Source organism: Clostridium sp. AM46-21 (genome assembly GCF_003480025.1).
Taxonomy (GTDB): Bacteria; Bacillota; Clostridia; order Lachnospirales; family Lachnospiraceae; genus Coprococcus; species Coprococcus ammoniilyticus.
The window spans coordinates 1-57,671 of the sequence record NZ_QUIB01000012.1 but is presented as its reverse complement, the minus strand read 5'-3'; the positions used below and the strand labels follow the sequence as shown (position 1 = coordinate 57,671).

At 41.9% G+C, this 57,671-nt stretch carries 57 protein-coding genes and 8 pseudogenes (1 of these 65 running past the window's edge); 11 read left to right on the top strand and 54 right to left on the bottom strand.

Features of this window, described 5'->3' with window-relative positions:
- From DW959_RS09415 to DW959_RS09390, 6 genes and pseudogenes are all read right to left on the bottom strand, one after another.
- Window positions 1–39, bottom strand: the 5' end (the start) of a protein-coding gene (locus DW959_RS09415) for a sensor histidine kinase (RefSeq protein WP_181983915.1). 1,857 nt of this gene lie to the left of the window's left edge; 39 of the gene's 1,896 nt are visible here — the first part of the coding sequence; the start codon lies at window positions 37–39; its stop codon lies off the left edge, out of view.
- 19 nt (window positions 40–58) lie between these two features.
- Window positions 59–1,663, bottom strand: coding sequence for a response regulator (locus tag DW959_RS09410; RefSeq protein ID WP_117823041.1), 1,605 nt, complete (start codon window positions 1,661–1,663; stop codon window positions 59–61).
- A 245-nt stretch (window positions 1,664–1,908) separates the two neighbouring features.
- Window positions 1,909–3,559 (bottom strand): annotated as a pseudogene (locus DW959_RS09405) (galactoside ABC transporter permease).
- Window positions 3,560–3,577: 18 nt separating this feature from the next.
- A complete protein-coding gene (locus DW959_RS09400) occupies window positions 3,578–5,086 on the bottom strand; it encodes a sugar ABC transporter ATP-binding protein (RefSeq protein ID WP_008402285.1) in 1,509 nt (502 codons plus the stop codon).
- A 94-nt stretch (window positions 5,087–5,180) separates the two neighbouring features.
- A complete protein-coding gene (locus tag DW959_RS09395; protein WP_117808612.1) occupies window positions 5,181–6,455 on the bottom strand; it encodes a substrate-binding domain-containing protein in 1,275 nt (424 codons plus the stop codon).
- Between the two features lie 195 nt (window positions 6,456–6,650).
- A complete protein-coding gene (locus DW959_RS09390; RefSeq protein ID WP_117823043.1) occupies window positions 6,651–6,851 on the bottom strand; it encodes a ferredoxin thioredoxin reductase catalytic beta chain in 201 nt (66 codons plus the stop codon).
- Window positions 6,852–7,098: 247 nt separating this feature from the next.
- Between DW959_RS09390 and DW959_RS09385 the strand changes: the two genes are divergently transcribed.
- On the top strand, window positions 7,099–7,833 hold the full coding sequence (locus tag DW959_RS09385) for a LytTR family DNA-binding domain-containing protein (RefSeq protein ID WP_117823045.1): 735 nt from the start codon (window positions 7,099–7,101) through the stop codon (window positions 7,831–7,833).
- Window positions 7,834–8,279: 446 nt separating this feature from the next.
- On the top strand, window positions 8,280–9,122 hold the full coding sequence (locus tag DW959_RS09375; protein ID WP_243023372.1) for an ATP-binding protein: 843 nt from the start codon (window positions 8,280–8,282) through the stop codon (window positions 9,120–9,122).
- Between the two features lie 130 nt (window positions 9,123–9,252).
- Here DW959_RS09375 and DW959_RS09370 read toward each other — a convergent pair whose 3' ends face one another.
- From DW959_RS09370 to DW959_RS09280, 19 genes and pseudogenes are all read right to left on the bottom strand, one after another.
- Window positions 9,253–9,738 (bottom strand): YaiI/YqxD family protein, encoded by a 486-nt coding sequence (locus DW959_RS09370; RefSeq protein WP_117808614.1) that lies wholly within the window; start codon window positions 9,736–9,738, stop codon window positions 9,253–9,255.
- 332 nt (window positions 9,739–10,070) lie between these two features.
- Window positions 10,071–11,036, bottom strand: a complete 966-nt coding sequence (locus tag DW959_RS09365) for a carbohydrate kinase (RefSeq protein ID WP_117808615.1) — start codon at window positions 11,034–11,036, stop codon at window positions 10,071–10,073.
- A gap of 21 nt (window positions 11,037–11,057) precedes the next feature.
- Window positions 11,058–12,536 (bottom strand): glycoside hydrolase family 32 protein, encoded by a 1,479-nt coding sequence (locus tag DW959_RS09360; protein ID WP_117823047.1) that lies wholly within the window; start codon window positions 12,534–12,536, stop codon window positions 11,058–11,060.
- A gap of 21 nt (window positions 12,537–12,557) precedes the next feature.
- The gene (rbsC, locus tag DW959_RS09355) at window positions 12,558–13,577 is read right to left on the bottom strand and encodes a ribose ABC transporter permease (RefSeq protein ID WP_008402271.1); all 1,020 of its coding nucleotides are present in this window, start codon (window positions 13,575–13,577) and stop codon (window positions 12,558–12,560) included.
- A 1-nt stretch (window position 13,578) separates the two neighbouring features.
- Window positions 13,579–15,078 carry a sugar ABC transporter ATP-binding protein gene (locus DW959_RS09350; protein ID WP_008402270.1) on the bottom strand — a complete coding sequence of 500 codons (1,500 nt, stop codon included), beginning with the start codon at window positions 15,076–15,078 and terminating at the stop codon, window positions 13,579–13,581.
- Window positions 15,079–15,246: 168 nt separating this feature from the next.
- Complete coding sequence (locus DW959_RS09345; RefSeq protein ID WP_117808616.1) at window positions 15,247–16,263, bottom strand: sugar ABC transporter substrate-binding protein; 1,017 nt, start codon at window positions 16,261–16,263, stop codon at window positions 15,247–15,249.
- A gap of 473 nt (window positions 16,264–16,736) precedes the next feature.
- Entirely contained in the window at window positions 16,737–18,839 is a 2,103-nt protein-coding gene (locus DW959_RS09340; protein ID WP_242997340.1) for a LacI family DNA-binding transcriptional regulator, read from the bottom strand.
- A 232-nt stretch (window positions 18,840–19,071) separates the two neighbouring features.
- A pseudogene (locus DW959_RS09335) lies at window positions 19,072–19,200 on the bottom strand (linear amide C-N hydrolase); the annotation flags it as partial.
- A gap of 32 nt (window positions 19,201–19,232) precedes the next feature.
- Window positions 19,233–19,439: a GNAT family N-acetyltransferase gene (locus tag DW959_RS09330; RefSeq protein WP_226801024.1), complete on the bottom strand. Its 207-nt coding sequence runs from the start codon at window positions 19,437–19,439 to the stop codon at window positions 19,233–19,235.
- A 75-nt stretch (window positions 19,440–19,514) separates the two neighbouring features.
- Window positions 19,515–20,000 (bottom strand): hypothetical protein, encoded by a 486-nt coding sequence (locus tag DW959_RS09325; RefSeq protein WP_242997341.1) that lies wholly within the window; start codon window positions 19,998–20,000, stop codon window positions 19,515–19,517.
- 4 nt (window positions 20,001–20,004) lie between these two features.
- Entirely contained in the window at window positions 20,005–20,160 is a 156-nt protein-coding gene (locus DW959_RS14600; RefSeq protein WP_242997342.1) for a hypothetical protein, read from the bottom strand.
- A gap of 549 nt (window positions 20,161–20,709) precedes the next feature.
- Window positions 20,710–21,084 (bottom strand): desulfoferrodoxin family protein, encoded by a 375-nt coding sequence (locus DW959_RS09315; RefSeq protein WP_117823240.1) that lies wholly within the window; start codon window positions 21,082–21,084, stop codon window positions 20,710–20,712.
- Window positions 21,085–21,111: 27 nt separating this feature from the next.
- Window positions 21,112–22,055, bottom strand: a pseudogene (locus DW959_RS09310) (L-lactate dehydrogenase).
- A gap of 27 nt (window positions 22,056–22,082) precedes the next feature.
- Window positions 22,083–23,264 carry a rubrerythrin gene (gene rbr, locus DW959_RS14885; RefSeq protein ID WP_117823055.1) on the bottom strand — a complete coding sequence of 394 codons (1,182 nt, stop codon included), beginning with the start codon at window positions 23,262–23,264 and terminating at the stop codon, window positions 22,083–22,085.
- Window positions 23,257–23,664, bottom strand: coding sequence for a transcriptional repressor (locus DW959_RS09300; RefSeq protein ID WP_008402256.1), 408 nt, complete (start codon window positions 23,662–23,664; stop codon window positions 23,257–23,259). The genes rbr and DW959_RS09300 overlap by 8 nt, the downstream gene beginning before the upstream one ends.
- Window positions 23,665–23,791: 127 nt before the next feature.
- Window positions 23,792–24,541, bottom strand: coding sequence for a peroxide stress protein YaaA (gene yaaA / locus DW959_RS09295; RefSeq protein WP_118615958.1), 750 nt, complete (start codon window positions 24,539–24,541; stop codon window positions 23,792–23,794).
- Complete coding sequence (gene bcp, locus DW959_RS09290; RefSeq protein ID WP_117823059.1) at window positions 24,541–24,996, bottom strand: thioredoxin-dependent thiol peroxidase; 456 nt, start codon at window positions 24,994–24,996, stop codon at window positions 24,541–24,543. Before bcp ends, yaaA begins: the two co-directional genes overlap by 1 nt.
- A 3-nt stretch (window positions 24,997–24,999) precedes the next feature.
- Window positions 25,000–25,209: a DUF6219 family protein gene (locus tag DW959_RS09285; RefSeq protein WP_008402252.1), complete on the bottom strand. Its 210-nt coding sequence runs from the start codon at window positions 25,207–25,209 to the stop codon at window positions 25,000–25,002.
- Window positions 25,210–25,397: 188 nt separating this feature from the next.
- Window positions 25,398–26,171, bottom strand: coding sequence for a DUF134 domain-containing protein (locus tag DW959_RS09280; protein WP_008402250.1), 774 nt, complete (start codon window positions 26,169–26,171; stop codon window positions 25,398–25,400).
- A 118-nt stretch (window positions 26,172–26,289) separates the two neighbouring features.
- Between DW959_RS09280 and DW959_RS09275 the strand changes: the two genes are divergently transcribed.
- Window positions 26,290–26,949 carry a Crp/Fnr family transcriptional regulator gene (locus DW959_RS09275; RefSeq protein ID WP_226801021.1) on the top strand — a complete coding sequence of 220 codons (660 nt, stop codon included), beginning with the start codon at window positions 26,290–26,292 and terminating at the stop codon, window positions 26,947–26,949.
- A 121-nt stretch (window positions 26,950–27,070) separates the two neighbouring features.
- Here DW959_RS09275 and DW959_RS09270 read toward each other — a convergent pair whose 3' ends face one another.
- The 26 genes and pseudogenes from DW959_RS09270 to DW959_RS09135 form a co-directional block, all read right to left on the bottom strand.
- Entirely contained in the window at window positions 27,071–28,762 is a 1,692-nt protein-coding gene (locus DW959_RS09270) for an FAD-dependent oxidoreductase (RefSeq protein WP_008402248.1), read from the bottom strand.
- A 1-nt stretch (window position 28,763) separates the two neighbouring features.
- Window positions 28,764–29,084 carry a rhodanese-like domain-containing protein gene (locus tag DW959_RS09265; RefSeq protein ID WP_117808620.1) on the bottom strand — a complete coding sequence of 107 codons (321 nt, stop codon included), beginning with the start codon at window positions 29,082–29,084 and terminating at the stop codon, window positions 28,764–28,766.
- Window positions 29,085–29,096: 12 nt separating this feature from the next.
- A complete protein-coding gene (trxA, locus tag DW959_RS09260; protein WP_008402246.1) occupies window positions 29,097–29,402 on the bottom strand; it encodes a thioredoxin in 306 nt (101 codons plus the stop codon).
- A 92-nt stretch (window positions 29,403–29,494) separates the two neighbouring features.
- A pseudogene (locus DW959_RS09255) lies at window positions 29,495–29,713 on the bottom strand (SDR family oxidoreductase); the annotation flags it as partial.
- Window positions 29,662–29,781: a hypothetical protein gene (locus DW959_RS15105; RefSeq protein WP_347475348.1), complete on the bottom strand. Its 120-nt coding sequence runs from the start codon at window positions 29,779–29,781 to the stop codon at window positions 29,662–29,664. The gene DW959_RS15105 and the pseudogene DW959_RS09255, both read right to left, overlap by 52 nt.
- A gap of 114 nt (window positions 29,782–29,895) precedes the next feature.
- A complete protein-coding gene (locus tag DW959_RS09245) occupies window positions 29,896–31,506 on the bottom strand; it encodes a recombinase family protein (protein WP_118097225.1) in 1,611 nt (536 codons plus the stop codon).
- A gap of 111 nt (window positions 31,507–31,617) precedes the next feature.
- Window positions 31,618–31,806 carry a transposon-encoded TnpW family protein gene (locus DW959_RS09240; protein ID WP_002569233.1) on the bottom strand — a complete coding sequence of 63 codons (189 nt, stop codon included), beginning with the start codon at window positions 31,804–31,806 and terminating at the stop codon, window positions 31,618–31,620.
- Window positions 31,803–32,657, bottom strand: coding sequence for an ATP-binding protein (locus DW959_RS09235; protein ID WP_118615954.1), 855 nt, complete (start codon window positions 32,655–32,657; stop codon window positions 31,803–31,805). Before DW959_RS09235 ends, DW959_RS09240 begins: the two co-directional genes overlap by 4 nt.
- Entirely contained in the window at window positions 32,654–33,397 is a 744-nt protein-coding gene (locus DW959_RS09230) for a phage replisome organizer N-terminal domain-containing protein (protein ID WP_118592189.1), read from the bottom strand. The genes DW959_RS09235 and DW959_RS09230 overlap by 4 nt, the downstream gene beginning before the upstream one ends.
- Window positions 33,387–33,599: a hypothetical protein gene (locus DW959_RS09225; RefSeq protein WP_005927784.1), complete on the bottom strand. Its 213-nt coding sequence runs from the start codon at window positions 33,597–33,599 to the stop codon at window positions 33,387–33,389. Before DW959_RS09225 ends, DW959_RS09230 begins: the two co-directional genes overlap by 11 nt.
- Window positions 33,600–33,783: 184 nt before the next feature.
- A pseudogene (locus DW959_RS09215) lies at window positions 33,784–35,405 on the bottom strand (relaxase/mobilization nuclease domain-containing protein).
- The gene (locus DW959_RS09210; RefSeq protein WP_002569238.1) at window positions 35,377–35,775 is read right to left on the bottom strand and encodes a plasmid mobilization relaxosome protein MobC; all 399 of its coding nucleotides are present in this window, start codon (window positions 35,773–35,775) and stop codon (window positions 35,377–35,379) included. The pseudogene DW959_RS09215 and the gene DW959_RS09210 overlap by 29 nt, the downstream one beginning before the upstream one ends.
- Window positions 35,776–36,359: 584 nt before the next feature.
- Window positions 36,360–36,560, bottom strand: coding sequence for a helix-turn-helix domain-containing protein (locus tag DW959_RS09205; protein ID WP_015536790.1), 201 nt, complete (start codon window positions 36,558–36,560; stop codon window positions 36,360–36,362).
- Window positions 36,553–36,996 (bottom strand): sigma-70 family RNA polymerase sigma factor, encoded by a 444-nt coding sequence (locus DW959_RS09200; RefSeq protein WP_055194514.1) that lies wholly within the window; start codon window positions 36,994–36,996, stop codon window positions 36,553–36,555. Before DW959_RS09200 ends, DW959_RS09205 begins: the two co-directional genes overlap by 8 nt.
- Before the next feature lie 161 nt (window positions 36,997–37,157).
- Window positions 37,158–39,365, bottom strand: coding sequence for an ABC transporter permease (locus tag DW959_RS09195; protein ID WP_118615952.1), 2,208 nt, complete (start codon window positions 39,363–39,365; stop codon window positions 37,158–37,160).
- Window positions 39,355–40,122, bottom strand: a complete 768-nt coding sequence (locus DW959_RS09190; RefSeq protein WP_118098759.1) for an ABC transporter ATP-binding protein — start codon at window positions 40,120–40,122, stop codon at window positions 39,355–39,357. The genes DW959_RS09195 and DW959_RS09190 overlap by 11 nt, the downstream gene beginning before the upstream one ends.
- Window positions 40,123–40,233: 111 nt before the next feature.
- Window positions 40,234–41,246 (bottom strand): annotated as a pseudogene (locus DW959_RS09185) (sensor histidine kinase).
- Window positions 41,243–41,911 (bottom strand): response regulator transcription factor, encoded by a 669-nt coding sequence (locus DW959_RS09180; RefSeq protein WP_118098757.1) that lies wholly within the window; start codon window positions 41,909–41,911, stop codon window positions 41,243–41,245. The pseudogene DW959_RS09185 and the gene DW959_RS09180 overlap by 4 nt, the downstream one beginning before the upstream one ends.
- A 113-nt stretch (window positions 41,912–42,024) precedes the next feature.
- Window positions 42,025–42,285, bottom strand: a complete 261-nt coding sequence (locus DW959_RS09175) for a Maff2 family mobile element protein (RefSeq protein WP_008402226.1) — start codon at window positions 42,283–42,285, stop codon at window positions 42,025–42,027.
- Between the two features lie 129 nt (window positions 42,286–42,414).
- Window positions 42,415–43,317: pseudogene (locus DW959_RS09170) on the bottom strand (TraM recognition domain-containing protein); the annotation flags it as partial.
- A gap of 147 nt (window positions 43,318–43,464) precedes the next feature.
- On the bottom strand, window positions 43,465–43,911 hold the full coding sequence (locus DW959_RS09165) for a hypothetical protein (protein WP_226801020.1): 447 nt from the start codon (window positions 43,909–43,911) through the stop codon (window positions 43,465–43,467).
- A 112-nt stretch (window positions 43,912–44,023) separates the two neighbouring features.
- Window positions 44,024–44,188, bottom strand: coding sequence for a transposon-encoded TnpW family protein (locus DW959_RS09160; RefSeq protein ID WP_004853612.1), 165 nt, complete (start codon window positions 44,186–44,188; stop codon window positions 44,024–44,026).
- A 266-nt stretch (window positions 44,189–44,454) separates the two neighbouring features.
- Window positions 44,455–45,678, bottom strand: a complete 1,224-nt coding sequence (locus tag DW959_RS09155) for a virulence-associated E family protein (RefSeq protein WP_008402223.1) — start codon at window positions 45,676–45,678, stop codon at window positions 44,455–44,457.
- Window positions 45,679–45,694: 16 nt separating this feature from the next.
- A complete protein-coding gene (locus DW959_RS09150; RefSeq protein WP_118615950.1) occupies window positions 45,695–46,330 on the bottom strand; it encodes a CHC2 zinc finger domain-containing protein in 636 nt (211 codons plus the stop codon).
- 388 nt (window positions 46,331–46,718) lie between these two features.
- Window positions 46,719–48,014, bottom strand: coding sequence for a tyrosine-type recombinase/integrase (locus DW959_RS09140; RefSeq protein WP_118615948.1), 1,296 nt, complete (start codon window positions 48,012–48,014; stop codon window positions 46,719–46,721).
- Between the two features lie 85 nt (window positions 48,015–48,099).
- The gene (locus tag DW959_RS09135) at window positions 48,100–48,729 is read right to left on the bottom strand and encodes a helix-turn-helix transcriptional regulator (RefSeq protein ID WP_005608353.1); all 630 of its coding nucleotides are present in this window, start codon (window positions 48,727–48,729) and stop codon (window positions 48,100–48,102) included.
- Window positions 48,730–48,900: 171 nt separating this feature from the next.
- On the opposite strand from DW959_RS09135, the gene DW959_RS09130 reads away from it, so the two are divergent.
- From DW959_RS09130 to DW959_RS09090, 8 genes are all read left to right on the top strand, one after another.
- A complete protein-coding gene (locus tag DW959_RS09130) occupies window positions 48,901–49,131 on the top strand; it encodes a helix-turn-helix domain-containing protein (RefSeq protein ID WP_004843519.1) in 231 nt (76 codons plus the stop codon).
- A gap of 140 nt (window positions 49,132–49,271) precedes the next feature.
- Window positions 49,272–49,586: a hypothetical protein gene (locus DW959_RS09125; protein WP_005608351.1), complete on the top strand. Its 315-nt coding sequence runs from the start codon at window positions 49,272–49,274 to the stop codon at window positions 49,584–49,586.
- A gap of 328 nt (window positions 49,587–49,914) precedes the next feature.
- The gene (locus tag DW959_RS09115; RefSeq protein WP_040893156.1) at window positions 49,915–51,636 is read left to right on the top strand and encodes a MobA/MobL family protein; all 1,722 of its coding nucleotides are present in this window, start codon (window positions 49,915–49,917) and stop codon (window positions 51,634–51,636) included.
- Window positions 51,575–52,291, top strand: a complete 717-nt coding sequence (locus DW959_RS09110; RefSeq protein ID WP_182430072.1) for a DUF6040 family protein — start codon at window positions 51,575–51,577, stop codon at window positions 52,289–52,291. The genes DW959_RS09115 and DW959_RS09110 overlap by 62 nt, the downstream gene beginning before the upstream one ends.
- An 80-nt stretch (window positions 52,292–52,371) precedes the next feature.
- Window positions 52,372–52,716, top strand: a complete 345-nt coding sequence (locus DW959_RS09105; RefSeq protein ID WP_008402210.1) for a hypothetical protein — start codon at window positions 52,372–52,374, stop codon at window positions 52,714–52,716.
- A gap of 67 nt (window positions 52,717–52,783) precedes the next feature.
- Window positions 52,784–53,233: a hypothetical protein gene (locus tag DW959_RS09100; protein WP_004843525.1), complete on the top strand. Its 450-nt coding sequence runs from the start codon at window positions 52,784–52,786 to the stop codon at window positions 53,231–53,233.
- Entirely contained in the window at window positions 53,234–55,174 is a 1,941-nt protein-coding gene (locus DW959_RS09095; protein WP_005608344.1) for a DUF1430 domain-containing protein, read from the top strand. It abuts the gene before it with no gap.
- A complete protein-coding gene (locus tag DW959_RS09090) occupies window positions 55,171–55,779 on the top strand; it encodes an ATP-binding cassette domain-containing protein (RefSeq protein WP_005608342.1) in 609 nt (202 codons plus the stop codon). Before DW959_RS09095 ends, DW959_RS09090 begins: the two co-directional genes overlap by 4 nt.
- A 151-nt stretch (window positions 55,780–55,930) precedes the next feature.
- On the opposite strand, the gene DW959_RS09085 is transcribed toward DW959_RS09090, so the two are convergent.
- The 3 genes and pseudogenes from DW959_RS09085 to DW959_RS09075 all read right to left on the bottom strand — a co-directional run.
- A complete protein-coding gene (locus tag DW959_RS09085; RefSeq protein ID WP_004843528.1) occupies window positions 55,931–56,167 on the bottom strand; it encodes a DUF6061 family protein in 237 nt (78 codons plus the stop codon).
- 298 nt (window positions 56,168–56,465) lie between these two features.
- Window positions 56,466–57,134, bottom strand: a complete 669-nt coding sequence (locus DW959_RS09080) for a hypothetical protein (RefSeq protein ID WP_117808631.1) — start codon at window positions 57,132–57,134, stop codon at window positions 56,466–56,468.
- 165 nt (window positions 57,135–57,299) lie between these two features.
- Window positions 57,300–57,671 (bottom strand): annotated as a pseudogene (locus DW959_RS09075) (hypothetical protein); the annotation flags it as partial.

Here is a 57,671-nt window from a genome sequence, read left to right as displayed (position 1 = left end):
ATTTTTCTTCTTTTTATTCTTTCTTATATCCTTCAACACGCTTCCCCTTATTTACCCTTTATTTTTTCAGATGCTCCGTTCTGTATTTGGATGGCGAAACCCCAAAACGCTTCTTAAATACATAACTGAAATAATTTGCATCAAGATAACCGACCCGCTCTGCAATCTGATAACTTTTCTCATTCGTTTCGAGAATCAGTTCTGCCGCATGATCCATCCGGTAATCGGTCAGATATGTTACAAATGCTTTTCCTGTCTCTTTTTTAAATACACTGGAAAAATAAGAATTCGATACTCCAAGTGCCGAGCACACGGTATCCAGGGAAAGATTCGGCTCCATATACCTGTCATGCACCAGATTCTGCGCATCTGTAACCATACGTCTCGATGTACTGTTTCTGGCATTTTTCAGCTCCTCACTGATGGCTTTTGCCGAATCGATCATCCACGCAGTTAATGTGCTTTCATCCATCTCCGGTACACGTTCGTATGGATTTCCGACATTACCGCAAAACTCATTAAAATCTATAAAATTATTAGCACAGAATCGATAAAATGCTCCCACCATCTCCATGATCGCAAGGTTATACTGGTTCACGGTCTGCGCATTATTATGAAGCTTCTCCACTTCCTTCCGCACCGACTGTTCAAGTGTCTCCGGTACTCCCAGATGAATAGCCTTGAACAGATCATGCATCTTTGTATCCTCCGGCTGGATCAGGATCTCCTGCTCCTTCGGTGCGATCTCACCAATATTGATCGCACGGCTCGTTCCATATAATACACGATAAGAAACTGCTTCTCTTGCTCCATCATAAGAAGAATTAACGCTGATCAGATTGTCACAGACTCTTCCGATTCCCGCAGTCACAACAGCTCCCATAACACGATATGCCCATTTGCAGAATCGGTCACAGGCATCTGTAAATGCAACTACCATTTCTTCCGTTTCCAGTTCTATGATCATAAGTGCATTTCCCAGATATGTGAACATATGATTCTTCCATTCCGGTGCTAAACGATCCTTGATCTCATGCTCGACTGACATGGCAAGCAGCAATGGATTCATACCATCCGGAACATGATGCTCCGAGGTATGAAAGATCGCACAGCAATAATACGGTCCTTTTATATCGATCTGATACGCATTCAAAAATTTCTCGCAATATTCTTCATTTACACGACCCTCGATCAACGAAACAAACAGATTCGTCTGAAGCACCGGAAGGGAATCCTTTAGATAATTCTCAAGCTTTGTTACATTCAGACGTTCTTCTCTCTCCTTATCCAGCGTCTTTTTCAATCGTTTCATACATTCCGTAAGCTCCAGCGCATTGATCGGTTTCAGCATGTATTCCTCTACTTCCAGATGAACCGCTTCCTTCGCATATTCAAACTCATCAAATCCTGTAAAAATGATGATATGGATATTCTGATATTCTTTATTCAATCTTCTGGCAAGCTCCAGTCCATCCATATATGGCATCTTGATATCCGTTATCACGACATCCGGCTGCTGCTTCTCCACAAGCTCCAGTGCTTTCACACCATTTGTCGCACTTCCAACGACTTCAAATCCTAATATATCCCAATGAATTCTCTGTTCGATCGCATCGATTACTTCCACCTCGTCATCGACGAGTACCACTTTATAATTATCCATATCTCATTCCTCTTTTATTCTTTCTATCTGTTCCTTATTATAACAAATCTACGTTCAGAATGAACCCCAAAATCCCGTTTTACCGTATATATCCCAAATAAAATAGCAGCGTACTCCTGATATTTTAAAAGCCGCCCCGTTCAGTCTGGAGCCTGCATCTGTCAGCCTGACAGAAAGCATATCAAAGACGAACGGAGCGGCTTTTGATTTATATCGTTTTTTTTGTGAGCGATTATTACATTTCCTTACTTCTTCTGTACATACTTGAGACAGTCAAGAGTTACAGCCGCAAGGATGATGATACCTTCGAAAATGAACTGAGGTTTGTATCAATACCAAGGATTGTCAGTGAGTATGTTAATGATGTGAAGATAAGTACACCAGTTACAACACCGGAGATCTTACCGATACCACCTGTAAATGATACACCACCAACTACACAGGCTGCAATGGCATCCATATCCCAGCCCTGTCCATAAGCAGCACTACCGGAACCTACCATTCTGTTACATTCAAGCCATGAACCGAATCCGTAAAGGATACCTGCAAGGATGAATGCGCCAAGTGTTACTTTGAATACTGAGATACCTGAAACTGCTGCTGCTTCCGGGTTTCCACCTACAGCGTACAGATTCTTACCAAATGTTGTCTTGTTCCAGATGAACCATACAACAATGATTGCTACAATTGCCCAAAGAATAATAGATGGGAAGCTGCCAAATGTAGGGATGAACATGCTAGGGATGGAAGAATCAATCGCACCGAATGATACACCCTTTGTTGCGTATGTTACTAAACCAAAGATAATCAGCATGTTCGCCATGGTCGAGATGAAAGGATGCATCTTGTACTTCGCCATGAAGAAACCTGCGATACTTGCAAATACTGTTGTAAGAATTATACAGGCTACCAGGGCAAGAATTGCTCTAGGAGCGGCCGGAATATTTGAGAAATCAAAGATATGTCCGAATACGCCACCTGTGTTAGGGCCGTTATGCATGATGATAGTTGCTGTAACCATACCCATACCTACCATACGTCCGATGGAAAGGTCAGTACCTGTAAGTAAGATCAGACCGGCAACACCGAGTGCAAGGAACATTCGAGGAGATGCCTGCTGTAAGATATTCAGGATATTGGTAACGGTTAATAACTGTGTATTCTTAACGATTGGTGTGATAATACAAAGTGCAATGAAGATCAGGATGATTACGATATACAGACCGTTCTTATAAAGGAACTGGGATGTATTAAATGTGTATTTGTAATTCTCGATCTTCTGAGCCTGCTTCTGACAAATGTGTATTTGGACATCCGTAAGAGATCGATCAGATGGAACTTATGTGCAAATGCATCATGCTTTCTGTCCTTAATCTCCTGTAATCTGGATTCGTGAGACATCTGTGCATCAAATAATCTGTTCTTATATACATATTTCTCATCTTTGATCTCGTCTGCAGCGGACAGTTTGGCAAGTGTCTGTTCGTGCTCTGTCTTGATCGTTGCACGAACCTTCTCATACGCTTCGTTTTCTGCTGCTTTTTCTGCCTCGCAGCTTGCAACTACTTTATCATAGTATTTGCTGTTATAATTCTCGGAAAGGTACTTTTCTGCTTCTGCGATCAACTTGGATACCTTATCCTTGTTTGCTGCTTCTACACTCTTCGCCTTTTCCAGTCCGGCTTTTGCTGCTGCAACTGCTTTTGTTCTCTCATCCTTTGATAAGTTCTTGTCTTCCTTCGCAATTGCGATCTGGTTCTTATAGCTCTGAACCTTGTCAGATCCGTCTACACGGAGTGCATCGATCTGTGACTGTATTTTTCCTACATATTCATCAATCGGCTTTAAAAGCGCTGCTTCTGCATCAGCCGAAAGGATCTTACTTTTATCTGCCATAACCAAAACTCCTCTCTATTACAAATATTTCGCACTAAGTCTTAATAATTCTTCCTGGTTGGTCTCTTTTGTATTTACAATTCCTGCAAGATGACCGTTCGACATAACACCGATACGGTTTGTGATACCAAGGATCTCAGGCATCTCTGAGGATACAACGATGATCGTTTTACCCTGCTTTGCCATGTTGATGATCAGTTCATAGATCTCGTACTTGGCTCCTACATCAATACCTCTTGTAGGATCATCCATCATAAATACGTTAGGCGAACGCTCCAGCCATTTACCGAAGATAACCTTCTGCTGGTTACCACCGGAGAGGTTTGCGATCATATCATCCGGTCCCATACATTTTGTATGCATGACCTTGATCTCCTCTGCGGTTGCACGAACCATATCGTCATGGCTAAGTGCGATTCCGCTCTTATAATGGTTCATATTTGCAATTGTTGTATTAAATGTGATATCTGCTTTCAGGAAAAGTCCGTTTGCTTTTCTTTCCTCTGTGATCAGGGCAAAACCATGATCCATGGCATCCTTTGGTGATGAGAAGTTCATCATCTTGCCATTATAAAGTACATTTCCTGCTGCTCTTGTACGCATACCAAATATGGTTTCAAGGAGCTCTGTACGACCTGCACCTACCAGACCATACAGTCCGAAAATCTCACCTTTCTTAACATCAAATGTAATGTTCTGAAGCTTTGGTGCATACTTTGTTGACAGGTTCTGTACGGAGAGCACTGTCTCACCAGGCTCATTGTCTACAGGTGGGAATCTATTGTCAAGGGAACGACCAACCATTGCGGAGATCAGTTCGTTCATGTTTGTGTCCTTACTGTCTTTTGTCATTACCAGACTACCATCTCGAAGAACGGATATCTGGTCACAGATCTCGAAGATCTCATCCATTTTATGTGATATATAAATCAGGGAAATACCCTGTTCTTTTAACTGTCTCATCATCTTGAACAGCTTTGCAACCTCAGGTGCTGTCAGTGAAGATGTCGGCTCATCAAGTACAATTACTTTTGAGTTGTAAGAAATAGCCTTTGCGATCTCACACATCTGACGCTGCGATACTGACATTTTCTTCATCGGCTGTGTCAGATTTACGGTAATACCGAGCTTTCTGAACAGATCCGAAGCTTCTTTTTTCATTCTGCCCTCATCGATCACACCGAGGGAATTCTTTGGGTAACGTCCCAGGAACAGGTTGTCCACAACGCTTCTTTCAAGACACTGGTTAAGCTCCTGATGAACCATTGCAACTCCGTTTTCAAGGGCATCCTTTGGACCTGAGAAGTTTACTTCTTTACCATCTAATATTATAGTTCCTTCGTCCTTCTGATAGGTTCCGAAGAGACATTTCATCATTGTCGATTTTCCGGCACCGTTCTCACCCATAAGACCCATGATCGAACCCGGTTTCACATTCAGATTGATGTGATCCAGAACCTTGTTTCTACCGAATGATTTGCTCATGCCCTGAATCGATAAGATGTATTTATTCTTATCTTCTGCCATATCTCTACTTCCCTTTCTTAGTAAAAGAAGGGTATCAAATCTTGTATCTGACACCCCTCTGAGTTAAATCATTATTGCCTGCCGATCCGTTATCTTATTTGTTAAGAAGTGTTGTGTATGATGCTGCATTATCTGTCTTAACCATGTTGATCGCAAATGCGTCATATTCGCCCGGGTTACCAAGACGGTTTGTAATGTTAGACTCTGTCTGACCATCACCACCGATGTAATCTACTTTCAGGTTGAGCAGATCATCGTAGTTCTCAAGAAGTGGCTGGTATGTTGAGCTTAAGAAGTTATCTGAAGCGTTGTAAATATCAAGCCATACTTTCTTTGTTGGGCTCTTGCTTGAATCAAGCTGTTTTGAAACCTTGTCATAAACCTTTGTTGAATCTGTGAAATCCTGATAGTTTTCAGCAGTTACTGCTACGTTTAATGCGTAGTATGATCTTTCTTCCTCGCTATATCTGTAATCTTCACCTTCTGTTAAGCAGTTGCCGGCTTCATCTGCTGTACCGATACCTGTATCAACGTCTACACCATCAAGTGCGTTACGAAGAACTCTGAGTGTTAAGTAAGCCTGAACATCTGCATGCTGTGAAATTGTTCCGCCGTAACCTTCTGCAATAGCTGCTACTGCATCGCTGTTAGCATCGTATCCAAATGTAGGAACCTTGTTATCCTTTGCCCATGCATTGAACATTGACATTCCCATACCATCGTTATTTGAAACAACTACATCAATCTGATCACCGAATGAAGCTGTCCATGTTCCAATAGCGTTTCCTGCTGTTGCTGCATCCCATGTAGCACCTGCTGAGTTCTTCATTTCCTGTGAAGCAAGCTCACGGATTGTATATGTCTTACCACCTACATCAAGCTTTGCATCCTGAACAACTTTTGCTGATCCGTCTACGTTTGTACCTGCAGGTGTTGAATCAACTGCACCATTTGCATCAACTCCTGTGCCAAGTGCTGAACGAACACCACGAGTACGAGCGATTGAGTCATTGTGTCCGATATCACCGATTGCTAAAACGTATCCGATAACACCATCACCGTTACGGTCGATTGTTGCTGCATTTGCTTTGATATAATCAAGTACCATCTGACCCTGAAGCTCAGCACCCTGGTTAGCATCGAAGCCTACATAATAAGTATCTTTGTTGAAGCTTAATGCTTCCTTATCAAGTTCTCCTGTTGAGCTGTTGGATGGCTGACGGTTGAACCAGCAAAGTGGCTTATCCTTATTTGCAACTCCGCTTGAGCTGCTTCCGCCTGATCCGCCTGATCCGCCTGATCCACATCCTACCATTGATAATGCAAGTGTTGCTGCTGCAACGACAGCTATAATTTTTTTCTTTCTCATATTTCATTCCTCCTGTTTGTACATTTTGTTTATTTTTCGCTCTGTCTCATTGACTAAATTCATTATAATGTGACAAGCAGAAAGAAAGAATAGAATATTTTTGGATTTATTAGCAATTTTTTTGGATTTATTAATATTTTTATGTTTATTTTGACGAACAGGTTTGTCTGTTCTAATAATAATTCATATATTAGTTTACTTTTCTTTGTAATATAACTGACAATGGCAGTATCCCTCAAACTCCGGATCATTGATCTGATCCCGGAATTCCTTACAGATACATTTATTCTCCGGTATTTTTTCAAGCCTGCACGGACAATATCCATTCTTCCTTTTTAGTCCTTCTTTTACAGCTGCAACTATTTCTGTATTATCATTTAATCGTACTTTTCCCATAATTAAGCCTCCATTGATCCGGGTTCTCTTGATATTTTCAGTCTATCATGAAGCAGCTCCACATTCTACAACAGATTTTAATTTTTTGCATCCGCTACATGAAATGTCACTATATGCGCATGAAATATCCGTCGATTTGATCAGAACTATGCTATAATGAACTCAGGTCAATGAGTACGCCTGTACAAATGACGATCAACGACCGGCTTATCATATATTTGTTAAGCCATGATAAGGAGTAGATTTTTTGATACATATAGCGATTTGTGACGACAGCAAACAGGAACGGCAGATACTGGCAGCGCTTTTCAAACGATATCAGGAGCTTCATGCCACACCGCTTCAGATTCATATATTTCAAAATGGCTTCTCATTACTGGATGCCATCGATCAGGGAAAACGATTTGATATTACGATCCTGGACATTTTAATGCCAGGAGAAAACGGAATTGAGATTGCGAGAAATATCAGAGCTTCCGGAACAGATACCGAGATCATATTCCTGACAAGTTCTCCGGAATATGCGGTAGACAGCTACGAAGTAAAAGCCCAGAACTATCTGTTAAAACCGATAACCGAAGAAAAATTTTTTGCCTCCATAGATTCCATTCTTGCCGAACTGGATGAGAAAGATACCGCAAGCTTCATCATTTATACGACAGAGAAGCAGTACAGCCGGATCCGGGTATCCTCTCTGGTCTATGGTGAGGTCACACACAGAACCATCACCTTACATCTGGCAGATCAGACCATGATCTCTGCCGTAATGACCTTTACGGAATTTCAGGATATTCTGAAAGCCTATCCGGACTTTATATATCCACACCGTTCTTATGCGGTAAATATGAATTACATTCAATATGTTACGAAAAGCGATATCATCCTGACAGACGGCCAGAAGATTCCGCTTTCCAGAAATAACTACATGAAGATTTCGGAACAGTTTTTAAATTTTGCCTATACGAACTCTTTTGGAAAATAATAAGGAGACAATGATATGAGCTTCCTCTGCGACAGTATTTATTTTATTACCGTATTCCTCTTTGGTTCAGCAGCAAGCGTATGTTTTACCGGTGTTCCTTTTAACCGGAAAATATACTCTCTCTGTCTGTTTTCTGTGCCCTCGACGGAATACTTCAGATCATTTCTTTCGCAGTCTTCGGACAGGAGATCTCCAGAGGGCTGTATCCGGTCGTTGTACATCTTCCGTTGGTGCTTTTTCTCTGGCTGATATACAAATGCTCATGGATCACTTCAATCGTCAGTGTCTTAACTGCCTATATGTGCTGCCAGATTCCTCTCTGGTGCGGACTGGCCGTTCGCTTATTTTCTGACAATAAGATCATCTATACGATCGTTTATGTCGGATGTGCCTTTGTAACCTTTTATTTCCTATACCACTATGAAGCAAATCTGACGCAGCATTTTATGCCAAAAGCAAATAAATCCGTCTATATTCTTGGCATTCTTCCGCTCTGCTACTATCTTTTCGATTATGCCTCTACGATTTATACCGATATGCTTTATACCAGCAACGAATTTGTAGTTCAGTTCATGCCGTCCATCTGCTGCATTTTCTATTTTGTTTTTATCTTTTATTATTATTATAAACTGGAAGAACAGGAACAGGCAGAACGCCTGGCAGAATCTCTTCATATGCAGCTTACACATGCTGCCATTGATCTGAATCATATGCGCACCATGCAGACACAGGCAGCCTCCTACCGCCATGATATGCGCCATCATTTTACTTATTTGCAGGCACTTGCAGGAACCGGGAATCTGGATAAGATTCAGGACTATATACAAACCGCCCAATCCGACTTAGATGCAATCACTCCAAAACGCTTCTGTTCAAACGAGCTGATCAACCTGCTTCTGTCCGCCTATGATACCAAAGCGGAATCAGAGGGCATCTCCCTGCTGGTTCAGGCTTCTATCCCTGCGGAACTTCCTCTGTCCGACACAAAGCTATGTGCGATTCTGTCAAATGCTCTGGAAAATGCGCTCCATGCATCGATCGAAACAGAGGAAAAATTCATACAGGTTCAGCTCGCCGAACGGAATCAGACGCTTCTGATCCAGATCAGCAATCCGTTTATCGGAACGGTTGCTTTTCAAAATGGGCTGCCTTTCTCCACGCAGACAGGACATGGTTTCGGAACTAAGAATATTGCTGCGATCGCCGACTCCTATCATGGTCAGTTCCAGTTCTTTGCAAAAGACGAGATCTTCACCGTCAGAGTATTACTGCCGCTGGTGGAAACCTGATACTTCTTACTCTGTCCGTCCGAAAAGCTCATATATGACCACATCACGCTATGATCAGCAACCAGCCATCATTCTCAGCTTCATTTTTCCATTTTACAAACAAATATACAATATAGAAATAGCCATGCAACTATTTTCTTTGTTCATCATTTTCCTTCGAACTGCCTTCATTTGCCTTTGCCATCCGTATGAGTTTTTCAAAGGATTGAGCAAAACGTAAATCATCATCTTCTGTACGTTTTCTCGGTCCTTTCATATGATGCTTATGAGAACTTCGCCTTGCTTTCTTGTTAAGATGCCGTTCCATCAGCATCTGGTCAATATTTTCATTTGTATACCACTTACCGGATTGATGAATGGCATATGCCCCTTTACCAAGTGCCATAGCAGCAACGCCATAATCCTGTGACACTACGATATCCCCTTTATGGCATATGCTGATCAGCTTATAATCTACTGCATCCGCACCGGCACCAACCACTATAACTTCACTGTAATCAGAATACAGCACATGGTTCGTGTCACACAAAAGTGTAGTTGGTATATTATATTTTTCTGCGATCGTCTCAACAATGTCCACTACCGGACACGCATCTGCATCAACAAATATCTGCATTATTATTTCTCCATCTAAATCATTCTTATCAGCCTTCACCCACTTAAGAAAAGCCTTATTCGCAATGACTTTGAAAAAATGTATGAGAGGGTATGTTCTCTGCCGGCAGCTTAGTTGGCAGAACTTCTCATTTTATTTTGTGCTAAATCTTGACACAGGACCAATGATTATTTTTTTGTTCACCAACCACATATTATAGGAAATGGAATTATGAGTCAATGCACTTTTGAATGATTATACTGTCCAAATGTTAGATTGTACAAAAAAGAAGACCGGAAACTCTCCGGTCTTCAGGGTTAAGGGAAAATTTTATGTGAAAAATTGTAGTACACTTACTTTACTGCGAGTCTCTCAAATGTCTCGCTCTCTTCAGGAATCGATCTGAGTCCTCCGCGCTTCTCGACACACAGGCTCGCCACCGCATTTCCATATCTCGCAAATTCTTCAAGCTCGTCTATACTGAATTCCTCCAGGCTCTTGTCCGCCCTTATAAGCTGCGATACAAATGCCCCCCAGAACGAATCTCCAGCTCCGGTTGTGTCGACCACATGGCTGACAAATCCAGGAACTTTTCTGCTGCCATCCCTGCTGCATATCAGCACACCCTCACTTCCCAGGGTGACCGCAACAAGTCTGACGCCTGTTCCAAGGAGATACTCCGCAGCCTCCTTCGGATCTTCAAATGGTGTGAGGAGTGCCGTCTCCTCATCCGAAAGCTTCATTATATCTACAAACGGGAGAATACTCTTCATTCTCTCCATCGCATTTTCTCTGTTGTCCCACAGCGGCTCTCTGTAATTTGGATCATAGGATATCACCGCTCCGTATTTTCTCGCCTCTCTCACCGCCTGGAATGTGGTGGTTCTGGCCGGTTCATCCGTGAGAGACAGCGAACCTATATGGAACACCTTTGTGTCTCTTAGCAGGTCGGCATCCACTTCCTTGTAACAGAGCATTGTGTCCGCTCCCGGCTTTCTGGCAAATGAGAATTCACGCTCTCCGTTCTCATCCAGAGTGACAAATGCCAAAGTGGTAAATACCGTGTCATCGACAACTATACCTCTGGTATCTATCCCTGCCTGCTTTGCCGTCTCAATAAGGAAATTGCCATGCATGTCATCCCCGACCTTTCCTATAAACGCGGTCTTAAGTCCGGCCTTGCTGACTGCCGTGAGCATATTTACCGGAGCGCCTCCGGGATTCTGCTCGAAGAGCTTCATCCCGGAATCAGTGCTTCCGGCAGGGGTAAAGTCTATCAGGAATTCACCAAGAGCCACAACATCATATTTCTTTTCCATGTTGGATCCTCCTTGTGAATTTTACTTTCCTGTGATCTCTATGTCATAGAATTCTACTCTTGCATCCTGTGCCAGAAGTCCTGTCTCAAACTCAGGCTTTGCATATATCCTGTATGTAAATGCCACCTGTTCTCCGACAAATACCTCCACCATATCATGGTCAACGATGATCTTCACATCTATCTCGCTGCCCTCTGTTATGTCAAATGTCTTCTCGCACACTCTGACTCCATCAGGGCCCGGCTCCGTTGCAGGAGGCACAGCCTGACAAGACTGAACCCAGAACGGGTCAACTCCCATAGGAAGATTTACCAATGACACTCTCTGCATGGCCACATCGAACTCAAGGAGAAGGCATCCGCTTGCTTCCTTGTCTGACTTGAGCAGTATACCGAAATGGTCATACACCTCTCTAGGCATGATCTTGCACTTCAGCATGTAGCTCTCCTCGTTGTGTCCAAGGAATCCGTATGTACATGTGCTTACTGAATCCATCTCAACCAGTCTGTCTCCGTGAAGCTCTGCATTTCCAAGTACAGGGATGTAATCCCATGCCACAGGCTTCTCAAATACATGCTCATATTCCTTTGGAAGCTTTACGTCAAGTCCTCCATCCGCTGTGGCAACTACCTCGTGCGGCACGCAGAAGGTTCCGCCCCAGTACCATTCACCTCTGTCGCTTCTGTCTGCTCTGTCGTGAGCCCAACCGAAGTAGAAGCGTCTGCCGTCATCATCCTGCATGGACTTGGCTGCGTAGAATCTTCTTCCGCCTATGCCATCCTTCTTTGGCTTTCTCCATGGGCCAAATGGCGACTTTGCAACTCTGTATATTGTATTTACATATTCTGAGAATCTTGAGTATGAGAGATACCAATTGTCTCCCATCTTGTACATCTCAGGGCACTCAGGACAGTTGGTGTGTCCCGGTGAATATACCGGTCCGTAATATTCCCAGTTGACCAGATCCTTTGATCTGTAGAGAACTATACATCCTCTTCTGGTTATCGGCATATCCAACCTTCTCGCTGATATGAGGATCCAGTAACATTTGTCCTCCTCATTGTAGAATACATATGGATCTCTCCAGTCAAGCTTCTCGTAAAGCTCTATCATAGGTGTGATGACCGGATTGGCTGCATCCTTCACCCACGTGATTCCATCGTCACTTGTAGCGTGGCATATGGTCTGCTGATACTCTGCGGTGAGGCAGTAGCCTGTATAGAATGCATGGTATTTGCCCTCGCCGTATATGACTGATCCAGTCCATACTCCTGATGCATCCGGCTCGTCGCCCTCGCCCGGATAGAGCGCTGTAGGAAGCTCCTCCCAGTGCACCAGATCATCTGATACACTGTGGCTCCATGTTGTTCTGAGTCTTGCCGGGTACACTGTTGTTCCCGGAGGGGAAGTCAGTGAGAATATATGATATTTGCCCTCGTGGTAGAAAGGTATTGCATCTCCCGTGGAATCCGCGAAGGACATCTTTCTAAAAATCTCCATATTATCATTCCTCTCTTTCTACTAGTTTGCTGCAAGTTTCTTCTTTTTGAGGAGCTCAAGCTTGCCCTTCTGTCCATCAAGGAGTACCGCACATGCGATGATGAGACCCTTGATGATGAGCTGCCAGTATGATGACACTCCGATAAGGTTAAGACCATTTGAGATGATTCCGATGACCATGGCACCAAATACTGTTCCACTGATCCTTCCTTTACCACCTGTCATAGAGGTTCCGCCAAGTACACAGGCCGCGATGGCATCAAGCTCGTATCCGCTTCCAACTGAAGGCTGGCCTGAGTACATTCTTGAACAGAGTACAAGTCCTGCGAATGCTGAGAGAAGTCCTGATATTGTAAACACTATGATCTCTATCTTCTTGATAGGTACACCTGAAAGTCTTGCAGCCTCGCGGTTACCACCTATCGCGTATACGTATGTTCCGAACTTTGTCTTACTGAGGATGAAGCTGAACAGTATGATGAGCACTACCATGTACACTACCGGAAGTGGAATCACATTGAACAGATATCCTGTACCGATCTCGATGAAGAGCTTGTTTGTGATACGTGTTGACTGTCCACCTGTGTAGACATAAGCTATACCACTTGCTATGTTCATCATGGCCATTGTGATGATGAATGCAGGCACCTTGAAATTGGCTACTATGAAACCACTTACAAAGCCAGCCGCTGTGCCGACCAGAAGGCCTGCTGCTATTGCTACACCGAGAGGAAGTCCCTGATTAACTATAAAACCTACGGTCAGAGTTCCCGACATAGCTACTATCGATCCAACTGACAGGTCAATGTGACCAAGTATGATTATGAGTGTCATTCCAAGTGCTATGTATGTGTTGATCGATATCTGTCTAAGCACTGATATGATGTTGTTGGTCGTTAAAAACTTGTCTGTGGCAAGTGCTACGGCCACACACATGATTATCAGAACCACTATGATTCCTATGTTGCCCTTGACTATGGATGTCAGGGGATTGTTTTTTAATATAGAAGTTGCTTTTGAATTCTTCTTTGTCTCGCCCATATTATTCGATACCTCCTGCAGCGTATTTCATTATCTCTTCCTGTGAGAGCTCGTCCTTTGACAGCTTCTTCACGAGTTTTCCGGCTCTGACCACACATACGTTGTCGCACATGTTGATGATCTCAGGAAGCTCACTGGATACCATGATTATCGCTATGCCTTCCTTTGCCAGTTCATTGATTACTGTGTATATCTCAAATTTTGCATTTACATCAACGCCTCTGGTCGGCTCATCCAGAATGAGCACATCCGGCTTGGTTGCAAGCCATTTGCCCAGAACTACCTTCTGCTGATTTCCACCTGACAGGCTGCCCGCCTCGATCTCAGGTGACGCCGCCTTGATCCGCAACCGCTTTGAATAATGGTCTATGACCTCACCGCGCTTTTTCTCGCTTATGGCGATTCCATTCATATAGAATCTGAGGGATGAGAGTGTAAGGTTGAACGCCACGCTGTTGCCGAGCACCAGTCCCTGCTTCTTTCTGTCCTCAGGAACCAGGGCTACGCCTGACTTAATCGCCTGCATCGGATTCTTGAAGTGTACCAGCTTTCCGCCGAGTATCACCTCGCCTGATGTAGGCTGTGTGGCACCAAATACCGCCTCCATGATCTCGCTTCGTCCGGCACCGACCAGACCTGAGAATCCCAGGATCTCACCCTTGTGTACCGAAAAACTTATATCTTCAAAGACACCTGTCTGCGAAAGGTTCTTTACCTCCAGAGCAACCTCTGCCTTGTCCATGTCACAGTAATCCCTGGCATAGAAGCTCTCCAGATCTCTTCCTACCATCATCGCAACCAGCTCATTCGGGTTGGTCTCAGATGTCTTTTTTGTTCCTACGTATGCACCATCCCTGATGACGGTAACTCTGTCAGATATCCTGAAGAGCTCCTCCATTCTGTGGGAGATGTAGATTATACTTACCTGTTTCTTTCTGAGATTCTCAATGATCTCAAATAACTGCTCCACCTCTTCATTTGAGAGTGATGAGGTAGGCTCATCCATAACTATGATCTTACCGTTGAATGAGACCGCCTTGACGATCTCCACCATCTGCTGCTGTGCGATGGTCAGATTCTCTACTATCGTGTCTGCTTTTATATTCACACCGAGGGACGATATCATCTCCTCTGCTCTTCTGTTCATCTCTGCAAAGTCCAGCGTTCCAAGCTTTGTCCTTATCTCTCTGCCGAGAAACAGATTCTGTGCCACCGAAAGATATGGAACAAGTACGATTTCCTGATGTATTATTCCTATACCATTTTCTCTGGCAGCCGGAACTCCGTTGATCTTGACCTCCTTGCCATTTACCTTGATGATTCCGCTGTCGGGCTGGTAAATTCCGCCGAGGACCTTAATCAGTGTGGACTTTCCTGCACCATTCTCACCGAGCAGTGCATGTACCTCTCCCAGCTCAAGGGAAAAGTCGATGCCACTTAAAGCATATATTCCGGAGAAGCTTTTCTTTATCCCTATCATTTCCAGAACTGTCTGTCCCATATTAAACCTCCAAGTTTCTAAAATAGATCTTTTGTTATCCTGCTTTTTCGGGATCTCGGCCGGAGATCTAAGATCCCCGGTCTCTCCCGTGTTATATACACCTATGTTGTGTCATGTATGTCCAGCCGGGGGCAGCCCCGTGCTGTTACTGCCGGCTTCGATCCGGCCTTACTGCCAATCGTTAACTGTCTGCTCAGCCTCATCCTTGAGTACGAGGTGTGAGTCAAGATATACCTTCTTCTCGTCGATCGTTGTATCTCCGCCCACATACTTCTGTGCTGCGTTGAATGCGTACTCAGCAATCTGTACAGGAACCTGACATGCAACTGCTGTGAACTCGCCGTCGAGGAGTGCCTGCTTGCCATCTGGTGAAGCATCGATACTGTATACACCAATCTGGCCTGTCTTGTTGGCTGCCTTAACTGCTGCTGCAGCGCCAAGTGCTGAAGGATCATTGATACAGAAGAATGCCTGAAGATCTGTGTTTGCTGTGATGATATCCTCTGCAAGGCTCATTGATGCATCAAGTGCTGCCTCGCCATCCTGCTGTGCTACGATGTTGAACTTATCCTTGTTATCACCGAGTCCGTCAAGGAAACCATTTACACGGTCTACACAACTCTCATTTGATGGGAAGTCAAGGATCGCAATGTCTGCTCCGTCCGGATAATCCTTAGCCATCTGCTCACCGACAAGCTGTCCTGCCATGTAAGCATTTGTTCCAACGAACTGTGTTACGAAGTTCTCTATGTCATCCTCGATAACTGCTGTATCTACATTGAAGATTGGGATTCCTGCATCCTTGATCTCTGCAAGACCTGATGTGATACCTGCTGAATCAACCGGGATGATGAACACTGCGTCGTATCCACTATTTGCCACGTCTGATAACTGGCTGAGCTGTGTGTTCAGATCGTAGTCAGGATCAAGACATGTATATGATATTCCGTTCGCATCGCAGAGCTCCTTGAGCTTGGCATCAATTGAACTCTGGAATGTATTGTTGAGTGTGTTTGTACAAAATGCAAATGACAGGTCAGATGACTTTGTGCTCTCCTGCTTTGTACCTGAATCAGATGAACCGCTGCCCGAAGCGTTTCCTGATCCTGATCCACAACCTGCCAGTAAACTGAGTGACATGCACAGGCATGCTCCAACTGCTAATAACTTTTTAAATTTTCTCATAATTTTTACCTCCACTATCATGTGTTTTCTTTGCTAACTCGTTGTCGAAAAACTGTTTTTAACCGGTTTATTTACGTAATTTTTAAACTGTTTTTCGTCCCTTGCATGTTTTGATGATATAACCTTTGTCGGTTATTGTCAATATCAAGTGTTTTATTTATTGTTTATTCGTCATTTTGCACAAATGAAGCTCGATTGCATTATAGGGTTCGCAGGTCTTTTATAGTTTTTTTACGTAAATATTTTGCCAGATGTCATACTTATGGGATTTGTAGTGTATGATTGGCACCCGTTACTTGTCACCTTGTCTCTTGTGTATAAACGCAAAAAATCCGCCAGAAAGATACAATTTTCTCTCTAACGGATTCTTTTTTAGATAAAAAGATACAGTTTCTAACTCTGTCCGACACAGGCTAACTAAAGATGTCATATCACCTCAATCTGTCCGGCACGGACTAACTAAAGATGTCATATCACCTCAATCTGTCCGGCATGGACTCATGGAAGATTTCCTTCCATGCAAGCCTGAGCTGTTTTGGCTCAACCTGATACGGCTGAACTCCCACATACTTTGGAAGCTGTTCTTCACTTACCAGGGACTTGGCAACAACTGCCGCGGCCGCTCTTCCCTGCTCGTATGGTCTCTGCGTGCTGAGTCCCTTGACGATTCCTTCCTCCATGCACCTGGCAATTCCATGATCAAGGTCCGTGGTGAACACCGCCACATCCTCCCTGCCAAGCTCCTTGAGTGCCTTTATAACCAGAAGTGCCGGGCGATCCCAGCTCACATACATTGCCTCAATTTCAGGATTGGCAGTTATCACGTCCTGGGCTACCTGATATGCATTGGATATCTCTCCAAAACTCCTGATCGTAACTATGTCAATATCAGGATAACTGTCCTTGATTATCCTCTCAGCGGCGTTATCCCTGACTCTTGTTCCATAGAATGCCGCACCATGAATAATGAAACCTGCCTTTTTTTTCTTGTTCTCCTTGCAGTATTCCCCCAGCATTCTTCCCGTGTTCGTTCCATTCTCCGACTCATTTACTGATACACAGGACACATAGCTGTTCTTGGACATGCCATCCGGAACATTGCTTATGAACACCAGCTTTGACACTTTGGAAAGTTCCTGAAACTTCTCTCTGGTACGGCTGTCATCCGCCGGAATAGCTATAACTGCGTCCGGCTTCTGAAGTCTTATTCCATCAAGCTGCGCATTCTGCAGTTCCGAGTCAAAGTGCGCATCCATAACCGACACCACGTCTATCCCGAACTGCTCAAGCTCCTCACGGATACCCTTCTCATGAAGCTCAGCCCATGACGTACCTGTGTAATGGAATGATATGGCAACTCTGAAATGTCCTGCCTTCAGCCTCTGTTTTTCCTCCTTCGTCAGCACCACGGAATCAGGGGCAGCTGCCTTATCTCCAAATGGTCCATTATCCAGCATCTTGGTGGATTTCCTGACAACCAGTTCCACATCGGCATAGCAGTCATGGGATATGACCGCCCCTGTGTTGATTTTCTCAAAAAGCATTCCAACTGCCTTGGTGCTTAACCCCTTCACATCTCTTCTGATTATGGTAAGCGGAGGATATGTAAGTTCTGACCAGCTCTCATCACCAAACCCAACCACAGATATCTCTCCCGGACAGTCGATTCCCATATCTCTCAGTGTCTTCATGAGGTAGAGCGTTATTCTGTTGCCCCCCGCAAGAACTGCGGTCGGCCTGTATCTGCGGAGCGCCTTCTGGATGACGAGCATACAGTCATCTTCGCCATTTTCCAGTGTCACATCCACTATATTCGCATCGTTTGTATTTATATTGTATTTCCGCAGAGCACTCAGGAAACCTTTTGTTCTCTCATCCCTGGTGGTACTGTCCGTACTCTCTCTGAAAAACAAAACATTCTTGTGTCCACTCGCGAGCAGATAATCTGCGCCCTTAAATATAGCCTCCCTGTCTCGGAACTCAACTGAGTCTATCCCTGATCCAAGTATATTTCTCTCCACGCAGACAAATGGAACGCCTGACTGTATAAGCTTTGTGTAGTTGGTTGCCACATCACTCACCGGTGCATGTATGATACCGGCAACCTTCTTGTTGACCAGAAGTCCGTCAAGCACCTGTGCCTCCTCCTTAAGATCATTGTCTGTTATCGCCACAAGGAACTGATATCCCTGTACACTGACAAGCTGCTTCACATAAGCTACCACATCTCTGTATATCGTACTTTCAATGTTCGGAATGACTGCAACGATCGTAGACTCTCGGCCAACCAGCAGTTTTCTCTCCTTATCTGCTATCTTATTCTGATATCCCGTCTCTACAATAATCTTCTCTATCTTATCCACAAGCTCAGGTCTTACATACCTTGTCCTGTTGATAACATGGGAAACTGTAGCTATGGACACCCCTGCCATATCCGCAATCTCTTTTATTGTAACCTTTGACTTGCCCATATCTCGTCCTTTCTCCTTTATCACAGATATAACTCTGGCTTCCGTACATTGCCACTGGCAACGCCCTTTTCCGATATTATAATCTACTTTTCTATGTTTGTGCAACCACTGTCATCATCCAGACTACTGGCTCTGCGATGTCTACTGGCACCATGCAGTTGCCGGCTCCACCATTACATAAAACAGCACAAATTTTTCACAAAATGCAGAAAAAAAGATAAAAACGCCAAGTTATTTCCTGGTATTTCCCGGGTCCCAGGGGCAGCAGATACTTAGTTCTGCCAGTTGATGTTCTCCCCCTGCAGCAACGGATATCTGGCAAGTTCTGTGCCGTCCTGCCCATATATCTGAATTCAAACGGATAATTTCTCGGAGTCACGGTGATCTCATCGCCGTACGAGAATTCATAATCCAGCGTTCTTCCAAAATAGAAATCCTTTGTCTTATATGTCGCCGCTGTACACATATTTTGTCTCCTTTCCAATCTCCTCAGATAATTTATATCATCAGTTCAAAGCCATAACAGCTCTTTTCAAATCCATAGTGTTCGTAGAAGCCATGTGCCCCTGTCCGCGGAAGACCGGAATCAAGGGTGACGGCCTTGCACCCCCTCCGCTTTGCAAGCTCCTTTGCATGATCAACTAAATTACAACCAATGCTTACATTATAAAATATCAAAGTGATTATTAACAGACCGCCACCCATAAATTTATTATAAAATATCCCGGAAAATACTTAGGCAATACTTACATGACTTTTTGTCACATTTTTCTAATTTATTTAGTATAATGTAAATGCTTCGGGCTTACTTTGGTCACATTTATGGCGCACAGCATATATCAAATAATATCGGGTGCTTTGCATTTGCCGGCACCTAAAATATGGAGAGAATCTTGACAGTGTTTCCACATCGTCCATATTTATCTCACCATTATTTACAAAGTCAGCCGACATAACCTCCTTGCCCTTATCATCGTAAAGTACAAGTGTCTTGGTCATTTTCTTCTGCTCCTCAAGTACCTGTTCGGAAGCCATCTTCAGTAATGCTGCCATCTGGTCTATGCTTTTCACTTCACAGAATGCAGTATGCGTGATGGAACCATCCGCTCTCGTTACTTCTTTCATATCCATTGGAATATGACTTTTCTTACAGGTTTTCTCCAAAAGCTCCGCTGTTCGCTCATCATTCACATCAATATGCGTGACATCTTTGCCCTCTCTGTTGAATCCCTTTAATGAGCCATGCGTTTCCTTATAATTCGACATTACCTTATCGACAACCTTGCCGCTTCTGTTTCTCGCTCATACCTGGATTCTGCTGTTCAGACCGCTTACACGCATCCGCAATAGCAGTAATCAGATCTACGCTGACAGTCACAATCGCCTTTCCTGTCTGGAACGACTCCTGCGTCAATTCATCGACCATTGTTCTGTCCTCCTGTTATATATTTTCCTGCTGCTTCTGTCTGTGGGTGCTCTCACCCATAAGATACACATTTTAATGCACATCTCGTGTTCCTCCTTGATTTCCTCTATCTGAACTTCTGGACAAAATGTCCTAAAGTTACATTCATATCCATTGCCCAACTGGCACAAAAAAGAGCATCTATGTTTCAATCACATAAATGCTCTAACGCTGTTGTTTATAATAATATGTAATATCGGTTGAAACTGCATTACTACTAGCTAGTATACCATAAACATACTGTTTTAGTAAGAAATGTCCTATTTCATCCATGTATGCATATTGTCAAGTGTATGTGTCATATTTTATATTCAAAATAAAAAAAGCTGCTACTCTCTAAAAAATAACAGCCTTTCTTACTATATCAGCCTTTTGGAATTTGACCATCGACATACAGAATGTGATTAACTAACCGCTATGTGAGATATTTTAAAGTTCCCATAATCTGTTCATCTTGATCTTCTACCTCATCATTGTGTTGTTCTGTAACCTTAATATGTATAAATGCTTTTAGCATTTCCATAATCCATGCAGGTTACAATATGCATATACTTCTTCTACCTGTTCACCATCGCAAAGACTAAAATCTGCTGCCGGATCCTGCCCTGGATTTAACTGTTTTCTATATATTCCCTGGTTTGTATTTAATGTAATCCACTCAATGAAATGCTCTTCAAGCATTGGATGTTTTGTCTCCCCGACCACGACATGAACATGACTGCCTTCTATCGTATATACAGGTACATGCTTCTCGACAGCAGCATCTGTCACTCCGGCTTTTAATTCCTGCATAGGTTCTCCGCAACAAATTACAGGTACACCCTTATCCTTTACCTTTTCAACAATGTTTCCACAATGCTTACAAATATAATACCTTACTTCCATGACTTTTTCCCCTTCCATGTGTAAAATTTATAATTCAATTGTCTCCATAATCTTTTTCAATGAATCTGCAGATTCCTTAGCTTTAACGCTTCCTCGCCACTTAAATTAATAGGTATATCAGACTCAATACCATCTGCACCTACAATAGCTGGCATACTTAACGATACTCCGTCAATGTCATATACTCCATGAATCATGTGTGATACAGGAAGTATTGATTTTTCATCTCTCATAATCACTTCGCAGATTCTTTTTACAGACATTGCAATTCCATAATATGTAGCGTGCTTTTTGTTTATAATCGCATAAGCACTGTTCTTGACTTCTGTAGCTATTTCTGCCGTGTTTTCCCTGTGCTTGTAATGTCCACGCATTTCACACATTTCACTTAATGGAACACCAGATACATTGGCTGATGACCATGCTACAACTTCGCTGTCTCCATGCTCACCTATTATAAATGCATGAACACTCCTGCTGTCCACAGATAAATGCTCACCAAGCTTATATCTTAATCTGGCACTATCTAACACAGTACCCGATCCAATAACCCTGTTTTCTGGAAGTCCTGATAACTTTATGGCTACCTGAGTCAGGATATCTACCGGATTCGCAACTACAAGCATGATACCTGCAAAATTTCTCTTTGCTATTTCAGGAATGATTGACTTAAATATTGCTACATTTTTATTTACGAGATCAAGCCTTGTCTCTCCCGGTTTCTGTCCCGCTCCGGCAGATATGACAACAATTGCAGCATCAGCCACATCATCATAATCTCCGGCATATATTTTCATCGGACTCGCAAATGGAATACCATGACTGATATCCATCGCTTCTCCTTCTGCCTTGTTCTTATCTGCATCGATAAGGACAATCTCTGTAAACAAGCCACTCTGCATCAGAGCAAATACCGATGCAGAACCAACAAAGCCACAGCCTATCATTACTGCTTTTTTTGAATTAATCACTTTCTTCTTCGTAATAATCTCATCTCCTTAATAATTCTCTTCATGTACTTCAAAATAGCTCTGTGGATGATTACATACCGGACATACTTCAGGTGCCTTAGTTCCTACCACAATATGTCCGCAGTTACGGCATTCCCATACCTTAACTTCGCTCTTTTCAAATACTTGTGCAGTTTCAATATTCTTAAGAAGTGCACGATATCTTTCCTCATGGTGCTTCTCAATCTCACCTACTGCCCTGAATTTTGCTGCAAGCTCAGGGAATCCTTCTTCCTCAGCTGTTTTAGCAAAGCCATTATACATATCTGTCCACTCATAATTTTCGCCTTCTGCCGCTGCCGCCAGGTTTTCCTTTGTATCACCAATTCCTGCTAATTCCTTGAACCACATCTTTGCATGTTCTTTCTCATTATCTGCAGTCTTTAAAAACAATGCTGACATCTGCTCGTAACCTTCCTTTTTCGCTACAGATGCAAAATAGGTATACTTATTTCTTGCCTGTGATTCCCCTGCAAATGCCTCCTGTAAATTCTTCTCTGTCTGTGTTCCTGCATATTTGTTTTCTGCCATCTCTTTTGCCTCCGTTTTCTTTACTACTTTTTCAAAATCTGATGCCGGGTGCTTGCACAAAGGACATATAAAGTCATCCGGTAATTTCTCGCCTACATATTCATATCCGCAAATTCTGCAACGCCATATTGTCTGACCATCCTCTGTTTTTCCAACCTCCTGTGGCTTAGGCTTAATATTATTCTGATAATAATCATATGTTACTGAAGGAACATTGCTTAAAACTTCCATATCGGTTATCTCACCAATAAACATCGTATGTGAACCCAAGTCCTCTGTTTTAGTAACTGTCACAGAAATGTATGCATTTGTACCTTCTGTAATATAATAAATACCATTCGTGCCCCTGGCACACTGCTCAAATGTTCCAAACTTATTGGTATCTCTTCCTGATTGGAAGCCAAAATGTTTGAACAATTCAAATTGTGCCTTCTGACTTAAGACTGATACAGTAAATTTTCCGGTTCTTTGAATCATATCATGCGTATAATTTGACTTATTTACACAGATACTTAGCTGGTTTGGTTCCGAAGCTGCCTGAATGGCTGTATTAATGATGCATCCGTTATCTTTTTCTGCTTCTTTAGCGGTCAATATAAACAGTCCATAACTCAACTTATACATTGCTTTCCTATCCATGCTGTTCCTCCTTTACCTTCTCCCTGCATTTCGGGCAAATGCCTTTAAATGAAATATCGTAATCCACAAATTCAATTCCATGAGTGTTATGAATTCTTTCCAGCAAATCCGGTATTTGATCCATATCCACATCAAAAATTTCACCGCACTTTATACATCTTACATGGTAATGATTTTTCAATGTAAAATCAAATCGGTTCGGTCCATTCAGAACTTCAACCTTTCTTAATGCACCTTCCTCTACCAATATATCAAGATTTCTATATACAGTTCCTTTTCCAATTGATGGATATGCTTCTTTTATAAATTCATACACTTCATTTGCCGTAACGTGTCTTCTCATTTCGTATACGGTATTTCTTACGAGATCTTTTTGAATGGTATTTCTCCTTCTTGTCATTCATCCTCCTTATTAGGATTAGTTCTTAATAAGGATTATATGTCACTATCATCCTGTTGTCAATAAAAATAGTAATAATTCTCATTATTATAAAAGCTGCCAAACTGAACATCTTTTAGCTGAATAACTATTTTATTTTGCGTTCAAATACATATTCTGAATCTGAAGATAAATCAGACCTAAACGAGTATCCGAGTCTGTCAAATTTCTGAATCTCCACCAGATTTTCAATATTATTTTCCGCTATGAATCTGACCATTTCACCACGAGCCATCTTGGCATAGGTACCTTTTGTTACCAATTTATCTCCGGATAACTCACAAAATACAATCGTAATATATCTGTCCTGTGGTGTCAGATACTTTTCTATACATTTTGAGTATTCTTTTGATGCAAGATTAATGATAATCCTACTGTCATCGATTACTGAGCGGTATAACAATTCTCCCCAGTACTCATACAGATTTTTTGCATCTCCAATTCCAACCTTTGCCTGCATTTCAAGACGATAAGGAGTCACACCATCCATTGGTTTTAAAATGCCATAAAACGCAGACAAGATTCTTAAATGATTTTGCAAATACTCAAACTGCTGGATTTCAAACACAGATGGTGCCATATATTGAAATGCAATCCCTTCATATGCTAAAACAGCCGGAGTAAGCCTGTTATAAAGATTCATATTTTCCAATCTGTTAAAGTTTTGCTCTGCAATCTTGTCATTACATTTCCAGATAGCTTTCAGTTCTTCTTTTGATTTGCTTTTCATCCAGTTTAATACTTCTGCTGTCTTATCAATATAGACAGGCAGTTCAACCGGTGCTAAGTTATCGGTATCTACAATCATCTTTTTTGCAGGTGATAAAATAATCTTCATTATGCCAATTCCTTAAGCATATTTTCAGGATCATCTGCCGCCTTGACTTTATCATTTGCCTTTATAATGATTCCCTGCTCATCAATAAGATAAGTAGTTCTTACTACACCCATAGATACTTTTCCATAATTTTTCTTTTCTTTCCAGACATCATATACTTCAATAACTTTACGATCCGGGTCTGCTAATAGCGTAAATGCCAGTCCGTATTTTTCTTCAAATCTCTTGTGAGACGCTACAGAGTCCTTGCTCACTCCGAGAATAACAGCTCCCTTCTCATTAAACTGTGGATAACGCTCAGAAAAGCCACATGCCTGCTTCGTACATCCTGGTGTATTATCCTTTGGATAAAAATATAGGATCACTTTTTTTCCTGCATAATCGCTTAATTTATGCATTTCTCCATTCTGATCCGGCAATTCAAAGTCCGGTGCTTTTTTTCCTACTTCTAACATATTTTATTCCTCCACTTCTTTCATTCCCATCTGTTTTCTTGTCCTCTTATTGCCAGAAATCATTTTATGACCAGAATAGACTGCCATAATCAAGCATATCAGAGAGCCAAATGCAAAGTATTTGTGTGCTGCTTTTAACCCTTTATATCCTGTATAAAAAGTTCCAACCATTGTAACTATTGCTCCGATTGACCAATATTTATGTGCTTTCATTTTATACCTCCAAATTGATTAAGCTGTTTCCAAAATAAATATCTCTGGATCATTAACAATATTGTACATTCCATCCATTACTTTCGACAAGTAGTGAAAGAAAAATAATCATTCCAAATACAAAAGGATGTATCACGATAATTCTGGCATTACCTTGACGCATCCTTTCGTGTTGTATTTTTTTCTTCTTAATGACAGCTATGGCTTCCGCATCCATGCTCACCACACGTATGTCCTTCCTCATGGTTGTGCTCATGGTGAGAACACTTCACATCCGAATTATAATCAAGCGTATCATTGATAAAAGCTTCTACTGCTTTATCCGCATCTCCTGAAACTCCGCCAAAAAGCTTAATACCCGCTGCCGCTAACGCAGTCTGAGCACCTCCTCCGATTCCGCCGCAGATCAAAACATCGGCATTTAATGCATTAAGAACTCCTGCCAATGCACCATGTCCGCTTCCATTCGTATCTACTACTTCTGAATGTAGCACTTTTCCTTCCTCTACATCGTAAATCTTAAATGTCTCTGTGTGTCCAAAGTGTTGGAAAATCTGTCCATTTTCATATGTTACTGCTATTCTCATGATACCTTCTCCTTTTTCTACTGCATATTTTTGATAAATCTCATGATTGTAACATCCTCCAAAGCTACAGTCGCTGCTCTGACCGTCACAGATTATGAAATCCCCACCCTCAATTTTAAGCGGATGTCCATCAATGAGAGCATCTGCTATTTTCTTTCTGGCAATCTCGTAAATCCGTTGGACCGTCGTTCTTGCGATCTGCATAGATTCCGCACACTGCTCCTGACTGTAACCTTTCTTGTCCAAAAGACGGATTGTCTCGTACTCATCTACCGTCAGAACAATGGGCATTTTTTTCTCAGTATCATCTGCCGGAAGGAATTCTAAAACATTTGGGAAATGGCAGACTTTTCTGCATTTTACTGGTCTCGGCATGAAATTGCTCCTTTCTCGCTTTTCTTATATAATAGTCCTATAAAGGGCATATGTCAATTATTCGATTGACGCATCTTAAAAAAGCAAGTATACTATGTTCATAAAGGAGATAACTATTATGAGCTTCGAAAATTATTTTCCACTATGGAATGACTTAAATACAGCACAGAAAAAACTAATTTCAGACAATTTGATCACACAGCATGTGAAAAAAGGAACAATCATTCACAACGGGAACATGGATTGTACCGGATTATTACTGGTTAAATCCGGGCAGCTTCGAACTTATATATTATCAGATGAAGGACGAGAGATTACACTCTACCGTCTGTTCGATATGGATATATGTCTTTTATCTGCCTCATGTATCATACGATCCATTCAATTTGAAGTAACCATTGAGGCAGAAAAAGATACTGATCTTTGGATCATCCCTGCTGAAATCTATAAGGGCATCATGAATGAATCTGCTCCTGTCGCAAACTATACCAATGAGTTAATGGCTACTCGTTTTTCTGATGTCATGTGGCTGATTGAACAAATCATGTGGAAGAGTTTGGATAAGCGTGTTGCTTCATTTCTTTTAGAAGAGACCTCTATCGAAGAAACAAATGAATTGAAAATCACTCACGAAACTATCGCCAACCATCTTGGTTCCCACAGGGAAGTTATCACTCGAATGCTTCGATACTTTCAAGGCGAGGGTCTCGTCAAACTCTCCCGGGGCAAAATCACAATCCTTGATCCAAAAAGACTGGAAACACTCCAAAGGTCATAAAACTGTTTTTCTGTAACATATAAAGAAGAATCCTCCATTTATCAGAATTATGAAAGTCATTCTAATAAATGGGGGATCTTTTTATGCTATAAGAAAATTATAAAAATATCGTGATTATTTTTTAATAATCCATACCACATGCATATGCCCTTTCAATCAGCGCACGGTCATTGACCACTGCATCATAGAATCGGAATCCGCCAGAGAAATTATACGTTTCATAACCGTTTCCTTCCAGAATACGGCTCGCAATATAACTGCGCAGACCACTCTGGCATATCAGATACACAGGCTTTCCTTTCTCAATTTCACTAATTCGTTCTCTCAGTTCATCTACAGGTATGTTTTTGAATCCATCTATATGCCCCCTGCTGAATTCACCTACAGTTCTCACATCTAGCAACTCCACATCTTTATCTTTAGAAATCTTGTCCATATCTTCCAAATGCCATTGCTTTAATGTCCCTTTTGCAATATTGTCTATCATAAATCCAGCCATGTTTACCGGATCCTTAGCAGAAGAATAAGGTGGTGCATATGCCAGATCCAGATCTTTCAACTGGGTTGCATTCAGCCCCGCATGAATTGCTGTTGCCAGCACATCAATACGTTTATCAACTCCTTCATATCCAATAATCTGAGCGCCAAGCAAACGATAGCTTTCTTTTTCAAAAACCACCTTCATGGTCATCACTTTTCCACCAGGATAGTAACCGGCATGACTCATAGGAGAAAGAATTACTGTATCTACCTCTAATCCTGACTTTTTGGCATTGGTTTCATTGATACCTGTAGTGGCTGCTATCATATCAAACACTTTTATAACGGAGCTTCCCTGACTGCCCAGGTAACGACTATCACCGCCACAAATATTATCAGCGATGATTCTGCCCTGTTTATTGGCCGGTCCTGCCAAAGAAATCAGCGCATCATTACCCGTAACATAATGTTTTACCTGAACTGCATCACCTGCAGCATAAATATCCGGTACAGAGGTTTCCATTCTGTCATTCACTACAATACTTTCCTTGATGCCAAGTTCCAGACCGGCTTCTTTTGCTAATACTGTGTCTGGTGTGACTCCGATTGCCAGAACTACCATATCAGCCTGAAGGGATGGATTATCTTTCAACAGAACCTCCACTCCGTTGTCATTTCCTTTAAATCCTTCTACTGTATAGCCCAGTATCAGTTTTATCCCATGCTTTCTCATTTCATTATGGATCATGGATGCCATATCCGGGTCAAAAGGGTTCATCAGCTGCTTAGGCCCCTGGACAATCGTAACATCCATGCCAAGCTCCCTCAAATTTTCTGCCAGTTCCAGACCAATAAAACCGCCACCTGCCAATACAGCCGATTTTGGATGATTCTTATTTATATATTCCTTTATCCGAAAAGTGTCTTCTACAGTACGAAGTGTAAAAAGTTTATCAATACCTACTCCGGGAAGTCTCGGCTGTGTAGGCTTTGCACCTGGAGATAGGATTAGCTTATCATAGTTTTCTTCAAATATTTCACCGTTTTCTAAATTCTTCACTGAAACAGTTTTACATTCGGGATGTATTGAGATAACTTCATGATGAATTTTCATGTTAATACGGAAGCGTTTAAAAAAACTCTCTGGTGTCTGTAGTGTAAGTGCTTCCGGATCTGTAATCACGTCTCCAATATAATATGGAAGCCCACAATTCGCATAGGATATGTATCCGGATCTTTCATACACAGTAATTTCTGCATGTTCATCCAGTCTGCGTATTCTTGCTGCGGCTGTAGCTCCTCCTGCTACACCTCCTACGATTATTACCTTCATCTTATTTTTCCACCTTTCCTGAGTAAGCTGCAATGCCACCGATATTATTTACTTTAGAATATCCCATTCGTTGCAACATCCCAGTTGCCTGACGGCTCCGGGAACCGGAATAACAGTATACAAACAGAGGGATATCCTTATTCTTCGCTACAGAAACAATATTGTCTAGTTGCTGCAACGGCACATTTTTACTTTCTGGTATATGTCCTTCCTGATATTCCTGCGGAGTACGGACATCCAGCAGAACTGCACCAGCAGTCCTTTTATATTCTTCTATGCCTTGATTAATATTCGACTGTTTAAAGAAATTAAAAAATCCCATTAGCACACCTCTCTAAAGCATTTCTAAAATCGCATTCTTAGATCTCGCCCCTGAAACCTGCTGTACAATCTTCCCATTCTTCATAACCACTAAAGTCGGAATGCTCATAATACTGAACTTATTTGCCAGTTCAGGCTCTTCATCTACATTAATCTTTCCAACTTTAATATCCCTACGCTCACCTGCAATCTCCTCTACAATAGGTACTACCATACGGCAAGGCGCACACCAAGATGCCCAAAAATCTAAAAGAACGGTTTTATCGGAATTCAGTACTTCGTTCTCAAAATTATTTTTATTGATATTAATAGCAGACATTTTACAGTCCTCCTTATCTTTTTCTTTTTGTAGCTTTATTATAGTCTTAATTTCATTTGTTTTCCGTGATTACATCACCATACAACATTAAATTAACTTCTTGCCATACCATCTACACTTAATATAACACCTGTAATGTAACTCGCCTCATCTGAAGCAAGAAACACAAACGCATTGGCAATATCTTCTGGCTGTCCAAGACGACGCAATGGAATTCTTTCAATCATAGGTTCGATAACTTCCTTTGGCACAGCTTTCATCATATCAGTTTCTGTAATCCCAGGTGCAACAGCATTAACACGAATACCTTTGCTGGGATAAGGTCCTTAAGTTTTGGTACAAGAAGCGCACCAATCAGCATAACACCGGCACCCGCCATAAACTGCTTCATGCCCTGTGACTTTACTGATGTGCGATAAAGAAGTAATAGAAGTGTAAAAAATTTTGCCGTTCCTATCCGGCACTTAGCTCTTGTGTCGGACAGGTCGGGCGGTTATTCGGGCAAGTCCACCTTGCCAACAAAAGAATAATAAATCTCAATGTCCTGCCTACGGGTCTTGTTCTCGTCATAGCTGCACTCATGCACAACGATTTTCTCTACAAACTCCCGCAACAGAGTAGGGGTAAGTTCTTCAAAGCTGGTATGCCGCCGGACAACATTCATAAACTTTTCTGCGTTCACGGTGGCTTCCTGTGCTTTGGAAAGCTCCGCTTGGATAGCAGCGGCTCTTTCTTTCAGCTCCCGTTGTTCTGCTTCATAGTCTGCCGACAGCTCTGTGAAACGCTCGTCTGATATGCGCCCGGTCACGCTGTCCTCATACAGCCGCTTGAAGATAGCGGATAACTCGGCTATGCGTTTCTCGGCGGCTTCCAGCTCCTTTTTCTTGGCGGCGTTCCTGCGCTTGCCCCCGTCCTCGTTCTGCTCAATCAAGAGCTTCATAAACCGGGCTTCATGCTTTGCCGCATAGCTTGTCACTTTCCGCAGATTGGAGAGTACGCCAGCGGTCAAGAGGTCGGTGCGGATAAAGTGCGCCGTACAGTCATGGGTGCGTTTCTTGTAGTTGCCGCAGATATAACAGTCCTGCTTGCGCTTGTCCGTCTGGTATCGCTGCTGATACATCACACTGCCGCAGTCTGCACAGAACAGTATGCCGGAGAACAAGCCCACTTCATCATAGCGGTTCGGTCGCTTGCGCTGTTTGCGTAATTCCTGCACACGCTCCCATGTTTGGGTGTCTATGATAGGCTCGTGGTGGTTCTCGAATATCGCTTGCTTTTCCTCCGGGTTTTCTACGCTGTGCTTGACTTTGTAAGAGAGTTTTTCCGTCTTGAAGTTTACCAGGCAGCCTGTGTATTCCCGGTTTTCAAGGATATGCACAACGGTATTGGTCGCCCACTTGCACTCATAGCCGGGGTGGTAGCGGCGGGTGCTGCCCGTCCTGCGGTATTCCAGCGTCCCCGGCGTGGGGATTTGCTGCTCTGTGAGCATACGGGCTATCTTGGTCGGACCGTTCCCGGCAAGGCAGAGGTTGTATATCTGCTTAACTACGGGTGCAGCTTCATCGTCAATAATGAAATTTTCGTCCTCGTCCATGAGGTAGCCATACACAGGTTTGCTTGTGATTGGCTTGCCACTCATACCTTTTGAGCGTTTTACTGCTTTGATTTTCTTGCTCGTATCTCTCACCAGCCATTCGTTAAAGATATTCCGCAGCGGGGCAAAGTCATTGTCGCCCTGTGCGCTGTCCACTCCGTCATTGATAGCGATGAAGCGGACGCCTTTCTGTGGGAAAACCATTTCCGTGTACATTCCCACTTGCAGGTAGTTTCGCCCTAACCTCGACATATCCTTTACGATAACTGTCCCGACTTTTCCGGCTTCAATGTCCGCAAGCATGGCTTGAAAACCGGGTCTTTGAAAGTTCGCACCAGAATAACCGTCGTCCGTGTACCAGCGCAGATTGGAAAAGCCGTTCTGCTTTGCATAGGTCTCAAGAATACGCTTCTGGTTGGAAATGGAATTGCTCTCGCCTTGCAGCTCGTCCTCATGGGAAAGTCTTGGGTAAAGGGCGGTAATTGGTTGTTGGTTGGTCTGTCTTAACATAAAATCCTCCGTTTCCGACAGCCAGCCCCACTATTCCGTACCTTGATTGTACCACATGGGGCGGCTGTCTGTATAGCGGCAAAAGCGTCAAATCTGCTTCTTTATGGTCGGTCAAATCGCCGTTTTTTGTGTAGCAGCTTCCGCTTCCAGCACTTTCATCATCTTGTCGGCTGCGGTGTCGGTTGCGCCCTGCTTGAAGAAGCCGGAAACGGTAAGGACGGAGTTGCCCATGCGGATTTCCGTTACACAGTCCGGGCGGCGGTCTGTTTTGGTGGTGCTTGTCTGTTTGGTTTCTGTCATAGGCTCTCCTTTCGCTGCTTCATCAGTTGCTTTAAGCGTTCCAGCTTTTCCTGTGCGGTTTCCTTTCGGAAATTGCTGCCCGTGAAGCGAACGGGGGCGCACATGGAAGTCAGCCTGTCATAGATACGGGCATGGGGCGTGTCCTGCGGGTGCTGCAATTCCTCCAGCGTGAGGTTGGTCGTGGCGATCAGCGGCTTGCCGCTTCGGTAACGGCTGTCAATCACGCTATAAACCTGTTCCAGCCCGTATTCTGTTCCTCGCTCCATACCAAAATCATCAAGTATCAGCAGGGGGTAGCTGCAAAGGCGGGAAATATATTCGTTCCTGCCATCAAAGCTGGCGGCAAGGTCATTGAGTATGGTTGCAAAGTTTGTCATACAGACGGCAACCTCTTTCTCCATAAGGGCGTTGGCGATACAGGCGGCAAGGTAGCTTTTTCCTGTCCCCACGCCGCCCCAAAACAGGTAGCCGATATTTTCAGCCTGCATGGTTTCCCAGCTCTCCACATAAAAGCGGGCAGTTTCGGTCTGTGGGTTTCTGCCGTTGTCATGCTCAAATGTCCAGTTCCGCATAGCGGGGTCGGTAAAGCCCCGGCGCTTCAAGTCCTCCACTGTTTCAAGGTGCTTCTGTCTGCTTTCAGCGGCTTCCCGTTTTTCACGGGCTGCCCGCTGGCAGTCGCAGTCTGTTGGGTGGCGGTCACGCCCGAAACAGGTCTTTCCCTCTGCAAAGTAGGCTTCTTTTGGCGTATGGCACTTGCCGCAGTATAAAAGCCCGTCCTCGCCTGTGTAGTCCTCCGCTTCGGCGGTAGTGGCTGTAATGTCCGTAATCATAGCTTCAATCTCGTTTTTCATAAGCTCTCGCCCTCCTTGCATGAATAATCGGGTATGCCCTGTTTCGGGGCAGCCTTGCCTTTGGCAGCGTCCTCCTGCGCCCACTTGTAAATGGTGGCTGCATGGCTGTGGTACTGCTTCCCGGTGGAAGCGATATGGCAGGAAAGCCGGTCAATATAATACTCCCACTTGTCGGGCAGCTCTGTTTTCAGCCCGGAAAGCTCTGTATCGGTCAGTATCACATTGTTGTATCTGCCATAAGCGGCGGGGACGGGGTGTCCCGTTTCTCCCTCTCTCTCTTTTTCTATCTCTATCTCTTTCTCTAACTCTATCTCTGGTGGACGAATGTCGGACAAATGTCCGCCTTTTGTCCGGGGCGGTAAAAGTGCCTTGTTTTCCTGTCTTGCAGCCCGTTTCCTCTCGGCTTCGGTAGAGGACTGTCCTATCATCAGCTCAATGTCGGTCATATAAAAAGCCCCACTGTCAAGCTGCTCCACAAGCCCCAACTGCCGGAAAATCTCTAAAGCCCTCTCAACCGTCCCTATCTGGTGGCGGGTCAGTGTCGCTATCATCTGCGCTGTGTAGGGGATATGCTCGTCAAGCTGCAACTTCCCGCCGTTTTTCAGCGATTTTAAGTACAGCTTCAAGAGGATATTGGAATATAAAATCCCGTCTTTCATATCTTCCAGCAGCACAATGGAGTCGCTGTCAAAAAAGTTCTCTTTCAGCTTGAGGTAGTAATACTTGCGGTTATCTGCCATTGTCCCTGTCCTCCTTTTTCCGGCGTTTGGAGTAGTAGCGGGGGCAGAGTATGATAACCGCCCGGAAGCTCTGCTTGCAGCTATGGGTACAGCCCCGGCAGAGGTCGTTGTATGTGATACGGTCGCAGGTGGTATTCCCGACTTTTACTTGCCGCAGGAAAAAGGACCATTCCAGCCGCCGTTTCTTGCTCATTCTTGGCATGGGTGCGCTCCTTTCTGCCGTTTCCGCTGGTGTGGCGGTATCGGCGATAATTCTGTATCATCTCGGTATCATTTTCGGGGTTTTTCTGCCCTGTAAGCCCGTTAAAAAATCCTTTGGTATTGCGGATAGGGTACGGGGCAGCCCCCTTGTTCTGTATGGGTTCGGGTACATTTTGGGGTGGTTTTTATCGCTCCTGTTCCTGCCTTTTCACAGGCTTGCGCTCCCGGCGTAAAATCTGGTCGATATTGCCCTTGACGGTCTGTAAGCGGCGGTATTCCTCCCGTTTTGCCCGGTAATCGTTGTAGCCGCTGTTTTTCTCTTTGATAAGGGTTTCAATCTCTGCTTGCAGGGCTTTATAGCTTGGCAGCTTGGAAATGCCGTTCTCCCTAAAATAACGGGCGGCTGCGTCTGCTATGATAAAGTCGCTTTCGTGCTTCTGTCGGTAGGCTGCTTTTGCTTTGGCGTTTTTCTGCTGTTTCAGCCCGTCCCGGACAGGGCGGGTCTTGGAATAGGCAAGCACCTGCCGTTGCAGCTCCTTTTTCCCGTCCAGCGTCTTTTCCACCTGCTTCAGCTCTATAAGGCTTTCCCGCATGGCGGTATAGGCGGCAGAACAGGCTTCGTCCAGTTCCTCCGGGGAAGAAAAGCCGTACTGCTGGTAGGCGGTAACGGTAGCCGCCATTTGCTTTAGATTGTACTTTGCCGCCCAGCGGTCATAGCCCACGCCCTTGCCCTCGGCTCGCTTGGCTTCCCGGTCAACCATGCGCTGCAAGGTGTTGTCTGCCGGGGTGGTTTTTGTGGTTTTTTCCCCTTGTGACGGCTTTTTAACTGCGGCAGGGTATTCGGGTATGGCTTTGGTCTGTTCGGCGGCTCTGCGGGCGTTCTGTGTAAGCAGGGCAAGGACAGCAGCCTTGTCAAAATCGTCCCCCAGCTTCCGGGCTGTGATAGGCTTTGTCCTGTCCGGCGTGAGGTAGGAAAGCCGCCCCCGGCTCTCCTTGACAGTCACACCCTCACGCAGCAAAAGGGAAGAAAACTCGTCAAAGCTGGTAGCTTGGGAAAGTGCCTGCCGTATCGTCCGGCGCAGCTTCGCCTTGTCCGTTTCAAACTTGGTGGGCTTGGTCGGCTGTCCGGCGGCTTCTCTGGTGGCGTTCTCTTTATCAAGGGCAAGCTGCCCTTTCTTTGCCGCCCAGTATTCCCGTTCCGTTATCCGTTCCTTGCTGCCGTTTAGGAGGTCGATTTGGTAAAGCCCCTCCCGGTGGCACATCTCCATGACTTCACTCTTGAAATATTCCATAGCGGCATTGGTGCAGCGGTGCTTGCAGCCCTCCCGTGTATCGGCTGGTCTGTCCATGTAGGGCAGAAGCGGGACTTCATAAATCCGCAGGGAGTTGATGACGATATGCACATGGATATTGCCGCTGTGGTTATGCCCGTCCGGGTGGGTGCAGATTAGGCTTGGTGTCCGGGAAAATGCTCCTTGCAGAACTGCTCGCCCAGCTCCTGCGCCCGGTCTACGGTCAAGCCGTTGTCTGTCCCGTCCCGTGGGTCAAAGCTGATGATATAGTGGTGGCTTTTCACATCTTCCCGTTTTTGGTTTTTCTCATAGCGGAGATTAGCCCGCATACAGGCAACAGCGAAATCCTCGCCCCCGCAGTTGAGGGAAGAAATGCGGTAATCCTCCCTCGGTATCAGCCGCCCGTTTTCATCAAGGGTGGGCTTCATGGTAAACTCGTCATGCTCAAATGTGAGATAGGCTTCCGCTGCGCCATAGTCCGCATTTTTAGAGCTGATATGTTTGAATGTTGCCAACAGCGTCACCCACTTTCTGCAAGACTTCAAACTTTAGGGCAGCAAGGTCGGAAACCGCCGCCCGTACCTCCCCGGCAAGCTGCGGGTAGGGGCTGTGCCACTCGTTCAGCGTCCGGGCTATCTGGTTTAAGTTGCCGCCGATCCTGCCGTATTCGGCGGTCAGCTTCCCAACAGCGGCAAGCAACTCGTCATTGACGGGGGAAACGGTTATGATGGGGCGTATGGCTGCCCCGGTTATGGCTTGCCGGATAAACTCGGCTTGGCTCATGTTGTAAGCAGAAAGCCTTTCCGCAAACTCGGCGTATTCTTCCTCGGTCATGCGTGTCTTGACTACCCGGCTGCGGTGCGGCGTGTTATATCGTTTTCGCATGGTAAAACCTCCTTTCGGCTGTGCGTGGTGTCCTCTCACTAACAGGAGAAAAACAGGGTGTAAAGCGGAACTGTTTTTGAAAAATCCGAAAAATTATTTTGAGGGATTTTTCAGCGGCGCAAGCCGCATAAGCAGGGTTTGGGGAAGGCACTCCCCAACAAGATTCCCGCAGGGGCAAAATGAGCGAAAAGCGAATTTTGGTACTGCGGTAGAATCTTGCTCTAAAAAACTGCCGGACTGCCGTTCACTTCCTACTGCCACTTTTTCAGAAAATCTATAACCAGCTTTTTCATAAAAGGCTGCGGGCTGGCGTTCTTCCCCTTACTCCCTACAACACCGCAAAAAGCAAAAATGACGGACTTTCCGGCAAGAACTTTTCCGGCGGCTCGGTCTTTCCCGACAATAAGGCGTTTCGGAAGCTGCGTTTTGCCCGCTGTCTAAAAAAATGGCAGCCTTTTTAGCTTCAATGTCTAATACGGAACATTTGGAAATTTGCCAAAAATGGACGCAAAAAAGCAGCAAATCTTTTTCGGATTTACTGCTTCATGTGCTGCTGCGGGGCGGCGGGATATTCAGTTTTTATGTTATCGGTCAAGCCGGAACTTGAACAGGCTTTCAATCAGCTTTGTTCTGATGTAGTCCTCCATATCAGAATTATAATAGCCGTTCATTTTGGAGAAATAGCGGATATACCCGGCATATCGGTCAAGGACAGCTTGTATCGCTATGGGGTCGCCCTCATGTGCTTTTATTATCGTGTCATAGGGGAGAAGTAGGCTACTCATGGGACAGCACCTCCATTTCTTCTTTCAGCCGCTTCAAGGCAAGCTGGATATGCCGCCCGATTGTGCTGCGTGTCCAGCCGCTTTGTTCTCCGATTTCTTTCTGCTTCAAATGCTGGAAGTAATACAAAAAGATTTCCTCCTGCGACTGTTCCGGCAGTTCGGCAAGAGCCGCCGCAAGGGAACAGCTATCTAAAAATATCGTCTTCCCCCGGACGGAGAATGGATAAGTTTCGCCATAGTCTGGCACTTGAAAATACTCATCTATGGTGCTTAGTGGAACAAACTTTTCTTCGGTCAAGTATTCAAGGGAGATTTCCCGTTTCCACCGCGCTGCCAGCATACGGGCAGCGTCAAAGGACGCATGGCGAATAACAATCCGGCAATAGGTATCATGGGTATAGCGGATATGTTCTTGATAGGCTTCGTATTCAGTCATGGAAAATCCCCCTTTCTTCGATTATGGGAAAGGGCGGCAGCACTTTTTGCTGTCGCCCCTTGATTACCCACCAGCAAGGACAGGCGGGGCTGTCAACGGTGGGCGTAGCCCATTTACTTGCCGTTGACTGGCTCGGCTGGGTTTGCTATAAATTGCACTCACTATGGATTAACAGAACGCCTAAAAATAATCCATGTACTTATGAAGTAACAAATCAATAAAATTGCCAAAATCCCCATTGTTGCCCCTATTTGTAACATCACTGCACCGAACCCGATATAGGCTGAAATTTCTGCTGATATGGTTTGGATAAAGTAAGCTATTACAATAGCAGCTACAATGATTGCTGTGATAATTGGAAGCCCAAACCAAACACTTAATTGTTGCAAAATCAGTTTTCCGATATGCTTTTCTTCCACCCCCAATTTTCGGAGTACAGAGAAGCGATATTTATATTGTCCTGCGTCTAAGAGTTGTTGCAAGGAAAGTACGGTAAGACATATAATCATCAATACAACAGCACCATAAATCATTGCAGCCCGTAAAACGAAATTATTTGCTATTGTACTATTCCTCTGTAATGTGCTGAACCGTATTCCATACATAACACCGTTTTCTGCTTGCTCTGGGTATTCCTCTGTAAAAAGTTTTTCCAGTTCCCTTGCATTTTCATAGGAGATGTTTTCTTCTGTTGTGATATAGCGGTTTTTTATTACGGGCAACAACTTTTCACAAATACTGTCTGGAAGTACATAGAGTATATCTGTATAGGAATTGTATGCTGTTTCTCCAATCGGATCCTCATAATAGGACTGCTCGGAAAGAGTCAATTCTCCTGCGTCTGTCATAATGCTGGTATGCTCTTTCAAAAAGCTATCCCGTTCTTCCTCGGTGGCGATTGTTTTCCATTGTGTTGTAAATTCATCTTTTCCCAGAATAATCTGCTCATAACCCAACATTTCCCGTATGGTGTTATAATCACTTAAAGAAATTGCCACAATCGGAAAATCATATTTCTGTCTGTTGTGAAAATCATCTTTCTCTGGCAGATATAGATTGAACGTGCAATCATAAACTGTATCTATTTTGTGTTCTGTCAGAAACTCAGTAATAATTTCATAACTGTCTTGCGGCAGATTTTCTTCTTCATATACGTCATTATATCTTGAATATACCTGCACATCATACATAGAGCGCATATCCAAATAACCTGAAGCCCAGCCCGTCAAAATAGGGGCGGCAATAAACATGAAGATTGCAAGGACAAGGGTTATACAAATCAGCGTCATTGTTTTGCTAGTTGTATTTAGTTTTGATATAATTTGCCCGAAAAAGAACAGGTTTTCTCCTTTGTATCTATGTTCCGGCGATTTTACTTTCCATGCTACAATCAAACCACTGGTAAGATAAATGAAGGCACAAATGAAGAAAAGTAAGTCAATCACAACAAAAAGCAGATATTGATTGAGCGTTCCACCACCTAAAGACAGATAATATTTATTTGTTAATGCTGCAACGCTGGCTGCTGTAAAAGCATTCAATACAGAACATATCAGCAAACCAGCAATGAAACATTCTCTTTTTTTCTTTCTAATTATGCAAAATATCGACCACAGCAAAGTAAGCAGCGGAAAAAGAATATTTTCCCAAAACATAAGCTGCACTGAAAACGCAAAGCGGGGGTCATAATAAAACCAGACCTTTTGTATTCCTGTAATCAATCCCCATACGGTAAATACTTCAAAGAGGACTACTACAACAAAAATGAAGCGGCTCTTTTTTAGCTCTGGCTCATTCTCTTTCTCTGCGGAAAGCATATCAATAATTTTTGTTTTCTGAATGGTACGGGTATTGAAAATTCCTACCACAAAAAAACTTGCCACAAAAAATACCACTGTCAACAAAACGGTATCCGGGAATAATGTCCATGAGATTTCATAAGGCTTTCCATAAGCAGTAAGGAGCATTGCGGTAATGAATTGAGAGCAAAATACACCGCAAAAAATACCAATCAAAATGGAAAACATACCCATAATCAGTGTTTCTGCAAAGAAAATCCTGCCAATGGTTTTTTGTTCCATTCCCATAATGGACTGGACAGCAAACTCCTTTTGCTTCTGTCTTAGCATATAATGATTGACGAACCGTATCAAAAATAACAACAGTAATGTTATCATGCAGATTGCAATTTTCATTCCGTCACTTAACAGCGTAAAATCATACTCGCTGCCTATATCCGGGCTATAATAACTACTGGAAATAGACAAGAACGCATAAAACAAGGTAACACAGATTGTCATTGTGACAATGTAGACCAGATAGTCTTTTACAGACCGTTTTGCATTTCTGAAAACAAGTTTAGCATACATGGCTCTGTCCCCCTCCGATCATGGTAAGGACATTCAGAATTTTATCAAAAAAATCACTTCTGCTGTCGTTGCCCTTGCGCAGTTCCATAAAGATTTCTCCGTCTTTCAAAAAAAGAATACGGCTGGCATAGCTGGCGGTAAAAGCGTCATGGGTTACCATAAGAATTGTCGCCCTAAGCTGTTCATTGATACTTTGAATGGTAGACAGCAGCATTTGTGAGGAATGGCTGTCTAATGCTCCTGTTGGCTCATCTGCCAATAAGAGTTTCGGATTGTTGATAATTGCTCTTGCACAGGCACAACGCTGTTTTTGACCGCCCGATACCTGATAAGGATATTTGTTTAGAATATCGCTGATATTCAGCTTTCCGGCTATATCCAAAATGCAGGGTTCTACACTCCCGGCAGGGACTTTATTGATTGCTAATGCCAGTGCAATGTTTTCTGAAATTGTCAATGTATCCAGCAAATTGAAGTCTTGAAATACAAAACCTAAATTCTCTCTGCGAAAGCGGGCAAGGGATTTTGGGTTGATTTCCGTTATATCTGTTCCCTCTAAAAAAATATGCCCTGCACTTACGGTATCAATCGTAGAAATACAGTTTAGCAGCGTTGTCTTTCCAGAACCGGACGCACCCATAATTCCGAGAAATTCTCCGGCTTCCACAGAAAAACTAATATCTTTAATGGCTTTGGTAATATTTCCCTCATTGCCATAATATTTCTGGATATGCTCCAGCTTCAAAATTGTATTCATCGGATAAACCTCCTTAACTGTTCCATACCCATATTGTAAATGGAGTATATCATTTTTTGTATCAAGTTTTCTTACACAGTTCTTACAAAAATGTAAGAAGTGCAGAACCTATCAGCCCTGCACTCCGATAATAAAATCATTCATTTGAAAGATAAGTGAAATCGTTGTTCCTCTGTTTTCGGAATAAGCAGTAAGTCCTATTCCCAGTTTATCACATAGACGCTTGCAAAGATATAAGCCAATTCCAGTAGAATTTTTCCCGGTTCGCCCATTCTGACCTGTAAATCCTTTTTCAAAAATACGGGGTAAATCACTTTTAGGAATACCTATCCCATTATCGCTGATAGATAGCACAATCTTGTCATTCGTTTTTGTCGCCCCAAAGTGCAAAATAGGCTGCTCTGCATGGTATTTGATTGCATTACCGATAATCTGATTTAAGATGAACCGCACCCATTTTTCATCGGTGTAAACTTTTGTTTCTATATCGTCTATCTGAATTGATATATGCTTTGACGCAAAAGATACTTATTATCTGCGATTGCACTATGCACAACATCGCATAAATTGACTTCACGGACAGAATAGTCTTTTTCAGTGTGTTCACTTCTGGCATAGTAAAGCGCCTGTTCTGTATATTGATTGATATTCTCTAACTCTGCCAATACCTCTCTGGAAAAGGGAGAACGGTTATTCTCACACAGCAGCTTCATGGCTGTAATTGGTGTTTTTACTTCGTGTATCCATTGTTCAATGTATTCTTTATATTCCCTGCGTTCCCTCTGTACTTCGCCAATCCGTTCCAACATAGATTTTTCAGCCATTTTCATAATCTGGTAAAAAACCTGTTCATCAGCCCTTTCCGGCACTTGCATGATTTCCGGCAATAAATATCGTTCTTCTAATTGCTCCGTCATATTGAGCAATTTATTCAGATATTTTTTTCGTGAGAAATAAAATGCCAGCAAAGATAAAACAAGGACAATCGACCAGACCGCAAGAATAAACAGGACTGTTTGGATAGGATTATCGCTTGCAATTAAGAACAAGGCAAGGGCAAGCATACCCAACAGATTGATTAAAATAACGGGGAGTTGATTTTTCAAATATTGTTTTCCACTCATAATGTATATCCTTGCCTGTGTTTTGTTTTAATGAAATCTACAAGTCCGATTGTTGCCAGTTTGTCACGAATGCGGGTAATATTGACACTTAGGGCATTATCATCAACATAAAGCTGATTATCCCAAAGAAAATCCACAATATCATTTCTGGAACAGATTTTTCCAGCGTTCTTAAAAAGGTAGTAGAGGATTTTCAATTCATTCTTTGTCAATTCTGCTTTCTGTCCTTTGTACTCTATCATGCTACTCTCCAAATGCAGGGTAGCTTCTCTCCACATATAAATTTCTGTTTGAGGGGAACGGTAGGCTTTCTTTAACAATGCAGCAATTTTAGCAAGAAGAATAGCGGGATTATAAGGCTTTGTGATAAACGCATCTCCACCCAGCATAATGCTGTTCAGTTCGTCCATATCTGTATTACTGCTTGTTACAAATACAATCGGAATATCTGAAAAGGTGCGAATCCCCGAGCATATTTCAAAACCGTTATTCCCCGGAAGTTTTATATCCAGAATAACCAGATGTGGCGCAGCTTCTTTTAACTGCTCTATTGTTTGGGAAAAATCCGTAACTGCAAATACTTCATATCCATTCCCAGACAAAAGAGTTTTAAGCTGTGTTTGTATCGTAAAATCATCTTCAATGATTAGTATTTTTTCCTTCATAGAGATACCTCCCTGACACTTTATTATACTGTATCAGAGAGGTTTTCTCAATCCATATTGAAGAATAGTAACGGAATAATGGGCGGTTGTCTATCAAATTTTTGTGTGTTACTTTACCGCACATGAGCATTTGCACCCGGGTTATCATTACCATAACCTTCAAGCAGATTTACAACGCCAAGAACTGCAAGACCACCGCCTACTGCAATGATAACGACCTTGAGTGCTGATACACCGCTTGTAAGGAACGATGTATAGTCAAGCAGGATAAGCAGGTTTGCAAGCAGCTTGTGTGAAGCAAAAAATGACGCAACACTTGAAAGTAAGTTAGAGCCTGACATGGCAGTCATGGCATAATTCATAAGTAAATTCATAATAAATAATCTCCTTTTAATCTCTTATTTTTCGACCCTCCGTGATATAATAAGAGCGGTCTATTGTGGTGATAGATCAGGAGCAGCGGCAAATACACACATGAAGGGTTCTCCCCTCATTTATTCTTTTTACTGTAAAGCCGCTGCTTCGTTTTGCTCTGCTTTCTTCATCATCCCGGCTTCCTCTATGGCAAAGTTCACCAGATCATCCGGATACTTCACTCCGGTAAGGTCAAGTTCTATGAACTTATCCTTCTTGGAAAACTTCGGTCTGCCATATTCGGAAACATATTTCTCAATATCAAATTGATTTTTCTTGTCAAAATCCGAAAGCTCTTTGTACATCTCGTGTGCGGTTATATCAACCTTATCTGAAAAGAACGGTCTTACTCCACGCACCTGCAATATACATTTGCCGCCATCCATAAGAGCCAGGCGGTCTTGGCTCATAAGCTCTCGTCCAAGTTTCTGATAGTTCAGACCATAGGACTGAGATGTTCCTCTGGTATCAGATGTGTTGTATGTGTCAATAGTTTCCTTACCCAGCACTTCCGACAGATCTTTTAATGTTGACTTTTCCTTGCCACCTAAAAACAGAAATGTATCGCAGTTACCCTCGATCGTCTCTGCGTTATCCTTATAAATTGACTTTAACTGTGCCTTAGACTGTAGGATAATGGAAGCCGATATCTCTCTGCTTCGTATGGTTGCAATCAGCTTGTCAAACTTCGGAATCTGTCCGATGTTTGTGAACTCGTCTAAGATACACCTAACATGTACCGGGAGCTTTCCATGGTATTCATCGTCTGCAATCGTACAGAGCAGATTGAAAAGCTGTGTGTACATGATTGATACCAAAAAATTAAGGGAATCATCTGTATCCGAAATAATGACAAACAATGCTGTCTTTCTTCTACCGATGTCCCCTAAGTCGAGTTCATCATATGCTGTTATCTCCCTGACTTCCTTGATGTCAAATGGTGCAAGTCTCGCACCACAGGAAACCAGAATACTCTTGGCTGTCTTACCTGAAACAAAATGTCAAAGACTTTTTAGTACCCATACATTTCATTGCATGAAAAAAGCCACTGTAGATTTCTCCACAATGGCTATAAAGTCATTTTTATTCACTTTTGATTTTCGGCAACCTCATGCCCAAACTGGAATAGGTTTGACACTTTATTCGGGACTGAACTCCTTATCGGTAATGACATAATGAAATTCATCTGCACCAAAGGTATCTTTGTCCAGATCTGTAATAGTAAATGTAGTTCCATCAAATTTCATATAGCCGCTGGTGCCGTCAACAACAACGCCATCTTTTACAATGTCCAGATAAACAATTCTATCGATGCTATTCAACTCATAGGCCTGCCAACCGTCCACACCCTGAAAATAGGCTGTAACATTGGCAAACGGTTCATCGTTTTCCTTCTTGCAGACAAGATAACTGGCACTGTCCTCCGATACCCAGGTGGCAGTCATTCCCCAAGGACCTTCCGTTGATACATATCTCCCAAATTTATGGTCGTTGGTACGGTTAATTATGAGTCCTACAAAAGAACCAACAACGAGTACAAGAATAAGCACAACGACACCAACAATGATTTTTACATTCTTCCTCATGATAAATTCCCCCTTCCATAAATTCATCTGTTAAGAATATTCTTATTTTTCGCTCTTATTGAACATACTAATTATACCACAATATATGCAAGTTTTCCATATGCTTTTCTACCTATGCCGTATGCTGATTTGCCCTAACATCATTCTCAATCAGCCTCTTTATCTTGTCCTTCATGCTTTCTTCGGCATCCTCATTGAAATGCACTCTCACAACATACATTGTGCCACCTATCTGCTTTCTGAGTGCTACCGGTGTGTGTGATTTTCTATTCTCCATTTGTGTTCTCCTTTATGTCTGCCTGGTAAGGAAGAGCCTCTTTCAGCTGACAACCGGAAGCTGACAACCGACCTCTAAAAACTCTCAATTCCTTTTATTTATAGTTACTTTTCCTAAATTTACTTTTTCTCAAATATTCCGTTGCTTTCGTTGTCAGAACTATATATATCCCTTAAAAACATAGTAAATATAAGGTTTTATAGAACATAGAACCGACAACGGGGTTGGCAACGGGATAGACAACCAGCCGACAACCTATCAGGCATTTATCTCTCCATCCACTCCGGTGGCAATGATAACTGCTCCATCTGCTCCTTGGTTATCGGTTGAAAATCCTGACCTCTGTTGTCAGGCTTCTCCCATCCTTTCTGCCTGCGGTATGGTTCAGGAAAATGTCTTGGATTACTAAAGGCAATCCAATCACTGCAGTTATTCATAATGTCATTAATCTCACGAATTTCCCATTGTGCCGGATTTCCGTCATTTCCCAATGCCTCAGAATATAACTGCCTTGAACATACCATGCTTCCCTCGTAATGCTCCAAATAGTCAAGAATCAGCTCTTTCTTGGTATCTTCCTGCATAAACTGCTTCTGATACTCACAAAGCTCTTTTTCCATCTCTTTCGGAAGCCTCAGCTGGCATTTGCCACTCCTGTAGATTTCCATAGCCTCTGCCCACATCTGGTCGATATATTCCCTTGATGTCTTTTCATCATCGAGTATATGAGTTTCCGCCTCTTCCATATTGCAAAGAATAGGCAGAAATCTTCGGTTTCCCGACCTGTCCATAGGCAGGAAATCCAGCGAATTTGATGAACCGGCAAACACGCACTGCCTCTTGTGGTCTTTGGGATGCCTGTCGTATGGGGTCTTGTAAGTGTCTTTCTGTCTGCTCATAAAGGACTTGGTATCTTCCACATTCTTGGCATTGAGAATTGCCACCATTTCAGGGAACTCTATAATCAGATGCCCCTGTATTTTTCGGTATACATTATCATCATCCATTTTCTTCAAGTCATCCGTAAACCAGTCATCTTCCATGGCAAGGAAACGCAGAAAAGTGGATTTACCGGCTCCCTGACCACCTACCAGGCAGAGCATTACTTCAAACTTGATGCCCGGGCATGAAATTCTTGCTATCGTCCCTATCATAAAAAGCTTCATTACCTCATAGGTGTACTCACTGACCTCTGCCCCTAAGAAATGATGCAGTGCATAGCGTATCCTCTCCCTGCCATCCCATGTTATGGAATTGATGCGGTCAAGAACCGGATGGTATCTGTTTTCATTTGCCACGACCTTTATCACATCCTCAATCCGCTTTTCGTTGGATAATCCATAATGCTTTTCAAGGTAGACAACAAGGAATTTCAAATCAACATCCGTCAGGCTGTCGCTTTCACGATACCATCCCAAATCCCTTGTAATGTCGATTTTATCCGTAAACATGTTCAGACGGAATGCACCCTGCAGATTAGGGTCATTCATCAAAATCAGACGATAGTTACCGACTGTTTTCCTGACTTCTCCCTTTTCTGTGCTCTCCAGCATCGCCCTGACTTCTCCGATACTCTTCAATTCTTCCTGCAATCGACTTCACCCCCTTTCCAGTGTCAGAAACAACAGAAGCTCTGTCAGGGATATCCTTTTCAAGGAGAGTATCAAGCTGATATTCCACTTTACTGATATTCTGCAGAGCTTCTACAAAGCAGGGATGCCATTCCTCATCCATGCTCTTCAGTGCATATTCTGTTTTCCATTTCCTTAACAGATGATAATAGTCTGACAGAACACAAAAACACTGCTTCTGCTCTTCATCCAGTATCTGCTCCGGTGTTTTCTTTGGTGCCATCTTTTTCGGTGGTGCCCGGTTGGTTGCGTCATAATTCAGTCCAAAGTCAGATGCAATCTTCATTGCAGCTTCCTTTGGTGCAAGCCCGAAATATTTTGCCACAAAATCTATCGCATCTCCGGTATCTCCACAGCCGAAACAATAGTATCTCTTATCAATCTTCATGCTGGGAGTCTTGTCTTTATGAAACGGACAACAAGCCAGCCCACTCCGGTTGATTTTGATGCCATACTGCATAGCCACCTGCCTTGCAGTGACATTTTCTTTCACTACTGCAAATACATTCATGCTTATCCCAATTCCTCTCCCCTTGCTTTTTTGTGCTTTCTGTCATGTGTGGGTGGTCTTACCCACGGAATACCATTTTTGCTATACATCAGGTGTCCTCCTTCATTTTTATTTGAACTTCTGGACAACTTGTCCAAAAGCTGCTTTCCTGTTCTTTATCCATAAATGCACAAAAAAGAGCATTCATGCTTTTTACACATAAATGCTCTGACGCTGTTTTATTATAAAATTGTCTTATCTGTTGTTCCCTACAAACTGGACTTTATATAATTATTCCTCTAACTTTCCCCATTTTATAGGCTTTCCCGCCTGTCCATTAGTGAAATGATATGTAGTTTCCCTTATTTTTGCCCTTATGAGATAATCACAAGGGAAATAAGGGAAATTTTTAGTCATTGCCCACCACTTTATCAAGAAGCCGAACTGATTTTCGTTTCGCATCTCTTGTGGAGTGAGCATAGACGTTCATTGTGGTACTGACATCTGAGTGTCCCAACAATTCCTGCACATCTTTTGGGGCAGCTCCATTTGCTAAAAGGTTGCTTGTATAGGTGTGACGTAACTGGTGGAAATGAAAGCCTTCAAATCCCTCTAATGTTTTTGCCACCTTTCTGCAAACAGTCCCCAAAGTAGTTGGAAGTTCCAAACAACCATCCGGTCTTAAACAGACGAAAGAAATTTCTTTATAATCTGTCGGGACTTCCTCTGTTCTGTCTAAACAATAATATTCGTAGTACACTCTGTTTTTCTCTTTGACCTCTTTGTAGTAGTTCGTGTGATAAAGTTCTCCGTACTGCATTCGATTTTTTAACTGCTCTTTCCGGGCATTACGGAAAATCTCTACCAGTGTATCTCCAAAATCAACAACCCTTACTTTTTTCCGCTTGGTTGGTCCGATGATATATTTGCGCTTTGAGCCATCATATCGGATGCTGCGTCTTATGGTAAGGCATTGTTCTTCCAGATTTACGTCCTGCCATGCCAAACCGCAGGCTTCTCCAATACGAAGCCCGGCATAATAGGCTATCTGGATTGGAAGTATTGCGGCTGGGTTCTTTTTTTGCAGATAAGCAAGCAATCTTTCATAATCTTCTCGTGAAATTGGTTGGACATTTCCGTCCATATCCTCATCGGAAAACAAATCCACTTCATCCGTCTGATACCGCAGTTTAATATACTGCATGGGATTGAACGTAATATACTGCTTTGGAAATACTGCAAAACGGAAGGACTGCTGCATGACTGCGGAAAAAGAATGGATATAATCTTTGCTGTAACCCTTTCTCTCTTTTCCGTCGGGATGAACTCCCCCGAAGGAAAACAAATCGAAGAAGGATTGCAAATGTTCAGAGGTTACATTTTTCAGTTTCCGTTCTGCCAATGGGTGTTTCTTGATATTTCGGATTGTTCCGAGGTAATTCTCCACCGTACCATTGCTGAGCGTACCTGTTTTTAATTCCTCCTCTGCCCACACATCCAAAAGCTGTCCGACTGTGAGATTTTCCGCTTTGGCAACAAATTTCTTTTTCTCATAATCATCCATTGCCTGACGGAGCAGCTTTTCAGTTTCACTTTTGCTTTCTGTTCCAACGCATTCTTTCTGAACAAGATTGCCGCTTGCGTCCTCTACATAGAAGCGGTAGTACCATTTCTTTCCTTTTTTTCTTACAGATCCTTTTGCCATAATCGTATGTCTCCTTCGATATTAGACAATCGGAACTGATGAAATGCTTCGTGCGTGTAAGTATATCATAACTCCGGTTGTCTTACTATACCGATTCGGAATCTTCGTATAAGACTTCTGATAAAAGATTTGCAAGCCTTTGTTCTGCTGTTTTTGGTTTCTTGGAATAGAGCCTTACAACGTCTGCCATCTCATTAAAAGCATTGATGGTGTGAGTGATTTCCCTTAAGAACATAATCTCATTATATTCATCATTCGATTCAAACCCTATTGTTTTGGCAATATCCGTCTGACCAGCATTCCCCTTGAAGTTTTTGCAGGCGAACTGGAAGGAATCCAAAAACAGACCATATTGTTTTAACATCAGCAGTAATAAATCTTTTGAAAAAGCATCTTCTTCTTTGGTAAGGGCAAGCGGTAACTGTTCCAGAATATCTCCCATCGCATCACGAATCTGTAACTCTCTCTTATCCGTAATGTCGGTTTCATATTCATCTGTTTCCCCTTTGAGCCATTCCACAGATACATGGAGTGCTTCCGAAAGACCTTCCAGCACCATTTTTTTCGTATTGTCAATCGAACCATTCTCATAACGCAGGATTGTAGAAGCGGTAACACCCATCTTTTCTGCGACATAAGGCTGTGTCAGATTCAATTCCAGACGGCGCTGTTTTACTCTGCTGCCTATCAGCTTGCGTAGTTCTTTATCTTTCATGCTGACTGCCTCCTTTTTCGGTATGTATGAATTATAGCATTGTTTTTCTGTAATTGCAATATGCAACTTAAAAATTATTTTTAATATTTCGTAACGCTTGACAAAAAGATATGAAAAGGATATACTTACATCACAAGAATTGCATAATGCAATTTATAAGGAGGTGATTATATGACGCAAAGAAAAATTGCATTATCCATCGAAGAAGCTGCTGACTATACGGGAATCGGCAGAAACACCTTAAGACAGCTTGTAGAATGGAAGAAACTTCCAGTATTAAAGGTTGGTCGCAAAGTCCTGATTAAAACCGATATTCTGGAAATGTTTATGGAAGCGAATGAAGGTCGTGATTTGAGGGATAGAGGAAATGTAAAAGCCGTAACAAGAACTGCGGCAAATTAAAAAGGCGGCTTCCAAAGAAACCGCCAAAGGTTCTATCAGACCGAAGCCATGATATACCTACACGCAAGAAGATTATACCATGTGCTTCTTCTGATACGCAACCGAGAACTTATGTTTGTAAAAGAAAGGGGAATGTAATCATGGCAAAATCAACAAAAAGTTATGAAGAACGAATGCTTGAAATGGAAAAGAAGGAACAGGAAAGCCTTGAAAAAGCAAAACGATATGCAGCACAGAAGAAAGAACTTCTGAAACGAAAGAAAGCCGAAGAAAGTAAAAAACGAACCCATAGGCTCTGTCAGGTTGGCGGTGCGGTGGAATCCGTTCTCGGTGCGCCTATCGAGGAAGAGGACATCCCAAAGCTGATTGGTTTTCTGAAAAAGCAGGAAGCCAATGGGAAATTTTTTTCAAAGGCAATGCAGAAAGAAACACATACCGATATGGAGGAAGTGTAATGGCGGGGGGGGATGAGTTTTTCATTCCCTTCATTGCTTTTTCATGAAGGGCGCACTTATGGACAACCAGAGGTCGTCCCAATAAGTTTGCCACAAGTGGCAACCGGTCTTCGCTCACGCTTGCCGGGCTCGTTCCGTCGGCGGGGCTTTCAGCCAGACCTGCTCATGCCGCAGGAGGCACTCTTCGCCAGAGGGGCGCATTCCATGCAGGCTGCTATGCGCAGGGCACTCTTACGCAGAGGGCGTTCCGGCAATACTGCTTTTTCTAAAACTGAAAGCAATGTTGCCGGAAATCTATGCCGGATGTGCAGAAAGGGGGAATCCAGACATGGCGATTTTTCATTACACAATCAAAATAGTCGGACGAAGTAAAGGGAAATCTGTTATCTCCGCTTCCGCATATCTCAATGGGGATGTGATGAAAAACGAGGAAACCGGGCGAATCAGTTATTACACTTCTAAAAAAGAAGTGGTCTACACCAGTCTGATGATGTGCGAAAACGCACCTCCTGAATGGCAGATAGTACCAGAAGAAAATATAAAACGCTTTCAAAAATCTGTCCGATACAAAAGGTCAGAAGATAAAGAAGCTGCTTTAGAAAAATTTAAAATCACATTTCAGAAACAACGGTTATGGAATGAGGTATTGAAGATTGAAAAAAGTGCAGATGCCCAACTTGGCAGGTCATTTGAATTTGCCCTCCCCAAAGAATGGAGCAGACAGGAACAGATTCAATATACAGCCGACTATATCAAAAAAACATTTGTGGATAAGGGAATGTGTGCTGATTGGAGTATCCACGACAAAGGGGATGGCAATCCTCATGTCCATCTGCTTCTGACAATGCGCCCTTTTAACCCGGATCATTCTTGGGGGAAGAAAGAAGTCAAAGATTGGGATTTTGTCAGAGATAAAAGCGGAAATATCGTGATTGATGAATCCCATCCGAACTGGTGGCAGGATAAGAAAAACCCTGACCGTCATGGAATCCGTATCCCTGTATTAGATGAAAACGGAATCCAGAAGATTGGTGCAAGAAACCGCCTGCAATGGAAACGGGTACTGACCGATGCTACGGGATGGAACAATCCAAAAAACTGTGAACTGTGGCGGAGCGAGTGGGCAAAGGTGTGTAATGAACATCTGCCTTTGCATAATCAGGTCGATCACCGTTCTTACGAAAAGCAGGGAAAACTCCAGATTCCTACCATCCATGAAGGTGCTGACGCAAGAAAGATTGAACAAAAGTTTCTTGCCGGGCAGGAAATAAAAGGTTCGTGGAAAGTAGCGGAAAATCAAATCATAAAACAACAAAACACGTTATTGCAAAAGATACTGGACACCTTTGGGAAAGTATCAGGTGCATTATCATTATGGAAGGAGCGATTAAATGACATTAGAAGAAAGCCGGGAAATTATACCCTTAATGGAGTCCATGATTGGGCAAATCGAAGAACAGCAGACCTTAATGGCAGAAATGCTTCTGGAAATGCAGAACCGGGACACCCAACTCTCTCTTATGCAGGAACAGAATCAGAAATTGCAAAAATTAAACAGCGAGTTATCCGAGCTGCTCAACATTTTGCCAAATACCGAGGAACTACTTTCCAAGATGGAAGAACAGAAAACGAAGATAGAACTTTTGGAAAACGAAAATCAGCAATGGCAGATATTGGCACAGAAGCTGAACAGCGAAAACAGTTTATTACTGAAACAGAACACCGAATTGCTGAACTGGAACAGCAGGTAGAGAAAGGACGTGATATAGATGAACGAATCCAGAGAATTAAAGAACGCCGAACAGTTGGAAGAACTTCTGCTCTTGACCGAGGAGATACAAGAAGAGTTGGAACAGAAAGACCAGCTTATCGTGGAACTGAAGACGCAGCTCAACGAATCTCTGACCTTGAACGAGAAATTAAACAAAGAGAACAGAGCCGGGAATATTCAAGCATTAAAGAACGACTTGAAGCTGGCAGACAGAGCATTGCGGAGCGAGAAAGAGAAGCTGCGAAGCGCAAACGTCACGATAGAGGAATGTCAAGATAAAATACGATGCTTAACACAACAACGGGATTATGCCCGGACACATCAGAAAATCGTAGAGATACCGGTAGAAAAGCCGGTACTCTATAAAAAATGCGAAGCCTGTGACCGGACAGCCTATCAGAATGCAAAAGCAAGATACGAAACACAAAAAGAGCAACTTGCAGGACAATATAAAGCAAAAACGGTAATGTTCCAAACAACCTTGTTCCTTCTTGCATGGTATTCGCTGACAACCACTCTTTTTCAGGCAGTACAGTCAGATGTGTTCCTTTCCGATTGCAAATCATTCTTCCATGATGCAGCATCATTCATACAAACTTTTATCGGTTGGACGATTGATGCCGGGCAATCTGTGGCACAAATCAGCACAAAAATTCCAAATGAGATTATAGCCGGAATCATATATTGGTTATTGATGATATTGGTTGTTGGAATATGTGTGGCAGGGACAGGGATACTGGCAATACTGATAGAAATAAAGGTTATAGAATTATATAAGAAAAACTGTTGGGATGTTATTACCCTACTGATGATACTGACAAGTGCGGCTGTCATCATTTATTTTGGAGAAGTAATTAAAAAAGCATTATCAATAAATCTGTTGTTCTTTTGGTTAATTTTACAAGGAATATATCTTACAATCGACGCTATATAAGTCAAGATACTGATTGACTTGATACAAAATATTTGATAAAATATAAATAGAAATACAGCAGATCAAAGGAGGTAAAACTTATGAGAGCAAAGAAAGTGATTGTAGGGGTAGCTATTAGTGCAATGTTAATTTCTTCATCAATTCCAGTAATGGCATTTTCTGTTACAAACGGGAATAAGACATTTGATAAAAAGTGGGAATTGAGCACTACATCTGATGACGGAAAAGGTGTTTTGACTTATGGTTATAATACTCTTGCTATTAATGAAGATTATGCACACGCATATCATTCAACTAAAGATCATTACGCATATGTCAAGAATGGAAATGGTTCTTTTTCGGGTTCAAATGTTGGTAAAGGTAATTGGTCTAAAATTGAGGTTGCTCATAAAGGAAATAGTATTACCTACGGTAATAGCTACTAAACAAAGGTTCGGGATAATGGCTGAGTGGTTGGAATTCCAACCACTCTTTTTTGTGGAGTGTATATAAATGAAGAAAAAAATAAAATATATAGGAATTGTTTTGGTTATTTTGTTCTGTTGCTATAATTTATTTTGGTACTTCGGGAGTTATAAACCATATAACGAATTTCAGAAAGACTTCCCTGAAATAGAAGAATCTGGAGTAAAAATTTACACAGATAAAGATGGATTCCAGTATAGTGTGTCTGTCCCTGATTATTTGCTTTGGAATGGAAATCTTGCGATAGCTGAGTCAGATGTTCGATATGCACTAATTATTTGGATAAAACCATTTCACCAAGGAATAAGTCAAGGCGTGCTATTTAATGACTATAAGGATTTGAATACTCAAATTATGTTGTCAAGTAGCAAAAAAGCTGAAGATCAAGAAGATCAATGGATTGTTGATGAAAATAGCACAATATTGACTACGATATTTGAAAAAGCAAATAAAGTATGGAATCTGGGGTTGAAATAAATGAAAGCAATTAAAAACTTATGTTTGTTTTGTTTCCTGATTTTTGGAATACTTATGCAATCTGAAATATTTCAAGATCAGCTTTGGAACTTTTCTACAGCATATTTTACGTCATCACGCTATGAAGTTGCTAGTGAAGATATGTCGCAGTTTCTGAAAGATGTATCAGAAACTGCAACGGAGAATGATGTACATATTTTTTCTCAGTACAATGAAATCAATAATAAATACCTTTCAACACTTCATATTTATGGCGATGATAAAGTAATCAGACAAACATTAAAAAATACTGCAAACATAGAAGAATCAGAATATACCGCTTTAGTTTCCGGAATTACGAAAGTAAAATTTCATAATCTCTCAGAATTGCAAAGTACCTCTGTGGGTTATGAAAACTTTATCTCATACATAGGAAATGAGGACAATATTATCTCTGCATATCAGAAATTATCAGAAAAATATAGCTTAACTTATCCAGAATATTGGAATTCTACGGAAAAGGACATGATTTTTATTATATGGGGTATGATTATTGCATTGATGATTGTTCTAAATGTAATTGAAGTGGTTAGGCGAAAAAAAGAGGTTGTTGTACGAGTTTCCTTAGGAGAAAGTGCTGGTTTCATAGCATTTAAGGCTGCTTTATTCGATGTAACTTTTGACATTGCATTATTTATTGTTGCAAAAATATTGCTGTCAAATTATATATCGGGAGCATATGAGAATAGACTCGTCACAATTTTATATTCCATTGGAATTATTCTTTCCACTATTCCATATTGTTCTTTTTGCTTTTTTGATATTAGAAAGGCATTCGCAAATGCAACACACAAAAGAGGAGTGGATTTTTTAATTTATTCGTTAAAATTTATAGCAGGGGTAGCCGCTGTTTTTACAATTACCACTAATATTAGTAGTATTCATAATAACCTATTTACAAATGAACATTTGTTAGAAGAATATTATGATGCAAATTATTTTACCGTAAAGACTACTGATTTTAATGCTGAAAAAGAAGAAGCTTTTTGGAATAAACTATACAAGAATGAATATAACACATTAAAGCCTGTAATATGCTTGAATATTTTAAATGATAAAAATGATGTGATATATGTAAATAATCATGCAAAAGATATGTTACAAGGTTTTACGAAGCAGATAAATGCAGTAGAGAATGAATCTTCTGATTTGATTATTTTCATTCCAAAGAATAGATATTTTGCTAAAAACAAGCAATTAGCCTATGACTCCTTGAGCCATGTTTTAAATCATGATAATTTACAACAATTAAATATTCAGTACATAGAGTATAGCGAAACAGAATACTTTTCCTATTTAGATACAAGTAGAATAAATGGTATCGAAAAAAGCAAAAATCCGATAATTATTTATCAGGCAAACAAAGATTTAGCAGTCAATGGTGGGTATCTTGAAAGCTATAAAGCAGGAGCAGTTTTATTTCAATGTGATGAAAAACAGCTAAGAAATATCAGCAAAAAGTATGAAGATATGCTTGGAAATTATCAGCTAGTAATTACAAACGTACATGAACAGTATTTATATAATCACACATTTTTAATAAAACTCGTGGGATTTTTAAGTTCTCTTTGTACGATTGTATTGCTTTTAAATATTATGATTATTGTTACAGTAAGTAGACTAGAGTTCCGAGAAAATGCAATGAAAATTTCCTTGATGAAAATCTTTGGATATAGTTTATTTGAACGGCACAAAACACTTCTTAAAATGATTGTAGTGGAAAATTTTGTGATATTAGTAGGTATGCTTATCTATTCTTTATTATCGGTACAGACTGAAGTAGGAATTAGCATTCTTGTTAGTTCATTTATGGCACTAATAGAATTTACAATTATTTTCTTTAATATCACAATTGTTGAAAAAACAAACATACCGAAATCATTAAAAGGAGGTTGCTTATGATAACAATTGAAAATCTATGCAAAGCATATAATGATAAAATTTTGTTCAAAAATTTTCATTTGGAAATTCCAGATAGCCGTTTTTTGGTAATTAGTGGCGAAAGTGGATGCGGAAAAAGTACTTTACTTAATATGATTGGAGGTATTGAAACTCCTGACAAAGGTTCTATTATTGTGAATGGTTTTGATGTGGCAAAAAAAGGAAAAAAGCAGAAATATTTCAAAGAAGTTGTTGGATTTTTATTTCAAAATTTTGCCCTTTTGGAAAACAAAACAGTAAAAGAAAATCTAGAAATAATAAAAAAATCAGGTAGAACGGATATTTCAATAAATGAAGCTCTTGAAAAAGTTGGTTTACAGAAAGTAATTAACAAAAAAGTCTATCAATTATCTGGTGGCGAACAGCAGAGAGTTGCGTTAGCTCGTTTAATGCTAAAGAAATGTTCGATTGTATTAGCAGACGAACCAACTGGTTCCTTAGACAAAAAAAATAGTGAGATTGTTATGAATATATTGCATGAGTTAAGTGAACAGGGAAAAACAGTTATTGTTGTAACTCATAGTGAAGAAATTGTAGCACAAGAAAAGCATGTTCTATATTTATAATTACCCATAATAGAAGAATATGTTCTTTCGGGAGACACCTCCTCTAAGAACATATTCTTTTGGTTAAAATTGATTATAAAGATACTTTTATTTCAGTATATTCGCTATATTGATGGGATATATATTTGCATATTATTTATATGGATAAGGATTATAACTCTAGTGAGTCTTCTGCATCTACCCACATCTGTAAATTACCCTCAAGATATAATCTTGCATATTCCAAAGGCTCATCCACAGCCAATGAAGTAAGCGCACATTCTGATCCGTATGTGGTTTTTAGATTTTTTTCAGCTTTCCAGCAATCAATGCGAAGCATATATCCGGCACTTGTGTAAACATCAATACTATCGTGATTTATGTTGTATTCTGCATAAATTGTTCTCATCGTATCTTATCTCCATTTTCTTTTAATAATCAGTTATAGAGTTAAATATCGAAAACATTTCAATCAGTTCACCATGTCGTTATTGTTATACTGTGTTATGAAATTTTCTTTCCCTTATTTTTTCCCATATTAAGGTTCATGAAAACCAATGTGAGAATATAACACAAGGGAAAGAGTAAGGGAAAGCTCACTTGCTACAAACTTAGTATTTTCAAGGGTTTGCGAAGAATTTGATAATTAAATATAACAGTTATTAAATTTCCTAAAATATGTGAAATATCAACTGGAATTTGACTAATTATTGTGTTTTAATGATTCTATAAACTACCCCCAATTGAGCAGGGTATGTTTCTTGAATCATTCCATTAAACCATATTGTAACGATATCTCCCACCTGAACATCTTCCGCTAAATTTTCTGCCGATACATAATACTCTCCATCATTCATCTGACAAAAGCCTTCAGCTGTACTCACATGCGTTACAAGAAGTTCTCCATCATCGGTAATTTTTTTTACTTTTGCATTAAAATTGATAACCTCTATTGGAATAGACGTATCATCTTTTTCAATATCTCTAAATATGATTCGTTCGTCATCAATGACTACTATGAGCTGACCTTCAGAACTCCTTTGATAATGATATCCGCTTCCGAAATTTGATTGATTATTTTCAGATGGTAACTCTGTCCCTGCCACTGTTGACACAATTTCTCCATCCATTGTTCCACAACCAGGCATTGACGCTACATATCCTGTGTCTTTATATATAACACCATCAACCATAACACATGGAGGATATGAGCCAGTATCTGCTATTTGCTCATTTTGTACTACATCATCATTTTCTTTATTTTCTGTTTCTACGGACACATTTCCAGACACAGGTTCTTTATTTTCTTGATTCGTTCCACATCCAGCCATTCCCAGCACCATACATAATACAAGCAGATAGATTACTTTTTTCATAATACATGCCTCCTTAACTTATATTTTTTAACTCTATAAACTGGAATTGTATATTAATTTTTCTTATTTAGTCTAATATGGAAATCGTTGGCTTTAGAACATTCTTCATATGTAAGATTAGTTTCATTCATTAAAAAACCAACGGCTTCCTCCTTTGTATTGTAATTAGATTTTTCTTTCATATATCTTAACAAATTGGTCATATATATTTTTCCGTACTTCTTCTGACAAACCGGCGTATTTTGTATCCAACACCTTTTTTACGGCTTCGTACTTCCTATTTTTATCTTCTATATCCGGACCACGGTCATAATTAAACCTCACATCATAAAAAATGTGTTTCATATCGTTACTTAAAGCTTGTAACACTCGAAATCCTTTCATAGAAAACTTTCCTTCTTTTATACCATTCTCCACACAGGGCTGTATCGCCCAATCCATCATAAACCAATTCTCCATTGGCATATTTACACCATATCCGGAATCTGACAAAAAGTCATTTATCTCATTCCAATTTATCTGTAACGGCAAATCGTT

Excerpts from the sequence above, each read along its gene's own strand:
- DW959_RS09360 (WP_117823047.1), bottom strand. The coding sequence starts at position 12,536 with ATGGAGATTTTTAGAAAGATGTCCTTCGCGGATTCCACGGGAGATGCA.
- DW959_RS09280 (WP_008402250.1), bottom strand. The coding sequence starts at position 26,171 with ATGCCGAGACCAGTAAAATGCAGAAAAGTCTGCCATTTCCCAAATGTT.
- DW959_RS09090 (WP_005608342.1), top strand. The coding sequence starts at position 55,171 with ATGATAACAATTGAAAATCTATGCAAAGCATATAATGATAAAATTTTG.
- DW959_RS09200 (WP_055194514.1), bottom strand. The coding sequence starts at position 36,996 with ATGACTGAATACGAAGCCTATCAAGAACATATCCGCTATACCCATGAT.
- trxA (WP_008402246.1), bottom strand. The coding sequence starts at position 29,402 with ATGTCTGCTATTAATATCAATAAAAATAATTTTGAGAACGAAGTACTG.
- DW959_RS09410 (WP_117823041.1), bottom strand. The coding sequence starts at position 1,663 with ATGGATAATTATAAAGTGGTACTCGTCGATGACGAGGTGGAAGTAATC.
- DW959_RS14600 (WP_242997342.1), bottom strand. The coding sequence starts at position 20,160 with ATGGTCGATGAATTGACGCAGGAGTCGTTCCAGACAGGAAAGGCGATT.
- DW959_RS09130 (WP_004843519.1), top strand. The coding sequence starts at position 48,901 with ATGACGCAAAGAAAAATTGCATTATCCATCGAAGAAGCTGCTGACTAT.
- DW959_RS09245 (WP_118097225.1), bottom strand. The coding sequence starts at position 31,506 with ATGTTAAGACAGACCAACCAACAACCAATTACCGCCCTTTACCCAAGA.
- DW959_RS09270 (WP_008402248.1), bottom strand. The coding sequence starts at position 28,762 with ATGAAGGTAATAATCGTAGGAGGTGTAGCAGGAGGAGCTACAGCCGCA.
- DW959_RS09175 (WP_008402226.1), bottom strand. The coding sequence starts at position 42,285 with ATGAATTTACTTATGAATTATGCCATGACTGCCATGTCAGGCTCTAAC.
- DW959_RS09395 (WP_117808612.1), bottom strand. The coding sequence starts at position 6,455 with ATGAGAAAGAAAAAAATTATAGCTGTCGTTGCAGCAGCAACACTTGCA.
- DW959_RS09195 (WP_118615952.1), bottom strand. The coding sequence starts at position 39,365 with ATGTATGCTAAACTTGTTTTCAGAAATGCAAAACGGTCTGTAAAAGAC.
- rbsC (WP_008402271.1), bottom strand. The coding sequence starts at position 13,577 with ATGGGCGAGACAAAGAAGAATTCAAAAGCAACTTCTATATTAAAAAAC.
- DW959_RS09230 (WP_118592189.1), bottom strand. The coding sequence starts at position 33,397 with ATGGCAGATAACCGCAAGTATTACTACCTCAAGCTGAAAGAGAACTTT.
- DW959_RS09390 (WP_117823043.1), bottom strand. The coding sequence starts at position 6,851 with ATGGGAAAAGTACGATTAAATGATAATACAGAAATAGTTGCAGCTGTA.
- DW959_RS09285 (WP_008402252.1), bottom strand. The coding sequence starts at position 25,209 with ATGAAAGCACATAAATATTGGTCAATCGGAGCAATAGTTACAATGGTT.
- DW959_RS09115 (WP_040893156.1), top strand. The coding sequence starts at position 49,915 with ATGGCGATTTTTCATTACACAATCAAAATAGTCGGACGAAGTAAAGGG.
- DW959_RS09275 (WP_226801021.1), top strand. The coding sequence starts at position 26,290 with ATGAGCTTCGAAAATTATTTTCCACTATGGAATGACTTAAATACAGCA.
- yaaA (WP_118615958.1), bottom strand. The coding sequence starts at position 24,541 with ATGAAGATTATTTTATCACCTGCAAAAAAGATGATTGTAGATACCGAT.
- DW959_RS09400 (WP_008402285.1), bottom strand. The coding sequence starts at position 5,086 with ATGGCAGAAGATAAGAATAAATACATCTTATCGATTCAGGGCATGAGC.
- DW959_RS09370 (WP_117808614.1), bottom strand. The coding sequence starts at position 9,738 with ATGCAGATATTTGTTGATGCAGATGCGTGTCCGGTAGTGGACATTGTT.
- DW959_RS09205 (WP_015536790.1), bottom strand. The coding sequence starts at position 36,560 with ATGAGTAGCCTACTTCTCCCCTATGACACGATAATAAAAGCACATGAG.
- DW959_RS09300 (WP_008402256.1), bottom strand. The coding sequence starts at position 23,664 with ATGACAAGAAGGAGAAATACCATTCAAAAAGATCTCGTAAGAAATACC.
- DW959_RS09180 (WP_118098757.1), bottom strand. The coding sequence starts at position 41,911 with ATGAAGGAAAAAATACTAATCATTGAAGATGATTTTACGATACAAACA.
- rbr (WP_117823055.1), bottom strand. The coding sequence starts at position 23,264 with ATGGATAGGAAAGCAATGTATAAGTTGAGTTATGGACTGTTTATATTG.
- DW959_RS09140 (WP_118615948.1), bottom strand. The coding sequence starts at position 48,014 with ATGGCAAAAGGATCTGTAAGAAAAAAAGGAAAGAAATGGTACTACCGC.
- DW959_RS09165 (WP_226801020.1), bottom strand. The coding sequence starts at position 43,911 with ATGAGGAAGAATGTAAAAATCATTGTTGGTGTCGTTGTGCTTATTCTT.
- DW959_RS09085 (WP_004843528.1), bottom strand. The coding sequence starts at position 56,167 with ATGAGAACAATTTATGCAGAATACAACATAAATCACGATAGTATTGAT.
- DW959_RS09350 (WP_008402270.1), bottom strand. The coding sequence starts at position 15,078 with ATGGGACAGACAGTTCTGGAAATGATAGGGATAAAGAAAAGCTTCTCC.
- bcp (WP_117823059.1), bottom strand. The coding sequence starts at position 24,996 with ATGTTAGAAGTAGGAAAAAAAGCACCGGACTTTGAATTGCCGGATCAG.
- DW959_RS09265 (WP_117808620.1), bottom strand. The coding sequence starts at position 29,084 with ATGGGATTTTTTAATTTCTTTAAACAGTCGAATATTAATCAAGGCATA.
- DW959_RS09160 (WP_004853612.1), bottom strand. The coding sequence starts at position 44,188 with ATGGAGAATAGAAAATCACACACACCGGTAGCACTCAGAAAGCAGATA.
- DW959_RS09125 (WP_005608351.1), top strand. The coding sequence starts at position 49,272 with ATGGCAAAATCAACAAAAAGTTATGAAGAACGAATGCTTGAAATGGAA.
- DW959_RS09235 (WP_118615954.1), bottom strand. The coding sequence starts at position 32,657 with ATGAAAAACGAGATTGAAGCTATGATTACGGACATTACAGCCACTACC.
- DW959_RS09325 (WP_242997341.1), bottom strand. The coding sequence starts at position 20,000 with ATGTCGAATTATAAGGAAACGCATGGCTCATTAAAGGGATTCAACAGA.
- DW959_RS09095 (WP_005608344.1), top strand. The coding sequence starts at position 53,234 with ATGAAAGCAATTAAAAACTTATGTTTGTTTTGTTTCCTGATTTTTGGA.
- DW959_RS09345 (WP_117808616.1), bottom strand. The coding sequence starts at position 16,263 with ATGAGAAAATTTAAAAAGTTATTAGCAGTTGGAGCATGCCTGTGCATG.
- DW959_RS09365 (WP_117808615.1), bottom strand. The coding sequence starts at position 11,036 with ATGGAAAAGAAATATGATGTTGTGGCTCTTGGTGAATTCCTGATAGAC.
- DW959_RS09240 (WP_002569233.1), bottom strand. The coding sequence starts at position 31,806 with ATGACAGAAACCAAACAGACAAGCACCACCAAAACAGACCGCCGCCCG.
- DW959_RS09100 (WP_004843525.1), top strand. The coding sequence starts at position 52,784 with ATGAAGAAAAAAATAAAATATATAGGAATTGTTTTGGTTATTTTGTTC.
- DW959_RS09330 (WP_226801024.1), bottom strand. The coding sequence starts at position 19,439 with ATGGGTGGCGGTCTGTTAATAATCACTTTGATATTTTATAATGTAAGC.
- DW959_RS09080 (WP_117808631.1), bottom strand. The coding sequence starts at position 57,134 with ATGAAAAAAGTAATCTATCTGCTTGTATTATGTATGGTGCTGGGAATG.
- DW959_RS09135 (WP_005608353.1), bottom strand. The coding sequence starts at position 48,729 with ATGAAAGATAAAGAACTACGCAAGCTGATAGGCAGCAGAGTAAAACAG.
- DW959_RS09190 (WP_118098759.1), bottom strand. The coding sequence starts at position 40,122 with ATGAATACAATTTTGAAGCTGGAGCATATCCAGAAATATTATGGCAAT.
- DW959_RS15105 (WP_347475348.1), bottom strand. The coding sequence starts at position 29,781 with ATGGCGGGTGCCGGTGTTATGCTGATTGGTGCGCTTCTTGTACCAAAA.
- DW959_RS09155 (WP_008402223.1), bottom strand. The coding sequence starts at position 45,678 with ATGAATGACCCTAATCTGCAGGGTGCATTCCGTCTGAACATGTTTACG.
- DW959_RS09375 (WP_243023372.1), top strand. The coding sequence starts at position 8,280 with ATGCCAAAAGCAAATAAATCCGTCTATATTCTTGGCATTCTTCCGCTC.
- DW959_RS09315 (WP_117823240.1), bottom strand. The coding sequence starts at position 21,084 with ATGGAAGTAAGGTATTATATTTGTAAGCATTGTGGAAACATTGTTGAA.
- DW959_RS09210 (WP_002569238.1), bottom strand. The coding sequence starts at position 35,775 with ATGCGAAAACGATATAACACGCCGCACCGCAGCCGGGTAGTCAAGACA.
- DW959_RS09150 (WP_118615950.1), bottom strand. The coding sequence starts at position 46,330 with ATGAATGTATTTGCAGTAGTGAAAGAAAATGTCACTGCAAGGCAGGTG.
- DW959_RS09105 (WP_008402210.1), top strand. The coding sequence starts at position 52,372 with ATGAGAGCAAAGAAAGTGATTGTAGGGGTAGCTATTAGTGCAATGTTA.
- DW959_RS09225 (WP_005927784.1), bottom strand. The coding sequence starts at position 33,599 with ATGCCAAGAATGAGCAAGAAACGGCGGCTGGAATGGTCCTTTTTCCTG.